Source organism: Arcanobacterium pluranimalium (assembly GCF_016907845.1).
GTDB classification, from domain to species: Bacteria; Actinomycetota; Actinomycetes; order Actinomycetales; family Actinomycetaceae; genus Arcanobacterium_A; species Arcanobacterium_A pluranimalium.
In genome coordinates this window covers 518,307-575,977 of sequence record NZ_JAFBCS010000001.1, presented here as the reverse complement: position 1 = coordinate 575,977, position 57,671 = coordinate 518,307, and the positions used below count along the sequence as shown (strand labels likewise).

Here is a 57,671-nt window from a genome sequence, read left to right as displayed (position 1 = left end):
TACGCCAGCGAAGACACAAATGAAAACGCCAAAGAAAAAATAGCTGCATAAGGGGGCGGTAGAGTCATGTGAAATGCTCTACCGCCCCCTGGCTGTGCACTAAGCACGCATATTATGCAGTTGCTGGAGAAGCAAGTGCCTTTCCTTTCCAGGAGAGAGCAAATGATCCACCCAAGCCAATCAGCAAGAATACGGCTGCGCCGAGTGCCAATCCACCAATAGAGCCGCCGGAGAGAACAGCGCGGATCAGGTCAGATCCATTCTCTAATGGGGAAATCTTCCCGAGTGCTCGCAGCCACGGCGACGTGCCCTCGGTGATTCCAATAACCAGCGTGAGGGCAAGCAGGCCAAATGCAATTGCCCGACCAATATTTCCAAGCCACCCTACCAGCGCATGCATAATGAACAAGAAGCTCGCTCCAAGCATGGCCCCAAGGAGAATCAGCCACACGACAGTTGCGCCACCGGCCTCGGCAGCAAATGCTCCGATACCACCTAGCACTGCTCCCATCAGCACTGATACTGCTCCAAACCTGCTAAGGCCGGCCGCCCAAGAACCGCCCGATGTAGTTCCAGCGCCAGTTTCGGCACCCGCACTCGCAGCAGCCCCAGCACCAGCAACAGATCGCCCGGCAAACGCCAAGAATGCAATACCCCAGATGAGGCCTGCAATCAAAATGCCAATCATGGCAAAGGTTCCTGGTTGCACGACGTCCATCTTCACAACCGGAACAGCAGCTGCTTTAGAGAGCACTGCCCGATCACTCTTCGTGAATTTAGGCAAATCTCCTTGACCTTTAACAAGCTCCGATGTGAAAGTCTTTGACCCCTCATTTAGCTGAACAGTGCCGTCGTTGATCTGCTTCAATCCATCGTTCAGTTCACCTGCACCGGAACGAGCCTCGTCGATTCCAGCGCTCAATTCGCCAGCACCCGCGTTCAGCTGCCGCGCTCCAGTTGCTAGCTCACTAGCACCTGCTGTAACCTCCTGCGCACCAGAATTGAGCTGCGATACTCCCGATAGCAACTGGCCAGCACCGCCCGCTAGTTGCGATGTGCCCGCAGCCAGCTCAACAGCTCCGGAACTCACCTGTGCAGTACCACCAGCCAATTCACTAGCTCCGGCAGCTAAGGACTGAGCACCCGCATCCACTTGCTGCACGCCCGCGTCGAGCTGACCAGCGCCCGCAGCAAGCTCATTCGCATACCCCTGCACTTGCACGACGCCTTGTTCAAGCTGCGTAGCTCCGGTATTCAATGCGTCATTATTTGCAACGAGCTGCTGCAAGCCAGCCTGCAATTGCGTCATCCCAGAACTCATTTTTTGAATATCAGGCGCCGTGGCTCCCGCCACCGCCTGCACGCCGCCCACAAATGACCCAGTAGCGATTTGCATCACTGCCTGCTCACAACCTGCTGGGTTTCCGAGCTGTGTACACACCGCAGCTACTTGTTGATCGATTCCAGAAGCCTGGAACCCTGCCACAAAATCGCTCATCGGTGCAGTAGCAGGATCAGTTTTGGGATCTGCCAATACAGTCATGGTGCTAGACAGCTGTGATAATCCCGCTGCAAGCTGATCTGCACCCGGCTGTGCTTGAGAAACACCTGCGGTATATTGCGCGATGCCATCCTTGAGCGTCGTCGCACCCGCATAGAGATCAGGAATACCGGATGCGAGCTGCGCAGCGCCAACAGCAAGACCAGCCGATCCCGCCTTGAGCTCAGTCGTTCCAGCTGCCAATTCACCAGCACCGCCTGCAACTTGCTGCGCCCCGGCGTCGAGACTCGAGGCACCTGCAGCGAGATCATTTGCACCGCTATTGACCTGCGATGCTCCTGCACCAAGTTCGTTCGCACCCGCAGATAATTCGCCGGTACCAGCAGAAAGCTGCCCAGCGCCGTCGGAAAGCTGCTTCGCACCAAACGACAACTCGTTCGTACCAGAGTAAAGCTCGTGACCGCCGTCGGAAAGCTGCCGCATGCCATCAACTAACTCACCAGCGCCACTGCTGGCCTCATACGCGCCCGCAGCAAGCTCGGCACTCCCCAACTCGATTTGGCGCGCGCCGTCCACAATCTGCACAAAAGAATCGCCAACTTGGTTGAATCCGTCCATCACACCATCCACATAACCCGTGGTCAGCGCTTCATTTACCGAATCAGTTGCAACACTATTGACTATTTGCGCGATCAGGCCGTCGGCCAACGTCGTGTTTTCGCTGACGTCGATCATAAGCTTTGCATTGTGCACCTGATTCGCTTTGTTGCTGGTAAACGAGCTGGCATTGGCAGTGAAATCTTTAGGAATCGTGACCGACGCAGCATAAGTGCCGTCTTTAAGGCCGCGTTCAGCTGTATCGGCGTCCACAACTTCCCATGCAATATTGGGATCGTCGATCATACCCTTGGCAACCTCATCGCCAAGTTTCATGGATTCGCCAGCTACCATTGCTGACTTATCATTATTTACTATTGCGCCTTTCGGGGCAGACTTCGACGTAGCGAGACCAAGAAATACTCCGAACACCATCAGTGGGAGCAAAACCATCGCTATGACGGTCCGCCAAGAAGTCTTATTGATGTTACTCTCCGACATCAAGTTACCTCTCATAGATATAGATATAGATACGCCTTTGCATCTTTTTCGAATATTTTGAGATATCTTCCTCTTCATCGAGGAAGCATGTGCATGCGTACGTGCGTACATTCATGCGTGCGTGCAAATGAACAATTCCCGCCAAGTACTGCGAAAATAGCTCTTGGTTAAGTAGCGTAGCATTAATTTCTTGCGAATATGAGCGTTTTCTGAAACTCGTTTATATAGATATATTTTCTGAGTTTTTATTTACGACGGCGCTCGCGTGCGTATGACGACGGCGCTCGCGTGCGCGTGTTTCAACGGCGGCTGCGTTGGAAGTAGCGCAAAACATCTATAAGCATCACAAATATCCAGCTCACAACTAATGTTTACGCCTTTTACCAGCTAAAACATACATGAGGAGACGACGATCACCTCCGTGCTCTTGAACTACGACGCGCCGTTGTTTATGCTTCTTAAATCGGATATACACCGACTCTAGGAGATTCCATGCAACGCATCACTGCTCTCAACGTACCTGCTCACCGCCTTATGCGCGGCTGCAGCTGTGTATCGTCCTGCAGTGAACCCTGTTGTTGTATGGCATAACATTGAGCGCTTGCAAGCGCGCAAAGTCTTGCCCACCTTGCACAGCAGCGATTACATTTCGCTGCGATAGCGAGCTATAGCCCTGTTAGAACCACAAGTTGCGTTCATGTTTACGGCACGCGAATAACACCAAATATCAGCAATTCACTGTCGACGACGCCGCATCAGTTGCGTACAAGCTCCTTACTGGTTGTCCCACTAACTTTTCAGCTCGATATTTCTCACGCGACCTCGCACATCAGGCACGACGCCGCTACCCACCGTGCGTCGGACGCAAAGCTCCATTTCGCGGACACAACAGCGCGACGTCGTTGCCACAAATCGCCCATCCCCCAGAAAGGATCATCGTATGCAAACTACGCAAACTAAAAAACGGAAAATTCTTCCCTCATTCGGAACGCAAATCCTGCTCAGCCTCATTATCGGCGGCCTACTCGGCTGGGTAGCACTTCGAATGGGCTCGCCCGCACCCGACCAGCCCAATTGGCTCACTTTTACGCTGAGCACAATCGGATCCTCATTCATTACCCTGCTTAAAGCCGTCGTGCCAGTGTTGGTATTCACCGCTATCGTGGCGTCGATTGCCAATCTGCGCGGCGTCGCCAACGGAACGCGACTAGCTGTAAAAACGCTACTTTGGTTCGCGATAACTGCATTCATTTCCGTGTCGATTGGCATTATCATCGGTCTCGTCACGAATCCCGGCATGAACGCAACAATCTCTGCTGCTAATTCGAATAGCTCGAAGCCAGCTCATACTGGAAATTGGCTCGACTTCCTCATCGGCCTTGTGCCGTCGAATTTCCTTGGTATCCAAGCCTCAAGTACTGCTGACTCCGCAACCAACGCAATTAGCACTACAATCAACTTCAACGTTTTGCAGATCATCGTGATTGCGCTCGTCGTTGGTGCTGCGGCGCTTCGGCAAGGGCACAAAGCAGAAGCTTTCCTCACCTTTAACGCTTCACTACTATCAGTGGTTCAGCGTATTTTATGGTGGATTATCCGGCTCGCACCGATTGGCACAATTGGTCTAGTTGGGCGGGCAGTGGCAACCTACGGCTGGACGTCAATTGCCCAGCTCAGCGTGTTTGCAGCGGCTATTTACCTCGGCTTAGCGATCGTGCTTTTTGGCGTGTATCCGATCATTTTACGGGCAAACGGCCTGGGAATTCGCCAGTTCTTCCGCGGCGCATGGCCAGCAATCCAACTCGCATTCGTATCCCGTTCCTCAATCGGCACGCTACCGGTCACCCAAGCCGTGACCGAGAAAAACCTCGGCGTCCCATCAAGTTACGCCTCCTTTGCCGTGCCGTTGGCTTCAACGACCAAGATGGACGGCTGCGCATCAATCTACCCAGCTATTTCAGCAATTTTCGTATCGCAATTTTTCAATCTGCCACTCGGGCCAGTTGATTACCTGCTCATCATCTTCGTATCGGTGGTCGGTTCAGCAGCAACGGCTGGTCTCACCGGCGCAACTGTGATGCTCACCCTTATGCTCTCCACCTTAGGGCTGCCACTTGAAGGCGTTGGACTTTTGCTTGCAATCGACCCAATTCTTGACATGGGACGCACGGCAGTAAATGTTGCAGGGCAAATCGTGGTGGCTGCGGTTGTAGCAAAGCGCGAAGGCATTATCGATATGGCGAAATACGAGTCCGCAAGCTCTTCCGATTTATTTGACGACGATGCTGACGCTGCTACCAACGGCGCAAACGCTGGCTCTGGCAACGGCACTGGCACTGGCTCCGATACCGACGACGCCGACGACGCCACTAGCACTGGCGAACCAGCAGACGAAACACCAGTGCAAACGGCAGCTGCGAACGCAACTGAGCCGAGCGGCGTCGGCACTTTGAAGAACTAACCAGCACTAAGAAGCTCCCCACCTGGGGAAACGCTATTAAGCGCGCAAAAAATTCGCCGCTTGCGCGATGCTGTGCGCGGCTTCAGGCAAAAGCCTCCCATACTGCAAAAACGCATGCAGTACTCCGGGTACCTCGTGGTACTCAACCCGGCTTTTACCCACCTGAAGCCGCGCATACAAAGCACGCGAATCGTCACGCAAGGGATCAAACTCCGCACCGAGTATAAAAGTAGGAGGAATTCCGAAGCTCAGGTCTACATCGAGGAGATCGTGGTACGGAGCTGGTTCACCAGGCACACGGTACGCGGCTTCATAAGCTGCGCAATCGGCGTCGTCCATGCCATCCCAATAGCCGCCCAACGTGCGGCGAGATTGCGAATCGCGCAATCCATACCCGCCGTAAAACAATAACAAGCCCTGGAGCGGCCGCAATGCGAGTTCACCGATCCTGCCATCGGCGTCTCTCATCCACAGTGCCGCGCCGAGACTCAACGTAGCACCCGCCGAATCGCCCGCACACCACACCTGATCAAAGTGCGCCTGCGCCCAGCCGACACACGCGAGAAATTCGATCAAAGCCTGCGGATACTTCGCCTCTGGAGACAGCGTGTAATCAACAGCGAGAACCGCCGTCTCACTCGCCACCGCCAGCTCACGGCACAGCCGATCATGAGTATTGAGGTCCCCAACGATCCACCCACCGCCGTGAGCGTAGACGATCACGCGCTGGGCGACGATCACCTCCGGCTCATAGAGTCGCACGTTCACCGAGCCATACGGCGTGCCTACGCAAAATTCGCGGCAGACGACGTCGGGGCCACCGAAGTTCCAATACTCGCGTTTTTTCGCATAGCCGTAGCGGATTTCGGCCAAGGTCTCGCGCGGGAGATTGAGACTAGTGCGAATCTCCTCCTGTTTTTCCCATACGATCTGCTGGCTTACACTCCAAAAATCGGGTACGTGAATCTTTTTCGTCATAACTTTGCCTTGCGGGTTTCACTGGTACTTCGCTGGTGTTTCGCTGCTATTTCGTCGATTCTGCATCTGCCACAATCACGGTTGCGCGCGAAAGAATTCGCGTAGAAACCACACCCACGATTGTCTGCGCAAGCATAATTCCCACAAGTACGACCACTTGGAAACGCGCGGCCTGGATAGGAGAAGCACCGCCTACCAGCGCACCTACGAAAGCTCCCGGCAGAGTAACAAGCCCAGTATTCTTAGTCTGATCGAGATTAGGAATGAGCATTTCATGAATCGAGGTGCGCGACACCTCGGCAAAAGCCTGTTTTGGTCGCGCACCCAGCGCAAACCATCCCTCAATTTCGCCCCGTTGAGCGCGAGATGTGCGCAGGAAATTGCGGCCTGCAAGGGTTGCCGCACTCATTGAGTTCCCGATAATGATGCCGCCAACTGCAATGAGATTCGATACGGTAGGTTCCATCATTTGACAAGAAAAAATAATTGCCACACAAACAACTGCCGCAATAACTATAGAAACGCTGGCAGCGCGGGTGCCGAAAGGGAGACCTTGCAAACGTTTGGACGCGGTGAACACCGCAATCGCCACCATCACCGCTAAGAAAATGGCCGCCGTGGCAGGTTTTTGGAAAATGCCGTGCAATACAGCAGCAATCGCCGCAAGCTGCACAATTGCTCGTACCACAGCCCAAACCGGCGCAAAACCAGCTCGCACACCAGCACTTAGCTGTAAAAATACAATCAATCCGAGCATCAGTATTAAACCGAGTCCGGTAGCAACAAAAACGTTCATATCCCTTATTCGAGTTAGTTTGGGTGAGTCAAGCGCTAGCTTGAATGAGATCCGCACGAAAGCCGGGCGGGGTTACTCGTGCAACTCGCGGGGTAGATCGTGCAATTAGTGAAATGAGTGCAAACTGCGCTTCCTGCGCCGCTCACACTACAGCGTTGGGCAACACCAGTCTAAGTTATCAAGAAAAAATGGGCATAACTTAGGCGATTTTTGAGTAATCGCGCATATATCGCACGATACATCAAAAATCGCCTAAGTTACGTCTGGTTATTTACCTAATCACTTGCGAATTGCAAAGATATACGCACCAGCGCCAATCATTGCCAACACGCCAGTTCCGAGGAGTCCCCACTGCCACAATGGCGTGCCGCCATTGCCCATTGCTTTGGAGCCATTTTCCGGATTCATGAGCGATGCAACATGCTCTTCCGGTGCTTCTAGCGATTGCACTGCATTCTCAGTGCCAGCGATCGCGTTTGGATCATTGGAGTTAGCATTCGGATCGGCATTTGGATCGGCAGGAGTTGGAGTTGCCGCTAAGGCATTCGCTACCTCGCCACCAGCAGAACCAGCCGAAGCGGGCTGCGCAATATTTGGAGTAGCACCGCCGCGACGTACCGATCTTGCACCCGCCGTTGCGCCTGACCCGCTCGCATTACCTGCAGAGGCAGAATATGCAGACGCATTAGTTGCGGGCGCACCAGCAGACGACGACGGAGCCTGATTTCCTGACGTAGGAACTGGGGCTGGCGTTGCCGATCCTTGCTTCGAATCGCGCCACACGGGAATTGCTTCGCCCTTGTTCAGACGCGATACAAGCTCGCTCATTGCCAAAGGCTGGCGACCTGTACCATCAGTCACCGGTGCCGCAGAATCGGTTGGAGTAGTTCCACCTGGCAAGCGCTCCTTACCTGCGGTGATGGACGTATCACCAACGAGGAAGCGTGCCGTGAGCACTTTCTCAACCTTTTTACCATCGAGGAGCTGCATCGTGTACACAAAATCCATGGTGTAGGTACCAGGAGCAGTGAAATAGAATGCTTGATGGTCATGCGACCGGTATGGGTAGGAGATCACTTTGTTGAGATCAGCGGTGTCAAGGCGCTTGACGAAGCCGGTTCCCAGTGAGTACTGACCGGTGAGCATACGTCCTGGACCGCGCACATTACGCAGCGAAACCTTTACTCCCTCTTTGCCGAGCAGATCGTAATTGACTCGCATGGTGGAGAATCCAACCCAAGGCAAGCCTTCTAGCTGTGCTTCTGGAAGAATCCACGTACCCTTAGGTGCTGCGGACTTCAACTCGGCAAATTCTTGCTTGTCCGGCACAATCGCCCAAGCTGAATCTGGAACCGCGTAAGCAAAAGTGCCTGATTCGTGCAGAACTGGCTTTGATGGCACCGCGGTGTCGTCTACAAAAGCCTTAGCCTCAATGTCTTTGTCATAAGCGAGGGCTTGATCCATGTGTCCCTTAGTGATCACTGCACCAAGCTTGCCAGACAGTGAAGCGAGCAGCTGCGCCCGCGCGTCGTCGATACTGAGCTTAGCTGGGCCAGTGACAGGTCCGGTAGTGCCGCTACCTGGCACTACGACGTCTCCCGGCTTTGGAGCAGGAGGCGTCACACCAGTTCCCGTGCTTGGAAGCATGGTTGGGACTGGAACGGTTGCTGGATCTTTACCGGCTGATTGAGCGGCCGCCACGAGGTTTTCATACTGCATCTTACGAAGCACATTGATGGTGTCGTTTCCAACGGCAAAGTACACCTTGCGCGCATCGTAGGAAAATTTACCTTGGGCATCTTTAGCATTCACATCGTAATCGATGAGGTACATACCTGGGCGAGTAAAAATGTGCGACTGGCTGAGTTCTTTGCCCTCATCCAATACATCACGTGCTGGTTTTACGGAGGAATCAAGGCGAATCTTGAAAATATTATTTTCCATATTTCCGCTCAGATACCGTCCATCTTTTGGCAGCACCTTATAGGAGATGTCATAAACGATCGGTGGAGTAATTTTTTCCTTGGTGATCGCAGAAAAATCAAATCCGAGTGCAGCATTCTTATCCGAAGCTGTCTCCGGGAGTTGCCAAACTGTGCCATTATCTGACGACGAATACAGATTCGTTGCTTCTGGTTTCACGGTTTGACGTAAACTATCTGGAACTTCGATTCCGACCTTGACGTCGTCATCGATCACTTTCTTTGCATTTGCCGAGGTGGCGTCAACAAGTTGGGTTTCAAGGAAGTTGTTTTCGCTCGTTCCCGGTTCGGGATAGGCCGAACGAATCACATATTTACCTGCAGAAACCATCATTTTTGGAATGAATTTTTGGCTATCTGTAGCATCGATAATCTGTTTACGAATGGCTTGTTCGGCATCACTTGGAGCTTGACCCGGCGACGGCGCTGGCGTGGTTCCGCCATTCGTTCCGCCTGGCGTCGTTCCACCGGTAGTACCACCAGGTTGTGGAGCAGGCGCTTTACCAGCAAGCACATCTTCCATTGAGATCTTGATTGGGTTGAGAAGCTTAGTAGTACCGTCCGGAAGCTGTACGTCTTTATCGCTTCCAACCAGCCATGTAATGGTCGACGGTTCTGAAACTACCTTCTCAGTGCTGCTCGTCCTATAAGAGGCTTCGAAGCCGAGGTGGTACACACCAGCCTTGGAGAACGTCCAGCTCCAATGCCCATGAGCTCCAACATTGAGAATTGTTGGAGGTAGCGTGTTATCCGAAGAAAGGCCACGGTTTGGAGCACCAAATCCAACCGTGCGCCAAACGTCAACCTTGCCTGGACCATCCACCTTCGAGAATTTCAATTCGACTTCGTTGAGGTAGAAGTTTGTTGGCACGTTCACCTCATGATGTGCATCAAAGGATCCCAGCCCAGCCCACACAGGCCGCCAACGGTCAATATCCTCTTGCGGCGCATGCCACACGATAGACTTTGGCGATCCCAGGAACGAATAGTTAGCGTCGTCGGGAACGATCATTCGCGAGACTTCCAGACCATCCGAAGTGCGCGCATCTGGAGCTAAGCGCACACATATCTTCGACGGATCCTTAACAACCGCCTGCCCATCAACCACGGTCACGGTGAACTTTCCGTTTACGCGAGTCACATAGCCCGCGTCAACATGCGCGTGATGGAGCAACTTTTTTCCAGCACAGACGTGTGGCACTTGGTTTTGAGCATCCGGCGTCGCTCCTGGCAACGCAGCTGCGCTACCAGCAGGAACCTTGAGATCGGCTGGAACCATATCACCATATCCTGGCTCACCAGGCTTGTGTTCGGTATCCACGACGCCAGTGGAACCGGCGTCGGCCGCAAAAGCAGACGACGAACCGCTCATTCCTGGCAAAGTACCGAGCAACAACCCACCAGCGAAGATTGGCGCAGCAATCATTTTATTAATTTTCACGTGGCGACCTTTCTAGGGCGTACCAGTTTTGATAGAACTCCAGCAGCGATACCTCTACGTGGAGCGAAAATCCAAATAAGCACAAACAGTGTTGATGAACAGAGCACAATGGCGGCACCCGTGGGCAGATTCCACTGCCATGATGCCCACACGCCAATAAATGCAGCGATGGATCCCAGCACCGGGCCAATCACCATCATGGTCACAACGCGATCTGTGAGCATGCGCGCGCTCGCCGCCGGAGCGATGAGCAGCGCAAGAATTAAAATATTGCCGATTGACTGCACAGAAATAACCACTGTGGCAGCAATCGCCAGGTAGAGAACAAGATCCACCAGCACCGACTTGATACCGAGCGCCCGCGCATGATCGCGGTCGATGCTCACCAATACGAGGTAAGGGTGGAGCAGCGCCAATATCGCCAGGATAAAGAATCCCGATGCGGCCACGACGATCAGATCAGTATTCGTCACGCCCGAGAGCGAACCGAATAGGAACGACTCCAGCGATCCGGTGTATCCAGGAATTCTCGACATAATCACCAAACCGAGCGCGAAAGCTGCCGCGAAGAAGATTCCGATAATCGAGTCCTCACGCAGCCTGCGGTTTTGGGAAAATGTGGTGATGAGAATAGCCACGACGACGCCGGCCACCGCGCCTCCGAGCAAAATGGAACCTTGCAGAGCAAAAGCGATCGCCACACCAGGGAATACAGCATGCGAGAGCGCATCACCGACGAACGAAAGCCCACGTAAAACTACGTGCACACCCACAACCCCGCACACCACTGAACTCATAATCGCGATGAGGAGTGCGCGCGGCAAAAATGCCAGCACGGGATTAGTTAGGTCGTTTAAGAAATCGATAAAACTCATCGCACTCCCATTCCTAGCGAACGCAGCAAGGCAGAGTCCGCACGCACTTGGTACGTCTCCATCCACAAATCTGGAATGAGCAGATCTTGCGGTTTTCCAATGGCGCGAAGCGTTCGATTAATCATGGCCAGACGATCAGAAATATCCACTGCTTGACTCAAATCGTGGGTCGACATCACGATCGACACCCCATTGCGTGCAAGTTCAACAAACAGATCCGAGAGCGCATCTTGATTCGGATGATCCAAACCAGAAAATGGCTCATCAAGAAGTAGCATGACCGGATTGGTAGCCAAAGCCCGCGCAATAAGAACGCGCTGTTTTTGCCCGCCCGAAAGCTCAGCGATCGTGCGCGAGCGCAGCTCATACAATCCAACTTTGCGCAATGCAGCGTAAACGCCTGCCCAGTGCTCTTTGCGTGGGCGCCTAAAAATCCCCAGTTCTCCAAGGTACGACGTCATGACCATCGATTCAATGGAGATCGGGTACGTCCAGTCAATGTCTTGACGCTGCGGAACGTATCCGATTTTCGCCGAGGACTCTTCGCTCTCGATCTTTCCAGAATCGAGCGGAATCAAACCCATGATTGAGCGCATCAACGTGGTTTTACCTGCACCGTTAGGACCAATCAGGCCTAGCAGTTCTCCCGGATACACGTCGAGGTTAATATCGCGAAGCACATGGCGCCCGCCCAGGCTCACATTGAGCCCGTCGATATGAACAACTGGCTTCACTGATTATCACCAGGGGTTTCTGGGGACTGCGTGAATTTCTGTGGTGCTTCTTGTTCCACAGTGTGCGTAGCAGGCGATTCTTTACCACTTACGTCTTGTGCAGGTGCAGCTGGCACGGTGTTTCCGACTGCGGCAGCTGCTTCAGCTTGACGTTTCTTTGTGGCGCGGCGTCCAAGGGTAATACCGAGTACCACGACTGCGGCAACTGCCAGCAATCCGAGACCAATGATCAGCGGAAGTGAGGTTGATTTGTCTACAGCGCTTGGCTCATCAACTTTCGCTGGAGCTGCTGGCGCAGTCTCTTTTTCCCATTTGGCGCTCAAGGCTTTCTGTGCATTGGCGGCATCTCCCACCGCAAAGCGCAAGAGCTGCGTGTTTTCTACGGTTGTGCCATCTTTGAGCTGAGCTTGCGCGGTGATCCGCACCAAGTGAATACCTGGCTCGGTAAATACCCAGTTAGCATGCGTGTGGGTGTTGAGATCGACGTGAATCGGCTGCGATTCTTCCGAATCCCCTTTCCACAGCTGCTGTGGGCCGGCAAAGTTTCCTGCCTGCAAGAATACGTTGAAGTTGCCCGGTCCTTGATGTCCACCAAAAATCAGCGAAACTCCGCCATTGACTTTCGATACCACATTAGGGTCTTGGGTATTCCAACCGAGCCACACCACATTGGCGATTTCTTGCTGCGGAACCACCCATACTTCCTTGTCAGACTTGATGAAGGAGTATTCGTTTCCTTTGGGAACAGCGATCTTGCCCTTGTCGCGAACGCGGAAGACGACGTCGTCGAGGTGACGCCACGTCGGCGGCTTGGAAACGTCGTCGCGAGCCATCAAAGTCCATGTGCCATCGATGAATTTCGGCCCCATGTCTACGTGACCTGCAGAGATTTCTACAGGAGTGCCGCGTGGCGCCACAGTTTCGTTGGCGTCTACAACTTGGGTGAGTGCAGGATCAGCAGGTACCGGCTTTGGTGCGTCCTCAGCAACGGCAGCTGTGGGAAGTGCAAAAAGAGCTGCACAAACGAGCGCTAAACGCGCACATGCCCGGGATAACTTCATTTCTGTTCATCTTTCTTTGAGTGCCATGCGCGATCCCATGCTGGAAGGGATTGTGGATCCAAGCAGGATTTAAGGGATCGTGCATTAAATTCCATAAGACCAACGTAAGAGTCGATTCCTTCGGTGAAGGTATCTGATTGCACTTCACAGAGCCGGACTTTGGCTTGATGAGCTAAGTTGATCAGTTCAGCTGCGTGAGTGCGGTTTGTTGGCTCGATAAATACTGCGTGAGCTTTCGTGTCACGCAAAGTTCGGGTGAGATTCGCAAGAGTCTGCACCGAGGGTTCTAGGCTCGGGTTTGGCGCGATGAATCCGGCAACGTCCAGGCCGTATGCTTTGGCTAAATATCCGAAACTGTCGTGAGCGGTGACGAGTTTTCGTTGCGGTTTAGGGATTGAACCCAAAACTGAACGCATCCATTCGTCAAGATCACGCAGGTTATCTATGTATTTTGCCGCGGCTTTCTGATAGTCAGGAGCATGTTGTGGATCAACCGAGGAGAGCTGGTCGCGAATAACTTCCACGTAAGCGATGGTGTTTTTGACGTCGTGCCACAGGTGCGGATCGATTTCACCATGCACGTGTTTACCCAATACTGCCTGGGCAAGTACCCACGCTTCGCTACCTGGCGCGCCTAAAAACTTCCATTCGTTTGAGGGCACAGTAGTGGCGACGGCGTGTGGCACCGCTACCACCACGTCTTTGGCTTCGTATGTGGCGGCAGATCCTGTCTCACCAGTTCCATCGAGCGTGATTCCGCCGGCCAGATGAGCAGTGATGTCCACATGCCCAGAGTCGAGGATCGTTGGCGCTACTCCGTGCGGGTCGTTGCCCACCATAAAGGTGATGGTGGTGTTGCCCAGTGGAGTGCTCGAACCGTCATGCACAAGCTCCGCTTTGATCGTGAGCTCGTATTTTCCTGGCTGCGAGAATCCCCACGACATATGCGTATGGGCGTTCGTCGGCAGGGAAACGACGTCTTTTTCGTCGATGCCGTCGTAGCTGGTAATCCACGGTGTTGGGTTGCCGAAGGTTCCTGTGGTGAACGCCGATAAGTCTCCCGGACCGGAGGCTTTTACAGCGCTCATGCGCACTTGATCGTTGCTTCCACCTTGCCCATCGACGCGAAATCCTAGCCAAATCGTCGATAGCGAGGCGTCTTCAATAAGACGAATATGCCGCGCACCGTAGGGAACAGCCGCTTGTCCTAACGCAACGTGGGGAGCGCCGTCGGGCAAATTCGCATCTATCGTTTTGATCAGCGAGGCTTCTTCGAGCATGAGCTGATTTGAAAATGCGATCTGAGCGTGCGTGACGTCGCGCAAAGTGGCAAGCGAGGGTTCGTAGGTGTGCGGATCGGCTCCTGCGGGAACTAGGCTCACCACATTGGCTTGTGGTGCAACATTACGCACTAAGTCGGCGACAATCGGCGTGCTCGCCACAACGGTGAGCCTTTTATCCGAATTCTGAGTAGGCGCAGCAGCAGCGGAGGAACACGCACCTACCGCTGCTATCAGGCCTAGCGCCGCGAGGCGCTTCCAGTTCTTCCGCGTCACTTCGCTTCCGTTCGTGATGACGACGACGGAGACGGCGTCGTTACTGATGCCGGGGTCGTGTACGCCAACCTTGCGCCTGCATTATTTTTACGACGGCGGTAGACCACCAGCGCGACACCGGCGAAGAGCACAATAGCGCAGGTTATTGCCGTTGTTACTAATGTTGAACCTGTTTTCGAGAGATTGCCTGGCATTGCGGACTCAGCAACGTTCTTGCCCTCAGCGAGCAAAGCTGCGATCTGCTCTGGGGAGAGCTGGCAGTCCGCACCGGAGGCTGTTTTACCTACATACTCGATTCGGTAGTATTGGCCGTTTTCTTGCACAATGCCGCTTGGCATCTGGTTTGAGCTGGAAGAACCACCGAACCAGTACCTGCCCACGATTTTGCCGAAGTTGCCCGATTCAAAGACCGCGAGCGAGCCTGGGCCGGACACCGAGTTGAGGGTCCAGGTCACGTTGCCAGAGGTATTCTGGAGCAGCGAGGGGTGCATGGTATTCGCTCCAACCCACGGCACTCCTTGTACTTGCGAAGATGAGATGAGCCAGATTGGGCTGCCGGCAGCTGCCACGAATTCAATTCCGGCTGGCGCATTGGTTTTTGCGGTGTCTGCAACGCCAAAGACGAGCGAGTTAGGAGCCACCCAGTTCGCAGGTTGGCTGCGGTCGTCTTTGATGCTCATGGCGATGCCGCCACCGTTGAAGGTGGTGCCCACGTCGAAGTGACCCGAGTTGGCATTTCCTGATCCGCCGACGTTGAAGGTGAGAGTGCCTGAGGTGGTGAGCGTTTGACCAGCCTTCGAAGTGGTCGACTGGGTGATCGAGACCTTATACGTGCCAGGTGCCGTGAATACCCAGTTGGGGTGCACATGCGTATTTGCGGGGATTGTGTAGCTTCCGCCGGTGCGGGTTCCCCCTGCGCTCGGCGCCGCGATCGGCGTCTTTACCTCAGTTGGAATGCACTGTTCAGCTTGTGGAGCATCTGCGACTGGTGCGCTGCTCGGCGCGGCGCTAGGAGCCGACGTCGTGTTAGCAGCAGGGTTGATGCTGCTTGGGGTAGCGCCACCATTAACGGGTTGCGTTGGCGGCACGTAGTTTCCTGCTTTCGCATCCGCGATGGCTTTATCGCCGACGACCCAGTGATAGGTGGCTGGTTGTGCCACTACGACTGTGCCGTCTTTGTAGGTCACGTGTGCACGCACAGTGAGGTCATAAGCTCCCGGCTGCGTGAACAGCCAGTTTACGTGCTGATGGGTGGGAATTTGGTGGGTGAGCTTCACGCCATCAGAGATTTGGAAAGCTCCGCCTGAGAGAACTGATTCGACTGATCCAAAAGTGCCTTGCTGCCACATGTACACACTGCCTGGGCCTTTAGCAGAGACAAATTCGAATTCGATTTTTGCTGGATCGATTTGTGCCACTTTCAGGCTGTCGAAGCCTGGCCAGAGCATGCGCTGGTCTTGGACTTGCGGCAGGGCGTATCCAGCCACGCCTATCTGTGGGATTTGTTTGGTTTGATCGCTGTATGCGGCGTCAACTACTCCAAATATCACTTCGTCTGGGCTGTGGTAGGTGGATGTGCCTGGTGTTGTGATGTCCTCTTTTGACACCATGGTGATTGTTCCGCCGTTGGGAACTACCGTTATGGCGTCGGTGTGACCAGTGGTGAGAACTGTGTATTGCGTCGCTGCGTGAGCAGGGAGCGCTGATAGTGATGCGAAAACAAGTGCTAGAGTTGTACAAATAATGGCGACGACGCCGTTGTTGCGCTTGCTCCTGGAGCTGCTGTTGCGCATGCTGTTAGGTGTTAAATCGACGCGCGGAGCGGTGATATTTTGCGCGCGATGAGTGTAAAGATTTGACACGAGTTACCCCATTCTAGACTGAGAGCTATTCTTAATAGTATTAATGAGCAGCTAGAAAGTGAAACTCTTTATCATGTCTGAGGTGAAGTACACAATTTAGCAATCAAAGTAGTGTTAAACAAAAAGGAGGGTGTGTGTTCGTGCGCAACAATTTTCGCACGAACACACACCCTCCCCCAGCAAAAGCCGAAATGAGGCCGTTAATCAGGCATGTACCCAGCAATAAAACGGCGAATAAAGCTAGCCCTACAACCGGGATGTAGACTCTCCAGCAAGGCCACTAGCTGCGGAACCGGCATCGCCAGCTGCCACACCGGCGTCGGAAATACCCTCCGACTCATCCACCTCGCCAGCCGTGACGGCAAGTAGATCGGACGCACCGTCGTCGTCCAGCTTCCCCTTCTTTTCGAGACGCTTGTTAATTATCGCCAAAACAATCGCACAAGCAGCACCAATAGCCGCAACGGTGATCGTGATCAGGAGAACTTTCTGGTAGCCGACGTACGGATTGTCCTTGTTGGCTTCCACAATGCCGGCCGTCATCGGGTGTGCCCAGAACACCGAAGCATAAGCCAAGAACGAGCCAACCGACATGGCCGAACCGCTAATGTGTTCTGGCAGGTGCAGCTCAGCAATAGGCGCCAAAATGACCGCCTTACCCATGAACACACCCACTGCCATCACCATGAGCAGCACCATCGCAAGCCACATTAGGTTCGAACCCGACGGAAGCAAGTAAACGCAGAATGCACCGGCCGTGGTGATCGACAGTGCGAAGCCGAGCATCACCGTGGAGGACTTAAAGACGTAGTCGGCGATGAAGCCAGACACAAGACCAGCAAAAACACCAACTAGGCCGGTGTTGAAGATACCGAACATTCCCGCCACAGAATCCGAAGCATGGAAGACGAGCTTGATGTATGGTGCCGACAGGTAAATGAGGTTCACGTACGTCCAGTAAATGCACATTGCAGCCAAGCCGGCGAGCCAAACACGTGGCTTGAGCAACACGTTCACTAGACCTGCCAGTGCGGCGACGTTCTTGCCCGCTTTCTTTTCACCAATCTGCACGCTCTCAGCAACCGCGTTCTTTGGCACGAAGCGTAGCAGTGCAAACACAATCGGAATGAGGAGCAAGGCGTAACCGATAGCAAAAATCTTGAGCACACCGGCTGCCTGATCTGGGAATAGACCAATAACGCCGATCACAATCAGGTTCATGACAACTTCGAGTCCGCGGCGAACGGTTTCCAGCAGACCCATAGCCAGTCCGCGACCCTTGGTGTCCTCGTCTTTGGCCACAAATACGACGCCGTTGACCACCGCCGGCCAACCAATAGCATCCCAAATACCCCAGCTAGCTGCGATAATAACCATCACGTTGAACGGCAGATTCGGAATAAGGAACAGCACAAGGAATGTGACGAGGCGCCACCCTGCGAATGCGATGAGGATGGAGCGAATCGTGAAGCGGTTGTTCACCCAGCCTGCAGGCACATAGAAGAACATCGCAATGCCGATCCACCCCATCAGGATGCCGAATTGATCCATGCCGATACCCAGAGACTGGGTCAGTGGGAGCATTAACGCCCCTTTGAATGCTTCAAAGGACACGTAAACTAGCTGACCGGTGAGTACCACCGTGAGGAATGCTCCGATCTTTCCGCGCTTGAGGAAGTGCGGAATGCGCGACGTCGAAGCAGCACTAATTTCATTCATGTTGCGTAACTTTCAGTTAAAGATGCAGCGCGGCCAGGACCGCATTGCCATGACGGATCCCGCACAGGCAACACCACGCCCGCGGTTATTCTGTGCAGCCGTTGCCTATGGCCATCGGCTGGTCACCGCGTACCTACGTCACCCGCGCAGGAATAATCAGCACGGTGCGTTTTTGGGCGCACTGTGCCACACCGGCGTCGGCGCCGGCGAATCCTCACTATGGCGGGATGGGTTATGCCATAAATTCGTGGGCGATATCCGTGAATACGCCCGTTACACCCCAATTGAAGAGTTCATTTGCACGAGCCTTACTATTGACAGTCCACACGTTGACGCCGAAACCGGCATCGCGGAAAGCTGCCACACGCTCTGGCGTAAGGCTTGCATCTTCAGGGTGAATATAGGTGGCACCGACGAGTTCAAGAATTGAACGCCAATCGGGCCAGAGGTTTTCTTTCACAAAGAGCGCTCCGATAGCGAGGTCAGGACGCGCTTCATGGACGTGATGAAGAAGAAGATGGTTAAAGCTGGAAATGATAATTTCGCGCTCTGGATCAAGTCGATCCAGCTCAGCAAGGGTGTTTTCGATGAGTTTGAGAGAGGCATCTTTGCCACGCTCATTGGATTTCAATTCGATATTGGCATTGAGACCAGTTTCGTTCATCAGATCGACAAGCTGACGCAAGGTGGGAAGAGGCTCGCCTGCGTATTGCTTGGAAAACCAGGCCCCGGCGTCGATCGAAGGAAGATCAGCCTCGGTGAGGTCATAGAAATAGCCGGAACGGTTCGTGGTGCGGTCGAGGAGAGTGTCATGGACTACCACGGGTGTGCCGTCACCGAGGATATCCACATCAGTTTCAATCCACGAAAGTCCATGCTCGGCAGCGAGCTTGAAAGCAGAAAGCGTGTTTTCAGGAGCGAGGGTGTTGAGCCCACGATGTGCGATCACTTCGCGTTCTAGCATTGTATGCGCCATTATTCCTACCATCATCGTCGATCTTATTTAATAGCTTTTCGTTTTTAACCCGAAAACCTTTAGGTTTTCATAGGGCAGCCCAGTTAAGTATCTTGCTGAATTAAGATACACCATGAGAATTAACTGAAATCCCGTTTTTGTTACAATGGGAAACTTTCCAACATAAGGCAAGGGAAAATGAACATTTTTTCAGGGGTTGTGAGTGGCGTAGGCAGGCACGGAGAAGGGTGCTCACGTTTTTTGGTGTGTTTTTGCAAACATCTCGAGATGTTTGCAAAAACACACCAAAACATCAAGCCTTACCAGATTTTAGGCAGCAAAAGAGCCCCCTGTCGGACTCGAACCGACGACATCCGCTTTACAAGAGCGGTGCTCTACCAACTGAGCTAAGGAGGCTTTGCTTCGGGATTCGGCAAGCAGGAAACTTTGCCAAAAACACCAGCGTTTTAATATTGCCAGAAAGATGGGTGGGACGCCAATCTGATTGGCGTCCCACCCATCCCAAGTGGAATTATTTAGGTCACATAGCCTGCGCTATTTAGCACGCGTAGCCACTTGACCGGCTCTCAGCTACTTCGTCGGCTTTGCAATCGAATCAAGGAACGCCGGCATGCCACCCTTAGCCCATTCCTCGGTTTCCTTTCCGTCGAGAGTCACCGTTGGCGTGCCCTTGTAACCCTTTTCGCGGAACTTGTCGGTAGCCTTCTGCACCACTGCCTGCCATTCCTCAGATTCAATCGAAGCCGGCATATTAGCCAAAACGTCATCTGGCACCCCAGCAGCCTTGGCAATATCAGCAATCTCTGCCGCCGTAGGCTGCGGCTTAGCACGTTTGAGAATCTCATCTGTGCGCACAAATAGCTTCTCTTGGAACTGCACGTAATTATCCGGCGAATAAGTGGCCACATAGAACGCCGCCGCCGCGCCTAGCTGCGACATCGACCCACCCAAAATCGACACTGGGAAATACTGCACCTGCACATCACCCGCTGCCAGATGCTTTGCATAAGCCTCGCTGGAGGCTTTCTCAAGGTCATTACAATGCGTACAAATGAAATCCGAATAAACTCCAACAGTCGGAGCCCCGTTGCCTTTGTCAACAGCCTGACCTTTAGCCCCGACGTAAATACCGTAGTCATCAGTGACGTTGACCAATTTCACCGCACGCTTTTCGCCGTCGTAACTACCGTGATCGGAACTCTTATTGGTCACGATTTTCACCACAGCGAAGACGACGAGCGCCAACGCCACGAGAATACTGACGATCGTGAGGATGCGGTTCCGCTTCGCACGCTTTTCTTCCTGCTCACGCAACATGCGCGCTTTGTTCCGAGCCTCCGCCCGACGTTCTTCTTTGGTCTTTTTTTCGGTGCTCATGCCCGGAGTTTGCTTCGGTGCCATCTTGTTCCTTTAATAATGGAGTCGATATGTATACCTAAATCGTCGATTCTACCAATCCCACAAACGCGTATTCGCTGGCAAGCACAACGTTTAAGAATCCTCGAACAACAACGCTCGATAACACATTCGATTATAAGCTATAAAAAATCTCGCATTCCATTTTTCAGTTCGTTTATCAGCATTTTTTGCGTCAGCACCCAGAAGAAATTCAGAAATGCAAATGTGGTACGGGCCACCACGATACACTTTGCGCTGTGTTATAGATGAACGCACCACAAACAGCGAAAATAAGAGCAAATACTATCCAAAAAACGCGATACCCCACACTAGGGGTCATGCCGTTGAGCACCACTCGCGCCCCCTCACGCACCTGGCTACCAAAAGGTCGCAGCCACGCCACCAAGAATATTCCGGCAAGAACGCCCAATAAGATTGAACGCGGAACATCTTGCATGTATATATGCTGCGCAAATCGGAAGTACGCGAATGCCACCCCTGCCGGTAGCGCAAATGTCACTATGGTGCGCAATACGCTTCCCACCACGGTAAATGGCAAGCTCAGCATTGCGATAGAAAGGTCGCTCCCGGACGGCCCTCCACGCCGTAATCTGCGCCAAAGTATCTTTTGCCGCACGGCACCTACCACGTCAAGCACTGAAAATAGTGCCACCGCTACGGCTATCCCCATGAGAGGAGCTTTCACCGCAAGTAACGACGCCGCCACCCACATAATCCCCAGAAATATCCGGAATGTTGGGAGCGGCTTCGCACCAAGGATTGCCGCCTGCATTTGTTGGACATTCGGCGAAGCATCAGCTTGCACACTTGGCGCACCAGCTACTGCGCCAGCTTGCGCAACATAAGGATTCGGCACCATCCCAGCCTGCGGACTTGGCATCATCCTTTCTTGCGCACCATACGCATTAAAGGTCGCTGCCGGTAGCACCGCCGTTGGTGCCACAGGCGGGATCGACGGCGGCATCTCAGTTGGCGGCACATATTCCGGCTCTACCTGTGCCAATACTTCTGTCGGCATCGGCGAATCCACACCGGGCGTGACGTTGGCGATCATGGTTGCCGGAGTGGTACCAGGCAAGTCATTCTCACTCGCAATCTCGGTCAAAATTGCGGTCTCGCCTGCTCGATCATCCTCTCGACACGGAAACTCATCGCCTGCCCCGCTACCATCGCAGACGCCGTCGTCATCAGCCACGTAGGGAGAGACGACGGTAGCCGCGTCGTCGTCGAAAACGACAGTGCCGTCGTCGTCGGCTTCTTCACCCGACTCGTACGCCACCATCTCAGTTTCGCTACCAGCAACAACGGTCGACGCATCGTCGTCACCGAGCCCACCGTCGTCGTCACCGAGCGCACTGGCAGCGCCCGCCACAGCGAAACCACCGTGGAGCCCAAGCAAAGAGGCGTTCGCAGGATCGCGCACCACCGAAAGCAACTCATCAAAACTGATGCGCCGCTGCGGATCAGGATCCAGAGCCGCCGCAAAAGCAAAGCTCAACGGCGCGTCAACACCATCTAAATCGGGCGGCATCGTCAAAACTCGATGCATCACCACCGCAGCCTGTCCCTTACCAAAAGGCGGTCGGCCAGTAGCTGCATATGCCAAAACAGCAGCTAGCGCCCACCAATCGGCTTGCGCATCAGGATCTCCACCGCGCAATACACGCGGATCGCAATACCCAGGGGTGTGCGCCAAAGAACCAGTTTGGGTAAGGCGAGTGTCGTCGCCACTTTGGGCGATGCCAAAGTCAATTAACACCGGGCCTTGCGGGCCAATCATCACATTCGAGGGCTTGAGGTCACGATGCAATACACCTGCTTCGTGAATGGAATCGAGGGCATCGGCCAGTTCTTCACCGAGCGCGAGCAAATCGTCATTTTCGTATCGCCCCTGCTCACGCACGTCAGCTTCTAACGTAGGGCCGTCGATCAACTCGGTGACGATGAAAACTTCGTCGTCGTCAATCTCAGCGTCCACTACCTGTGCCACGTACGGCCCACGCACCCGCCGCAACATGGCTACTTCCCGGCGCAAACGATCACGCGAAGCAGGATCGGCCGCGATAGCCGGATGCATCAACTTGAGAGCAACACGCGCACCACCAGCATCGATAGCTTCGTATACAGACGACATCCCGCCAAAACCAATTCGCTTTACGATGCGGTAACCACCGATTTCCGTGCGCTGGCGCATTACCCTCCTCAGTGCCATTAAAATTGGACGCCGTTGGATCGGACATCTTGCGACGATCATACCGCAAACGTCTCGGGAGCAAATAACGTGTTCTCATTCACCCTTAAACAGTTTTCCAGACAATTTGTGCAGCGTATGAAACAATGATGCTAGTGAGTTTTGCCAGCTGTAGGCTCGCGAAATAACTCACTGTGTTAGGCAACCGCCTCGCACCTTTCACTCGGATCGTCCGGCACGTACCTGCCGGTGAAGGGACATGTAATGGCTACAGTTACATTCGAAAATGCCACCCGCATTTATCCAGGTTCAGATAAACCTGCAGTTGATTCATTCAATCTTGAAATTAAAGACGGCGAATTCCTCGTTCTCGTTGGACCCTCCGGTTGCGGAAAATCCACGACGCTGCGCATGCTTGCTGGCCTCGAAGACGTCAATTCCGGCCGCATCTACATTGGTGACCGCGACGTTACCGACGTAACTCCAAAAGATCGCGATATTGCGATGGTTTTCCAGAACTACGCGCTCTACCCGCACATGACCGTTGCAGACAATATGGGATTTGCGCTCAAAATCGCTGGTGTAGATAAAGAAACGATTCGTTCCCGAGTTGAGGAAGCAGCGAAGATTCTCGACTTGACCGAATATCTTGACCGCAAGCCAAAGGCTCTTTCCGGTGGTCAGCGTCAGCGTGTGGCCATGGGACGCGCTATCGTGCGCAAGCCACAAGTGTTCCTCATGGACGAACCACTCTCGAACCTTGACGCTAAGCTGCGTGTACAAACCCGCACGCAAATCGCATCTTTGCAGCGTGAACTGGGTGTAACCACCGTATATGTTACGCACGACCAAACCGAAGCGCTCACCATGGGTGATCGTATCGCCGTGCTCAAAGACGGCGTATTACAGCAGGTAGCAAGCCCAGATGAGATGTTTGCCCGCCCTGCCAACTCTTTCGTGGCAGGCTTCATCGGCTCGCCTGCCATGAACCTTGGCGACTGGCGCGTCGACGGCACGAACGCCGTCTTTGGGGAAGCAAAACTTCCACTTCCAGCACCAGTGCGCGCAGCTCTCACAAGCGAAAACGCTACTCATGTAACAATTGGTATGCGTCCAGAGGCCTTCGACGTGGTACCGGCCGCTACCGAAGATTCGATTCCACTGAAAGTGACTTTCGTTGAGCACCTCGGCTCCGATGCCTACATCTATGGAAGCGTTGTGGGAGCCGACGCCGAATCCACGCGTTTCGGTTCAGGTGATGACTCCGAATCGATGACGGTACGCGTGTCTCCCGAAACTGTTCCTGCAGCTGGCGATGTAATTTACCTTGCTCCACGCGAGAACTACGTGCACTACTTCTCGGCTGTGAGCGGCAAGCGCATCGGCAACTGAGAGAATTAGACGATTAGTTTACTAATCTGAAGCTCAAGGGGCGCGGAAGCACGGCACTGTGCACTTCCGCGCCCCACACGCTAGCGACTCACCACCCAAATACACCGCAAGCACGCTACGCAAACAAGCAGCACAGCAAGGAAATGCGATGACGAACGAACCTTTACCACAGCGCAAAGCGCTTGAAATCACCTCCGCAGAGGTGCAGCCGGCTCTGCTCGATTTGCCGTGGAATCTGCCACTGCGCGAATGGCCAGATGATATTATCGCAGCTCTCCCCCGCGGAATTTCGCGCCACGTGGTGCGGTTCGTGAAACTTGACGGCCAAATTCTTGCCGTCAAAGAGATCGGCGAAAGCGTCGCCCATCACGAATACGAGACTCTGCGCGATCTCAACCGACTAGAAACACCCTGCGTCGAGCCGGTGGCGGTAGTCACCCACCGCTACGACGATGCTGGTGAAGCGCTCAACGCCGCACTTGTGACTCGGCATCTTGCCTTTTCTCTCCCGTATCGCGCAGTGTTTGGGCAGTCGGTGATGCGCCCCGAAACTGTGAAACGCCTGATTGATGCGCTAGCTGTGTTGATGGTGCGCTTGCACCTCATCGGTTTCTATTGGGGTGACGTTTCGCTGTCCAATACGCTTTTCAGGCGCGACGCCGGTGAGTTCGCTGCGTATTTGGTCGACGCCGAGACGGGCGAGTTGCGTGAGCATTTGTCCACCAAAAAGCGCGAATACGACGTGGACGTGGCACGCACAAATATCATCGGCGAGCTACTCGATCTTCAAGCAGGTGGTGTGCTCGATGAGGATTTTGATTCCATTGCCGTGGGCACTCGCTTCGCTGACCGCTACAGTTCGCTGTGGAATGAACTCACTTCGGAGGAGTCGTTCAATATCGACGAACGCTGGCGCGTAGACAACCGAATCCGTAGGCTCAATGAGCTGGGATTTGATGTTGCTGAGTTGGCAATGACTGCCGACATTTATGGCACGTCGCTGTCGATCAAACCGAAAGTGGTAGATGCCGGGCATTATTCACGCAAGATTATGCGGCTCACCGGGCTTGACGTTGAAGAAATGCAGGCTCGGCGCATGATGAACGATATCGAATCCTACCGTGCACTGACCGGCAACTCGCAAATGCCACTGTCTATCGTGGCTCATGAGTGGATGACTACCGTGTTTGAACCGACCGTGCGCGCTATTCCCCGCGAGCTGCGCGGCAAGCTCGAACCAGCCCAGATCTTTCACGAAATCCTAGATCACCGCTGGTACATCGCCGAAAATGCAGGACACGACGTGCCTATGCATGAAGTGGTGCAGTCTTATATCGATCACGTTCTCAAAGATCGCCCAGATGAAGTGGTTCTTCTCGATCACAAAGGTTTTGATGAGGATTTCGACGACGACTGGTCCGGTTACATGGCATAGGTTGAGTTACATATTCAGTAAGAACTATGATCCATCTTCATCGCACGCTACAAACTTTGGCTAAGAGGGCACTAGTTCAGCTAAATATATTCTAAGAAACGAGCGAATCAGCCGCGCAGTTCCTCAATGAGCAGTTCAGCGAGCTGAATAGTGTTGAGAGCAGCCCCTTTGCGAAGGTTGTCTCCCACTACAAACAACGCCAATCCTTTTCCATCAGCAATCGACTGATCTTGGCGCACACGCCCAACCAAGCAGTCATCAGTACCTGCGCCAGCAAGCGGTGTAGGCACATCAACATACTGAACGCCCGGTGCATCTTTGAGTAATTCGATAGCCCGATCAGCCGAAATAGCATTATTGAACTGCGCATTTACGCTCATCGAGTGGCCAGTAAACACCGGAATACGCACACACGTTCCACTCACGAGCAACTGCGGGATCCCTAAAATCTTGCGCGACTCGTTGCGCAGCTTCTGCTCCTCATCAGTCTCATAAGAGCCATCGTCAACCAAATTGCCAGCAAAAGGAACCGCATTAAACGCAATTGGAGCAACATAAGGTGCCGTATCGGCAGGCCAGTCAATCGCATGCCCGTCCAGTGCCAAGCCTTCCAGATTCTCCTGCCCAGCACCCGCCCGGGTCTGATCCGCCAAAGCCCGCACGCCCTTCACGCCAGAACCAGAAACTGCCTGGTAAGACGAAACCGTAAGACGCTCAAGCCCCGCCTCATCGTGCAATACTTTCAACACTGGCATAATCGCCATCGTAGTGCAGTTGGGGTTGGCAATAATTCCCTTGGGCCGATTCTTCAAATCCTGCGGATTCACCTCAGAAACCACCAGTGGGCACTGCGGATCCTTGCGCCAAGCCGAAGAATTGTCCACCACCACAGCGCCGGCTTTCACAAATTTTGGAGCGTACTCCAGCGAAGCACTCGCCCCAGCGGAGAACACAGCGACGTCAATACCAGCAAAATCAGCAGTGGCGATATCTTCTACCACCACGTCTTGACCACGGAACGGCAAGGTAGTGCCTGCCGAACGCGCCGTCGCAAAGAAACGCACCGCATCGACGTCTACATTCCGCTCTTCAAGCAGCGTGCGCATTACGCGCCCTACCTGCCCCGTTGCTCCAACTACAGCGAGAGTCATGCTCATCGTCCCGTACCTCCATAAACGATTGCTTCACCTTCGGCGTCGAGATCGAACGCCGTGTGTACTGCGCGAACGGCGTCGTCAAGCAGCTTTTGCTCCATAACCACCGAAATACGAATCTCCGACGTCGAAATCATATCGATATTCACGCCAACTTCCTGCAGCGCCTCAAAGAGCTTCACCGAAACACCCGGATGCGAACGCATACCTGCGCCTACCAGCGAAAGGATGCCGACGCCGTCGTCGCGCACAATCTTCTCGAAACCGATTTCTTCTCTCGCGCCTTCCAACGCCGCAACGGCCGTATCGACGTCCGCAATCGGCAGCGTGAACGAAATATTCGCCACGCCCTCGAGATTCGTGGGCGTATTTTGCACGATCATGTCGATATTGACGCCCGCCTTAGCTACCACAGCGAAAAGTCGCGCCGCAGCACCCGGCTGATCCGGCACGCCTTTCACAGTGATTTTCGCCTGCGATTTATCGTGGCTCACGCCCGAAATAATAGGTGCTTCGTTGTTGCCGTCGAGGTAGCGGCGTGAGTTTTCGTCCACGATCCAGGTTCCTTCCTTGTTGGAAAATGATGAACGCACATGCAGCGGCACATCAAAACGACGCGCGTATTCCACAGCGCGCAAATGGAGAATTTTTGCTCCGTGAGCTGCCATTTCGAGAGTCTCTTCAAACGTGAGCGCTGCAAGTTTATGGGCGCTGGGCACGATACGCGGATCGGCGGTGAATACGCCGTCCACATCCGAATATATCTCGCACACGTCCGCGTTGAGGGCAGCGGCAAAGGCGACGGCGGTGGTATCGGAACCGCCGCGACCAAGTGTGGTGACGTCGTCGTGCCGATTGACGCCTTGGAATCCAGCGATAATGGCCACCCCGCCGTCGTTGACCGTACGAGCGATACGCTCAGGAACAACCCCGACGATCGAAGCCTTACCGTACTTCGAATCAGTGTGCAGGCCTGCCTGCTGACCCGTGTATGCAAATGCAGGCACACCGAGTTCGTTCACTGCCATCGCCAAAAGCGCCATAGAGATACGTTCACCTGCCGTGAGCAGCACGTCCATTTCACGGGCAGGAGGTTTAGTGGACACCGAATTCGCAAGATCAATAAGATCATCGGTAGTATCACCCATTGCCGATACGATCACCACAACTTGTTTTCCCTCGTTGTGAGTATCAACAATGCGCTTGGCCACGCGGCGTATCGATTCCGCATCGGCAACCGACGAACCGCCAAATTTTTGAACTACTAGAGTCACGAGTACCTCCTCCGTGTTGGAGATAATACTAAATCTGCTCAGTGAACATCAGCTGTATTATCCAGTTTGTGGACACATCTTGTGAGCACCCAGCGGCAACGCGTTTAGGAGTCGACTTCGCTCATCGGCGTGTGGAGACGCTGGCGTCCCTCCAAAGCGCGCGAAATAGTGATCTCATCTGCGTATTCGAGGTCGCCACCGACGGGCAAGCCAGAGGCCAACCGCGACACAACCACGCCCATATGCGAAAGATTCAGCGAAAGATACGTGGCCGTGGCTTCGCCTTCAACATTCGGATCCATTGCCAAAATTACTTCTTTGACCTCACCAGATGCGAGCCGCGCATAAAGTTCACGAATCCGCAGCTTATCGGGGCCAATTCCTCCGATAGGGTCGATTGCCCCACCCAAGACGTGATACCTACCGCGAAACTCACGAGTGCGCTCAATTGCCACAATATCGCGCGATTCTTCGACCACGCAGATCACCGAATCGAGCCGGCGCGGATCGGAACAAATCCGGCAAATATCGGTTTCAGTAACATTTCCACATACTGCACAAAACTTGACCTTGAGCTTGACCGCCTGGAGAGCATCAACCAGCGCCTGAACCTCTGATTCATCTACTTCTAGCAGGTGAAACGCAATCCGCTGGGCGCCTTTTGGGCCAACTCCGGGAAGTCGGCCGAGTTCGTCGATGAGTTCCTGGACTGCACCATCGTAAACTCCAGCCATTAAGCACCTGCCTCATGTGAAATCTCTTCAATTACTTTTGCATCGAACTTGTCTAACACTACATTGATTCCCACCAAATTAGACTGCGAAATCTCTGGATCGTCCAAAGAGACTTCGTCCCATTCTGATTCAGGTTTCACTGGCATATGGGCGGGAGTGTCCTGTGCGGACTTTCCTGTATGTGCTTGTGTGCGCGCTTCGGTACGCACTGACGCGTCATTCCCATAGTGAGAGCTGTGGAATGCAGGCTTTTCCGGTTCGCTGTCACGAGCAAAGCTTGGCGTCAATGGCGGTGGAGCCGGCATGTTTTGCGCGTAGAATGGCACATTCGGGTTCGCTGGCGGCATTGCCTGTGGTGGCGGCGCTGGTTGCGTACTTGCTTGCGGCGTCGAATCAGCACTATCTACAGTATCGACGCCATTCAGAGCTAACGCCGGCTCTTCTTGAGCCTGCGTGTCGCCTAATTCAGGGTCAACACCAACTCTCACCTCAGGAATCGTGATCCCATCAACAAGCGGCGCTAATACGCCCGCTGGATCAGCATTAACCTCATCTGGAGCATCTGCTTGGAAAGAATCATAGGCAGGATCTTGCTCAGGCTCGTCATATTCTTCAAGCTCATCTGGCTCATATGGCTCATATGGCGTTATTGCCGCTCCGCCTGCTTCGCTAGCCTGCGGAGCTTCATCTTTTGGGGGATGCTCACCCGATTCAGATCTGCCCAATTCGCCGCTTGCCGACTCAGCATCGCTAGTGAGCTTTTCTGGCGGCACAAAGCACCCCTCACAGCGCGTTTTCAAACCAGTTTCATCGTAGACGGCGTGCGCCAACGCAAAAATAGTTGGGTGGCTGAAATTGAACACCCGAGCGCTTTCATCGTCCACAAATCCAATAACAATAATATTGTTTTCAAAGCTCACGACGCCGGTCGAGGTAGCAAGCACCTTAGCCGCCTCTGGATTTTCTGAAGTTTTAGCGATGATCGCGTTCCACTTTTCTTCAATGCGTTCCAGATCCGTTAGCTCGCGCGGCGGCGCGGTAACTGAATTATCCGGCGCCGGCGCTGGCCTAACTGCTGGATTCGGAGTTGGAGCAGAGCTGGGTTCTGCATCTGGCTTAACTCCCGCCGAAGCTGCTGGTACTTCAACAGCAGCAAATGATGGCATTGGCTGGCGGCGCGGGTCAACCACAGGTTTGTGTGCCGATTCCGCTGGTGTCTGCGATACAGAAGAACCCTGCCCATAAGATGGCTCTTTTTGAGCAAATGGCTGAGAAACGGCCAGTTTAGCAGCTGCAACAGGAGCACCACCCGAGACTGTGCCGCCCGAAACGTTCCCACTCGAGACTGGAGTTGCTGGAACAGCTGGCACAACGGCGTCGGCCTGGGCGACGATCAAACGCGCACAGAGCAACTCAAGCTGCAAACGTGGCGCGGTCGCCCCCGCCATTGTAGAAAGCGCCTCATTGACGAGATCGGCGGAGCGCGAAGCGCGGCGTGCTCCCAGCTCTTGAGCCTGTTGCACCATCAAAGCGTATTGGTCGTCCGGCACGGACACGAAAACATCGTGCACAGACTCACCCGCGAGCGCAATAATCACCAAATCGCGCAGACGCTGCAGCAAATCTTCCACGAAGCGGCGAGGATCGTGACCCGAACGCACCACGGCGTCCACCACGCCGAACAGCGCCGCACCATCTTGGGCAGAAATCGCTTGAATTGTGTCGTCAAGCAATGACGCCGAGGTATAACCAAGCAGCGCAACAGCAGAATCGTAGTCGAGGGTGACGCCGTCGGAACCACCAATAATTTGGTCAAGCACCGAAAGGGTGTCTCGCACTGAACCAGTTCCCGCGCGAACAACGAGCGAAAGTAGGTCATGGCCAGCAGAAATATTCTCTTGCGCACACAGCTGCGCCAGATAATTCTCCAAAACCGGCGGCGGCACGAGCCGGAATGGATAGTGGTGCGTGCGCGAACGAATCGTGCCGATCACTTTTTCTGGCTCGGTGGTTGCGAAAATGAATTTCACATGAGGTGGTGGCTCTTCCACAAGTTTCAAGAGCGCATTAAACCCCTGGTTGGAGACCATATGAGCTTCGTCGATAATAAAAATCTTGAATCGATCACGAACCGGAGCGAAGCCTGCCTGTTCACGCAGCTCACGAGCATCGTCCACGCCTCCGTGCGAGGCGGCATCCAGCTCGACGACGTCTAGCGAACCTGAACCATCACGGGACAGTTCCCGGCATGATTCGCACACGCCACAAGGGGTATCGGTTGGGTATTCTGCACAGTTCAAAGCACGAGCAAGAATGCGAGCCGAGGTAGTTTTACCACAACCGCGCGGGCCAGAAAATAGGTAGGCATGAGTTGTTCGCCCTGCTTCCAGGGCTGCCATCAGCGGTTCAGTTACGTGTTCCTGACCAATAACTTCTTGGAATGTCTGTGGTCGATAACGGCGATACAGGGCAATACTCACGCCCTCAAGTCTACTTCAAATAGAGCGACGCCGTTAGCCACCGCGAACTTCTGTGGAGAATATTTCCTCCGTGCGAACCAGCAGCGAAGGCGCCGTACTTGCACACGAAATGAGTCAAAGCCGACGCCGGGCGCAATATTTTTAGCGCAGAATCGTCACTTCACGCTCAAGACCAGTATCGACGGTGATGTCGAGCGGCGATGGCTCAATCCCATTACGAACCATCTCCCAGCCAAGCGCTGCGATCATCGCACCATTATCGGTACAGTAGCGAATCGGCGGGATACGCACCGTAATACCGCGTTTAGCTGCGCGTTCTTCAGCAAGTGCACGCAAGCGAGAATTGGCAGAGAAGCCGCCGCCGATCACTAAAGTATCGCAATCATTGGTTTCACAGGCTTTTATTGCTTTGCCAATGAGCGAATCAGCCACAGCTTCTGAGAAACCCGCAGCAATATCTGCTTTCGGAATCTCCTCACCGCGCTGCTGTAAGCCTTCGATATGGCGTGCAACCGCCGTCTTTAATCCCGAGAAAGAGTAATCGTACTGGTGGAGAGCTTGGTTCTTGCCGGACGTGAGACCGCGCGGGAAACGGATCGCGGTTGGGTCGCCCTCTTTCGAGAGCCGATCAACGTGCGGACCACCTGGATACGGAAGCCCAAGGAGACGACCCACCTTGTCGAAAGCCTCACCAGCGGCGTCGTCCAAAGTTCCGCCAAGTTCGACGACGTCGGACACAATATTCTTAATGAGCAGCAGGTGCGAGTGCCCACCGGAAACCACCAGACCCACGAATTTCTCAGGGAAATCACCATGAACGAGTTCGTCCACCGCGATGTGTCCGATAATATGATTGACGCCGTAAAAAGGCTTTCCGAGAGCCAGCGCAAGCGCTTTAGCAGCAGAGACACCGACGGTCAGCGGGCCAACCAAGCCTGGACCTGCAGTTGCAGCAACGGCATCGACGTCAGCCAAGGTGACGCCTGCTTTTTCCAGTGCTGCATCGAGAGTTGGAACAAAAGATTCTAGGTGAGCGCGCGAAGCAATCTCCGGGATAATTCCACCATAACGCGCGTATTCGTCCATCGACGTAGCTGTGACGTCGGCGAGAAGTTCACCATCGCGCACCAGCGCCACGCCAGTTTCATCACAGGACGTCTCAATACCTAAAATAAGTTCATTCACGGTGTCTATCATAGTGCCGCCCGAGATTTGTAGCCACCGGCGCGGGGGTGACGCGAGTTAAGATCTGCCCCACACACGCACTAGCCACTTGACATTCCCCAATACCAATACCCGCACTAGTTATCACATTATCCACATATTTCGTTTCATCGATTGGACGCGTTGATACATAATAAGTTCATAGAATTTGCAACCATCTCGAACCCACGATCTGATCTAGGAGCCTAATATGGGAAAATCATTTTCCCGTGAAAATGCGAAAGCAGTCATTGTTGAGCACGAAAACATTCTTAAAGTATTAACGCAAAATCAAATTCCTAACAAAAGACTGTCTTTAGCAAGGCTTATGGCTGGACGAACATTTGAAGATCAGTTGATATCATCAATTCAACGTTCATTAGACGACGTACAGCCAACCGACTTTATCCATTCCGAACAGTATGCAACATTCGTTCACTCGCTTCATCTCGAGAAAAAAGATCAGGAACTAAGTGCACAAATTGCCGATTTCACCAAGACTTATCAAGGGGCAATTGAAGCAAACATTGCGCTACTCAAAAAAACGCAAAATAGCCTCCGCTGGGCACTAACGCGTTCAAAAACGAAGCAAAAAATCGAAACAGGATTTCACTATTTATCTCAACTTCTCGAATCCTCTTATAAAGCTTGGAGCGAGTATTTCGTATCCGAGAAAGAAAATATCGAAAATATCGACACGCAAACGGCTCTCGCCAACTTTCACTCAAACCCAGCGAACTATACCAACACTATGCTCCACCACAAACAGGATTTAGAAGGTCGAACATCAACACATCCACCGTTTGCATTACGCGGCCTCGAAGACTTTGACGCATTAAGCAGCTTCGTCACATCCAAACTGAACAAGTACTCACACCAAAGTGCCTATAAACGCAAAATAATCGAATCAAAAATTGACGAATACAGAGCGCAAAAAGCCCTCGAAACCCTGCAAGACTTTCCCATTGAAACGATGCGCTCACGAATTGAACGGCTACGCATAAAATCTCTGAAGAACCACAATATTAATACGATTTCTGACGTACTATACACCACTACGTCCTACATTTCTTCAATTTCAGGGATCTCCTTCTCGACCGCTGAAGAAATAGTTTCAGTAGCAAAGGACTGTCTTTACGAAACAGCCAACGGGACGACCCTAAGACTTTCATCAGATGATAGAACCCCAGTAAAAAACGAAATCGTCACAATTCTTCACACACTCAACGTTCTCAAACCTATACAAAACAATAACGAATCGCGATTAACAAAGGCATCCAGATACCACTCACAGCTCAAAAAACTAGATCCGTGGTCGTGGCTTCTACTCGCCCCTAAGGATCAGATTAAGTATGGAAAGAAGAAAAAGTATCTCCTTAATAAGGCTATTCCTTGGTTAGATGATCTGAGTGCCAAAATCGACGAAATCGAGGATTTTCTCAGTGACATATCTATTGATGAGATCTGGGAGGATTTTAATGCGAATAATATTCTCTACTTCAATTTACTTGAAGAAATCTGCCCTGGAATACTGGGAAATTCACTGGGAGATACCTACCTCTCCGACGAACTTATTCGCAAAATCCAAGACGAAGCATTTTTCCCAGACGGATTACTATGCGAACTGCGCCCATATCAAGAATGGGGAGTGAAGTACATTCTGCACCAAAAATGTGCACTTCTTGGTGACGAAATGGGACTAGGAAAGACGATACAAGCAATTGCAACAATGGTTTCACTAAAAAATACGGGTGCTACCCATTTTGTTGTAGTTTGTCCCGCAAGCGTCTTAGTGAACTGGGTAAAGGAAATTGCCAACAAAAGCAAATTACGAGTTACGCGAGTACACGGCGCTGATAAAATGTCAGCATTTCGGTCTTGGATACAAACAGGCGGAGTTGCCGTTACAACATACGAAACTACTCACATATTTGATTGCGATCTGGATTTCCCTCTGTCATTTATCATTGCTGATGAAGCTCACTACCTTAAAAACAAAGAAGCGAATCGCACCAGAAATTTTACTGCACTAGCAGCAAAAGCACCTCGAAAATTGTTTATGACGGGAACACCTCTGGAAAACAAAGTCAAAGAAATGATCTCACTCATATCAATGCTTCAACCTTCCATAGCAGTTACATTAGAGAACATTGCTCACATACATTTAGCTCAAGTTTTTCGAGAAGCTGTAGCGCCCGTCTATTTACGGCGCAAAAAAGAACACGTGTTACAAGAACTGCCCGAAATAATCTCTAACGAAGAGTGGCTAGCTTTATCTTCCCACGAGCTCTCTATATACGAGAACAGTGTTTACGCTAAAAAGTTTGCTGATATGCGGCGTGTTTCGTGGAACATTTCCGACATTACGCAATCTTCAAAGGCAAACCGATTAAAAGAAATTGTGGATGAAGCTCGCCTGGACAATCGGAAAGTTATCGTGTTTTCCTACTTCTTGAACACAATCGATGCAGTTCGTCGAATATTTAACGAAAATGCAATGCCAACGATCAGCGGATCAATCCCTCCCCAGAGACGACAGGAAATCGTAGATAGTTTTGCACACGCGCCAGCAGGCACAGTTTTACCAGCTCAAATCCAATCCGCTGGCACTGGGCTAAATATACAAAGTGCGAGCGTGGTGGTGATTTGCGAACCGCAACTTAAACCTTCCATTGAAGAACAAGCTATTGCACGAGCACACCGAATGGGTCAAGGACGAAACGTTCTCGTATATCGGCTACTTGCGGAAGAAACCGTGGATATTCGCGTAATGGAAATACTTGAAGAAAAAAGGCAATCTTTTAATGCCTTTGCCAATCAATCAGTAGCCGGCGACAAACAAATGGAAGAAATTCAAATCAGCAACGCTTCTGCAGGCGAAATCATTGAGCAGGAAATTCAACGCATTAACCAAAAACGCCTGGAAGAAACCGAACTCCCAGAACAGTAACGCAGATACAGGACGCCCCACGCACCCGCCAGAGCTCCCGTGCCCTTGCTGCATTCCTACCCTGGGGGATTCCGAAAGATGACGCCACGTGGGGAGTCGTGACTATCCTATCTGAGTCATGAAGATTTAGCCAAACCTGCAAAATTGGCGAAATGCTGGGCGCAAACCTAACACAAGCGGCGATATGAGACACAAAACACCGCCGTCATCCAGAAATTAATTTTCAAAAACAGGCACCGAACAAGTACACTATTCGGGTATGCTCTTGTGAGCTACACGGAGGTATCGCCTAGTGGCCTATGGCGCACGCTTGGAAAGCGTGTTGGGTGCAAGCCCTCGGGGGTTCGAATCCCCCTACCTCCGCCATCTTGCTCGTCACACCGTTAGGAGCTTCGGGCATTTTTCTTTATCGCTCCATAAAACGACATGCATCGTCTTATCTCGTTTCGGTTTAACGACTCAAAGTGGCTATAGTAGTCTCACAACACTATAAATCTCCGTCATTATATCCACATATCGGTTACGGTAAACTCGCTTAACCACTAGATCACACGTTTCTCACCTCGTCACACTCGCCATGTAGAATGTTTGACATGTAAGAGTTCTACTTGTTGCACATATAGTTTTTGTATCGTTAAGTGGAACAAATAGGCTATTATTATAGCCTACATGCTAAATTTAAAGCTAGGAGCCAATGACGATGACTAAGCGAAAAATTGCACTATTTTTTGCTATTTTCTTATTTTCGACCGGCATATTAACATCTTTATGGATGCCTACGGTTGGATTATTAATGATCGCCGGTTGCATTGTTGGACTTCTCTTGTTGCTCATCGACCAGACACGTCGCATTCAGAATCAGCTCCGTCACACCAACACCACGCTTACGAACAGCTTGAGTTCAAACCGGTGGGCACACAAAAAGTTACTTGACTTTAGCAACTCTATTTTTACCCGAGTAAAAAAACTAGATCACCTTGAAAATTTTTACGCTCCACCGGCAACCACCACAACCACCCAAACACCAGCTAGTAATACCACTGCAAGTACAACTCCTACAGCGTCTAGCAAAACACAAGATACAGTAACTGCCGATAAACTTCTCGCTCCCGCTCCTCCAAGCTACGAAAAAACGGCACTTTATACCCCAGATATTATGACAAAGAAGTGGATTGTTGATCATGAGCTAATGTTGCGATCATCTGCTGACCTGCCTCAATCGCTATACTATGCCACTCCAGATCATAAACCCATTAAAGATGTCAAAGCTGCGTTGATTTGCGATCAATTTACGTTCAATTCTTTTAAAGATGTATTTACGTCAATTGCGATTTCACCAACCGCTTGGAGACAACAATTTGAAAGCTTTCAACCAGACATACTTTTCGTAGAGTCGGCTTGGAGTGGTGTCCCAGCAACAACGCGTCCATGGAAAGCAAAAATCTACAGCTCAATTCGTTTTCATTATGAGAATCGCACCGAGCTATTCGCTATCCTTGCATACTGCAAGAAACGCAATATTCCAACTATTTTCTGGAACAAAGAAGATCCCACCCATTTTAACGACCACATAACAGGTTTTGTAGATACAGCGTCGTATTTCGATTACATTTTTACAACGGCCGAGGAGTGTCTCAGCAATTACCAACAGTTCCATCCGCGCGAAAATGTCGGAATTTTACAGTTCGCCGCATCTCCTTCCATTTTTAACCCTCTTGGAAATCAAGCTCCCCGAGAAAATAAAGTTGTTTTCCCCGGAAGTTGGTATCGAATCCATAAAAATCGCTCAGAAGAGATGCGTTCTATTTTTAACACCATCAGAAATCTCGGGCTAACTCTCGAAATGTACGATCGATACTATGGAAAAAATATTGAAAATTTCAAAGTACCAGATGATTTCTTTTCCATTGTCAGGCCATCTGTCACACATGAGCGAACCGCAGATTTATATCGGTCTAGCAACTACACGTTGAACATCAACACCGTCGTAGATTCGCGGACGATGTTTGCTCGCCGAATTTTCGAGGCAGCCGCATGCGGTTCACATATCATCACTAATGACTCTCCTGGAATCGAGAGAATCTTTGGTAGTACAGTTACATTCACGAGGGATTTGCATGACCCTGATGCTCTAAAAGAAAATCGCCAGCGAGCATTAACCGCATCGAACATCGTATTAAAAGGCCACACTTATCACGCACGAGCGGAATCTGTCCTTGACTTATTAAAGATTCCGTACTTTTCTTCACATATGACAACAAATGTGGTTGCTATTGTCGAAAACGATGCCGAATGTAATCGTGTATTAGAGCGTGCCCGCACTTACGGCACTTTATGCTCGCGCATTATTTTGTTCGTTAGCGATTCTGTTCCAGAGCATCGCATTCAAGAATATTTCAGGAAATTTGGAAAACATAACTGTGTTGTTGTCTCCCAAGGATATTGGCGTAAACGAGATATTCAGGAGTCAAGCATCTTGACAACTCCAGCATGGCTTCTCATTGACCCCAATAGCACTTTCTCCCGTGACCAGTTAGAAAAAGCCCTCGCTCACCACCAGTATTGCTCACAACCTATAAAAGCATCAATGTCTCTAGAAGAACCTCGAACTCGAATAGGAAGATGCCGAGAAGATGCGCTCTTCCCCGCCGGTCATTTACGTGAAGTAATTCTTAATGGCTCCGATTTTTATGAATTTTTAGAGGTGTGACATGGACTTTTCTACTCCACTCGTTTCCATAATTATTCCAACTTTCAATATTGGTGAAGCAATCCATGGAAACCTGCTTTCGATTGCCGATTCAGCCCACGATCCACGTTTCGAAATAATTTATGTTGATGATTGTTCAACTGACCAGACATTCACAACGATTAATAACTACGCACGTAACATACCGAATTGGCACATATATTCAATGCCGGTTAACACTGGCTCACCGTCAGCACCACGCAATTTTGGCATCTCCAAAGCTAAAGGCACTTATATATACCTTCTCGACGGCGACGACAAGATCGATTTATCATCGTTGTCAGAAGTTGCCGAACAGGCACGTTATTCTCAGTCAGATGTCGTACGCTCTCCTCTGCGAATTGAAAAATACCGGGAGCCAGCACAAATAGTCGATCGTCTCCCAGTGCAGTTTCACAATGTTGACAATAAAATCGACTTACTCAGTGCTTTTGTTACCTATCAATCAATGGGAAGTATGGCTCTTATACGGCGAGGTTTAATCGAAACCCATAAAATTGTTTTTGATGAATCTTGTCGAATGGGCGAAGATCTACGCTTCATGTCAGATATCATGGTTGCTGCGAAGAATATTTCGTATTTCGACGAACCAGTGTTTACGTACGTCCAGGGGCAGCCCGACCGGCTCTCTGCAACATCGGTTATGACCGGCCGCGAAATGCGAGAATTCGCTCAATCATGGACTTACAGTCATGAAAATTACTTGCGTGCCGGTGTTAGCTTTTTACGACTCCACGGCGTCGGTACCGTAAGCTACGGCGTGAAACAAATGATCAAGAGGTTCGTCACCTTTAACACCAACGATTTTTTGATATTTGCAGATTTCGTAGACAAATACTGGAGTATTCTTTCCACATTATCGTTCGATGAAAGAGTGTCTGAAATTCTCACAGCTGCTCACTCGCGCGAAGAAGACGCTTTCCGTAGCGTATTACATCCACGTCTGCTCATTGCTGGACACGATCTCAAATTCATCCGTGGTGCACAACCATATCTCGAAAAACATTTCAACATTCATTACGATGAATGGATCAACGAACGCGAACACAACTCAGAAAAGTCTCTGGATGAATTAAAGTGGGCGGAAGTCATTTGGGTCGAATGGATGACCGCAGCATCGGTTTGGTTTTCACAACGCGTATCTAAGAGTCAAACACTAATCGTCCGTGCTCATTTCTACGAAATTACTCGGAACTCTGGCTTCGAACTCGATCGATCAAAAGTCGATGCGATCATCGCAATTGCGCTCCACACCTACGAAGACTTGATTGAACGTTTCAAGTTCTCCAGAGAACTAGTCCGACTTATCCCGAACTTCTACGACACAACTCAATATCGAGTAGAACCTGATCAAAATAAGAAGTTCCGACTTGCATTAGTTGGTTCAGTACCTGCTCGGAAGGGACTCGCCCGCGCCTATGATATTCTCGCTCGGCTTCGTCAACTAGATGCAAGATATACCTTGACTATTTTCGGCAAGCAACCGAAAGATTTCGGCTGGATTGCTGGTGATCCAAAAGAACGGGCATATTTTCACGCATGCGAAGTATTCGCCCACGAAAATAACCTCAACTCAGCCATAACATATGAAGGCTGGGTAAACACCAAAGACCGTCTCGGCGAATACGGCTTCGTGCTCTCAGTAAGCGACTTCGAAGGATCCCATGTTTCCCCTGGGGAAGCTTTTTGCGCTGAAAATACTGGTATTTTTCTTGCTTGGCGAGGCGTGGAATTCGTATATCCAAGTGATTTCATCTTCTCCGACATCGATAGCATTGTTTCTTATATCCATAGTTCACACGCAAATACGGAAATAGTGGAGAAAAAGATTCTCGATACAAAGGAATTTATTCAGAAAAATCAAGATGTATCTGTATTCGCTTCAGCAGTAATCGACCTTGTAAATGAGCTTTTGCTCCGTAAGTAGGAAACCAAACTTATGAACGACTTTTCCGAATTCGATAGAGAACTGAAATTCTTCATACCAAATTCGAGCTCGTTTTCAACAAATCAGAACGCTTGGGTTGTTCAACTCCCAGGGTCGACACAATTGGAGATATCTCGAAATTCACCCAATCTTGACTGGGATTTATCTTCAGAAACAGATGTTGCCTCGACTCGGCTATGGCTACGTTCGCTCTACTATCTTCCTGATATTTTTCTCAGTTCAGGTAAGGCTGCAACAGGAAAACTCCTTGAATCTTATTGCACGTACATCACTGCAAAAATGGAAGACCACTGGTTTTTAAAAACTAACTCTCTTGACCACCAACTGGCGCTTAACTTACTAGTTCTTTGCAAAATCCGTCTTTTATGCGATAGACATAACAAAACTAACGAACTAGCACAGTACTTTAACGAGTCAGAACAACGGAACTTCGCATATCAACTCGAAAAATGGCTACGTCAACCAGGGTTTATGCTCCAAAATAACCACGGAATGTTTATTTTGAATGCCCTTCTGGCATCCCGTTTGGTATTTTCTGAAGTTGACCGAACAGTCAATCTGTCTGATGATATTTCATGGCTAATCAATACCTTAGAAGAGTGCTTCGATGAAACGGGTCTCACAATAGAAAATACTCCAGGCTACCAGCAACTTTGGATAGGTCTGTTACGACAATCTGCCTATTTACTTGAAAAAAATAACGCTGATGGAAACTCTCTAAAAATAGTAAAAGAAGCAGTACATCGTATCGAGCAGACTTTCCGTCATCTTATTTTGCCTGAGCGATTGATTCCACCATTAGGCGACTCACGCAAAGCTCCTGAACCAGAATATTTCCCACTTCCTGGAACTGTCTGGTCACCTCAGTGTGGATTCTTTAGTTCATCGTCAGAAGACGCCCTATTCTCGTTCAAGTGCGGTTCACGCTCACCCGTGCATAAGCAGCTTGATGACACAAGCATTTATCTCCATGTCAAAGGGATAGACGTGCTCTGCGATGCCGGGTTGTTGTCATACGATTCCTTCGACAAAAAATCCGTACTCACACGCGGACAGCTAGGTCATAGCGGATTATTTTTCCCTTGCTTTGACGCAATACCCCAGGCAGCTTTGTATCCGATTCATGGCGCGTCACGGATTACGGCAGGTTTAACTAGAGACTTATCGATTGACGGACAAACCCAACTATTGAAAGCAAGTTATTCCATCGATGACAAATTCGTTGCCGAACGCGAGATAGAATTCTATAATGAACGTAAATTTATCGTTGTAGATCATTGCAAAAGCATCTTCACCCAAACTGCGGTACAACGTTTCCGAGTGAGCAACAAAGCTCAAATCCATTGTACTCGAGGAAATTTAATACTAACTTTCGAAACATTCGAAGTCTCGATTCGTTTCGAATCTCCAATTTCTCTTAAGGATTTAGATGTATTTCGCGACGAAATCGGCGATAATCAGATTCGTATAGACAGATCTATCCCTACCGATGGTCAAATGCGTTCGTTTTCAGTTGAATTTACCGATCTGGATACTTTATGAGTAATTTAAAGATATTTTACTATGGCAGTTCCCTTTTTACACATTTACGGAAATATCTCGGCCCAATTGAAGTTGTTGGACACGTAAATCTTCAGTCTGTCATTTCAGGTATGAGTCGGCCGTGGGATATCACCTCGGCACAAGAATGGGCAAAGAGCGATTCAGGAAATCGTGCCCAAGCAGATATGAGATCAGTTCTTGCGGATGCCATTCGTATTCACGCTCCTAAATCCGATCTTGTTCTCTGGGACATTATCGATGAACGATTTGGAGTAGCCAGTCTAAACGACAACGCCTTCCGAACGCTTTCCGGTGACTATACAGGGCTAGAAGACCCAAATTGGAACCCTTCCGCAGAGACTCCCATTCCTTTTGGATCGGATCTACATTTTCAACTGTTTCAATTCTACGCATCACGGCTTACCACACTTTTTGAGGCTGTAGGAATCAAAGACAGAGTCGTGGTACTCGCGCCAACCTTCGCTGATAGTTACGAAGACGGAAGTCCGCTCAACAACACTCGCTATTCCGCCAGTTCATTAGATAATTCATTCGCGCGCTATTGGAAATATTTAGCCGATATCTGTAACCTTAAAGTCTTCGCTTGGGCAAATACTACTGCTGAAAAGAATCATCCTTGGGGCGACAGTCCTTTTCATTTTTCTGAATCAACGCTCGAACAAATAAGCACTGACATCGTCAGATACCACGACAAGAGGTTATCGAGGAAACAAACACCCCGATTCACATCTATCGAAGCTCTCCTACGAAATAATCAGGAGTGTGTCATAGAGGGAGGAGCAGGAGGCTTTTCTGTCCTAATAAATGTTGATGGGCGTTCAAGTGATTCCCGCCTGCTGGTAGTTTTCTCAGGTGCTGTATCAAACCGGAATTTAATCCATGGACCGGTTTACTCTGGTCGCGATTTAGCGCAGACTGCTTCCGCCTCACTGATTTCAATTGCGGATCCAACATTAGAATTAAAACCTCAAATTCCGCTCGCTTGGTATGTGGGTAACGAGGGAATAAATCTTCAAGACACAATATCCCGCTTTCTTCTAAGACTGCACAAGGAAACAGGTCGAGAGTTGCTTCTGGTTGGAGGTAGTGGCGGCGGGTTTGCTGTTATCGACCAGCTCATTCGACTTCCAGAAGGTAGCGCCTACGGATTGGTCTGGAACCCTCAAACAGATCTCGCTCATTATGGTGAAAATGTTGTTAACGAGCTTCTTGCAACTGCCTTCCCTAGTTTTTTCTTCGAGTCAGCCAATCTTTCATTTACTGAAAAATTATCCCGACTTCAACGCTCAAGGAAAATACGCACAAACCTTGTCCGCTATGCTAATCGCCATTCTCTTCACCACCTCATTTGTCTGCAACAAGAAAATGACTGGCACCTTCAATCTCACTTCATACCACTATTTCAAGCTTTGAACGCAGTCGAAGATAATCGCAAAGTATGGTTTTCAGGCGATAATGATGTATATGGGATCGTAAAGCGATACGGGGAAACAGAACATCTACCACCCGATAGAGAACTCCTAGACGAATTAATTTCAGAAGCATTGGTACCGTCACGCTCGATCAGCTCATGGATTGAGAACACTTCCATCTTCCGTGAAAGCTAGTCTTCTCTATATAACTACAGGATGTAAAATATTTTTGAGATGGAATGTGTCATGACAAATGTTTTTATATACGGCTCTTGCGTGTCCCGCGATGTAGTCCGCGTCGCAGCAGAGAAACATAACCTTGTGGCTACCGACTACCACGCGAGATCATCTTGGGTTTCAAAATTTTCGCCACCGACTCAGTTACCAAATGTGGCTTCAGCACTCACTTCTCCTTTTCAACAACGAATGGTGAACAACGATTTTCAAAGCATCAAGTTCGATGAAACTCCGATGACCTCTTCAGACATTGTTCTGCTTGATCTTATTGACGAACGTTACGGCGTTTTTGTTTCCCCAAATGGATACATAACTTCGTCGACGGAACTATACAACTCGCAATGGTTAAAGCACATGTACCACGGAGATTTGATCCAATTTGGAACACGAACTCATTTCGAACTCTTCAAAAAAGCTAGTTTGGATTTACTAACGCATTTAAACGGCGCTAAGACGCTATTAATCAAGTCTGACTTTGCTTCAAAAACTGATCTCGACGAGTCTGTACCATATGTTTTAGGGCGCTCTGCAGAAGAATGGGCCGATATTTATCAGCCCTATTATGAGCACCTTTCCCAACTCGGGATGACTATCCTGGATGTACCCTCTGAGCTTTGCCTAGCAACTAAAAATCATCTATGGGGACTTGCCCCATTCCATTACATTGATGCATTTTATTTGTGGGTTGCTAGCCACATCGCAAAGCAACCCAAGCTAACGGCCAAGTAGCCCCTGGTAAATCATGCGATACCTACGAATATTCGCATCCCACGTAAGCTGTTCAGCTTGACGAACTGCGGCTTCGCTCGCAGTTGCATACGCTTCAGCATCGTCCATCAAACACCGAATCGCGTGTGCCATCGCCTGTGCATCATCCGGCGCGAACGTTACTCCTGCACCGCAATCTGTCACTAGTTCACGCAGTGGCGGCAAATCAGACGCAACCACCGGTGTTCCATTAGCCATTGCCTCGATTGGCTTAATCGGCGTCACCATCGCCGTCACCAGTGTGTTCTTGCGCGGAAGCGCGAACAAATCAAAAGATTCATACCACTGGTGTGATTCGTCCACACTCACGCGACCCACAAAATCAATCGCATCCGCCACGCCTAAATCCTCTGCAAGCATACACAAACTTGGCTTCGCTACTCCGTCGCCGACAATAACTCCACGCAAATCTGCGCCGCTATCACGCGCGATCTTAATAGCGCGAATGAGCGTATCTAGTCCCTCGTAGTCCACAACCGACGTCACCGTCCCAATCGTGAACGCTTCCTTAATTCGAAGACGCCGGCGTGCTTCAGTTGCGTCCGCAGTGGCACGCGGAGCTAACGGAGTATAAGCATTAGGCACGACGAAGATTTTCGATTCCGATACACCACGTTCAATAAGATCCTGGCGTTGCACTTCAGACAGCACAACAACCGCGGACGCCGCCTTAGCGAGTGCAGTTTCTTGTGCATGCATTAGCCTGTACCGCTGAGAGATAGCTGCCCGCTTTTGATCTGATTGAGGAAACCTAGAAACCCAGGTTTTCTCTAGTTGACCTCGCATTTCATAAACCCACGGGATACCGTAGTGATTTGCCACCGCTTGGGCAACTAGCCCGTTGGCGTAGTTGGTAGTCGCGTGGATAATAGCGGGCCTAGTTTCTTCTACTAGATCCGCCAACATCGTTGCGTGCAACTCTAGTCTTTGGCTGAGTAACGCCGGAAGAGTTAAAGGTAAGAGCCGATGGAAAACAAGACCATCTACAGTATCGACCGATTGAGAAAACAGCTTCCCGATTGTAACGGGATAAGCTAGCCGTGTTGCACCAAAAGCATCTATCCGAGAGTCACGTTGACCACGCATAATCGCGTTCGTCCGCACAGTATAACCTGAGGCTGTGTGCGGAGACGAATTTACTAAAACATGTAAAACACGTAAATCGTCGGACAGAGCTTTTAGTTCAGTAACGTTGGACGCCCGCTGATAAGAATCCACACCGCATTGTTTATTAAGAACGATCATCCGCTTGCCTTCGAGGACACTCAGTTCATCACGATAGCGACGCTTCAACTGGGACTTTTCCGGCAAAACATTGATCGCCTCGTCTAGATCTCCCCGATTCCACAAGAAACGGGCGCGAATATTGGGAGAAGCACCGTCACCCGGATCAATACCACGTAGCGCCTGCAAAGCACGCACAAAAGTGCTCGAATAGGCGCCCTCTTGTGCCGGCAAATCAGCAAGCTCACGAAGCGCCGCTCGAACAGAACCATCAGGGAAAACTCCAGCAACTTGTGCTAAGCCGGTGCGCACCGGCGTCGGCATCTTTCGAGAAACTTGGACCGCGAAGAACATGGGATCCTCACGAAGCATGCGCACCACTGTGGACGCGAGGAGCGTCACTGAGCGCAACGCGTCGCTGCACACCGTCTGACGACTCTTATTCTTCCTTCCCACGCACAATACCTTCCATGAACTCCACGAAGGTTGCCTGCGGATTAGTTTCTTCTAGCCGACGTACAAGCCACTCCCTGCCATGCTCATTTTTCTTCAGCAGCTCTCGGTTTTGGGCTAATTCCACCCACAGTTGCGCAAGTGCGTCCGAATCTTCCGCATTAACAACATGTCCAGACTTCGACTCCTGAATGAGTCTAGCTCCTTCTCCGTTAAGCGACCCAGTAATGTGAATGTTGTGCGCGATTCCTTCAAATAGTTTGGAAGGAATCGTCGATTCGAAAGGCTCCCAAGCTTTGAGAATCACTAGCGATGTGTCAGATTTCGCATAGTACGCGTTCATTTCTTCACGCAGAATTCTTCCCACAATTGTTACTGGTGCGTCTATTTTATTAGCAAGCGCATGAACAAAGTCCACGTGAGCACCCGTGCCGACGATCGTCAAATGAACATTCGCTCCCATATCCTTCGCTTTTTTCGCAGCGACGACGGCGGTTTCCAGTCCCTGAGCTCGACCCACCGTTCCCGTGTAGAGAATCTCTAAGACTTCGTTACTGTCACGCGTTACCTCACACGGTTCCGGGTCTAGGTTCGCGAGCGGGAGATTCGTTACCACAGTGGTTTTCTTGTGGTATCGTTGCGCAATAATAGAGGCATGACCATCCGACGTCACAATTATCCCGGCGCTACCACGAAGGAGCTTCTCAAATACCCTGCCGGCAATAGTAAAAGCCGGTTGGATCGCCTTTCTTCTACGCATCGTGCGAACGCTTGCGTAAGGATCTGAATCAACAATATAAGGAACCAGATCAGGCCACGCGTCGCGAAGATCCACAACATAAGGAACGCCCGATAGCTTGCTGATTACGGCAGCAGAAAAAACTGCAGGCAATGGTGGTGCAGTTGCGAAGATAAGATCTGGTTTGAAATTATGAACAACTTTACGCGCCACTCTTATGGCATGGAAAGCAATAACACCTTGGTCTATGGCACGAGAAACAATCGATTGCGAATGAGGAATGAAGCCAGTTCGATGAACTTTCACATTGCCTCGCACCGTCTCGACTGATCCGGGCTGATGTTCAGGAAGATCAGAATTGAGGAGACCTTCTGGATAATGCGGAGCTGAGGTGATGATCTGGATATCGTGCCCGGCCTCATGCAAATGCTCCGCCATCCATTGTCCACGCCTTTGTGGAACACCAGTTTCTGGCCGCCACTGTTGCGCAATAATTAATATCTTCATCCGCGTCTATCTAGCTTATTTATCCAAAGTATCTAATTCACTGGCTCAAAATCAGGAAGTCGCTCCCCTTCCCCAAGTAGGGCAGAAATTGCCGCCACACACCGCTCGGCCGCGTGTCCATCACCGTATGGGTTGACGGCATTTGCCATGGCACCGTAGATCTCAGCCGATTCTTTCAGTATCTGTACCTCGTGCACAATGGAATCTTCCATCGTGCCAATAAGTTTTACGGTTCCTGCTGTGACGGCTTCCGGACGCTCCGTATTTTCACGCAACACCAACACCGGCTTGCCGAGTGAAGGGGCCTCTTCTTGTACACCACCAGAATCTGTAAGAACGATATGGGAAGCGCTGAGCATCTTCGTAAACTGTGGGTAATCCAATGGGTCAATCACAATAACGTTCTCTTTACCCTCAAGAGCAGGCAGAATGAGCTCCCGCACTTTAGGATTACGGTGGATCGGAAAAACCACCAGATCATCTGGATACATATCCGCCAGCCGCTGCACGGCCCGGCCGATGTTCATCATAGGCTCACCAATATTCTCACGCCTATGGGAAGTTACCAGCAGAATCCGCTTTCCAGAGTTGACGGCATCGTTAAGGCGAACGTCGTCAAAAGAAATATCTTCTCCCAGCGTGTAAAAAAGCGCATCAATCACCGTATTTCCAGTGACGACGACGTCACTCGGATCAATCGCCTCCCGCAGAAGATTCGTTTTTGCCTCCGCAGTAGGAGCTAAATGAAGCGATGCAATTTGTGAGGTGAGTTTCCGGTTCGCTTCCTCAGGGAAAGGTGAGTGGATATTTCCAGACCTCAATCCCGCCTCAAGGTGAATAACCGGAATCTCACGATAGAACGCAGCAATCGCAGCCATCGCCACGGTGGAGGTATCTCCTTGAACCAAAAGCGCGTCTGGCTGATATTCCTCAAGCACGGGATCCAGACGATCAAAAATCTTCATGGCAATACGATTGAGAGTTTGCCCGTGCTCAAAAATATCAAGATCAACATCAGGGCGAATGTCAAAAAGTCGATTAACTTGATCCAACATTTCACGATGCTGCCCGGTGGAAACAATGATTGGCTGAAGGTGTTCGGACCGCTCCATTTCTTTAATCAAGGAAGCAACCTTGATTCCTTCCGGGCGCGTACCGTACACAACCATTATATTATTCATGGGCTCCCTCAACATGTCCTATACTTTTGAGGACGAATTTCATCCTTGAATCGACTATGTGCAATAATACGCGTACATCTATGCATGCTATATTAGTGCATATTTGACTGTAATTGAAACTTTTTCTATCTTGTACGAGTAGGATCTCGATGAACAACAACATAGTTGTGGTTGGTCTTGGATATATAGGACTACCCACTGCCGTCACACTGGCACAAAGCGGCTGGATCGTCACAGGGGTAGATGTCAGCGATCGAACTATCGATTTCGTGTCGCGAGGCGAATTACCGTTTGTCGAAGACGGACTAGCGTCCGCTTTAGCTAGTGTTGTCAACGATGGATCACTGCGTGTTCAAAAACACACACCACCCGCAGAAATTTACATCATCGCAGTACCTACACCATTCAAAGGAGACCACGAGCTTGACAGCTCATTTATTGATTCAGCTGTTGATGCCATAATCCCGCAACTTCGTGGCGACGAACTCGTCATTTTAGAATCCACTTCACCACCAGGAACTACTGAATATGTAGCGAATCGTATCTTCGCTGCACGTCCAGATCTTTCAATTGATGGAAAAAAGGAAACCTCAATTGTCCACTTCGCCCATGCACCAGAACGAGTGCTTCCAGGACGAATCATGATAGAAATGCGTTCAAACGATCGTATTATTGGCGGAATTACTCCTGCCGCGACTGAATATGCCGCCAAAGTGTATCGCACTTTCACGGAAGGAGAAGTTCTCACCACCAATGCTCGTACCGCAGAAATGGCTAAACTAACTGAGAATGCCTTTCGAGATGTCAACATCGCATTCGCCAATGAACTCTCCATCCTCGCAGACGAGCAAGATATCGATGTGTGGGAGTTGATCGCGCTGGCCAATCGGCATCCACGAGTCAATATCTTGAATCCAGGTCCAGGAGTTGGTGGTCATTGCATAGCCGTAGACCCATGGTTTATGGTCTCGTCATCACCAAAGAACGCAAAGCTGATCAAAACAGCAAGACTTGTTAACGACGCCAAACCTCACTGGGTGCTCTCGAAATTAGCGAATTTGGTTAGTGATAACGAAGTTACCCACGCGTCAATCAGTGAGCAGGCACAACAAGCAATTGCCCTCTTCGGTCTAGCTTTTAAGGCAAACATTGACGATCTCCGAGAGTCTCCGGCAGTGAAAATAGCACACGATGTAGCTCAACGATATCCCAACCACCGCATCCTTCTCGTTGAGCCTTATATTTCGGATCTTCCGAAACAGCTACAAGAAATTCCGAACGTTGAACTCGTTTCAACGCACGACGCAGTTGCACGTGCACACATTATGGTAGCGTTAGTAGCCCATTCCCAATTTACAGATCTCAACAAAACTTTCAGTCCCGACCAGAAAATACTCGACACGATCGGAATATGGCGTGACCAAGATGAAGAGTGCGAATAGTCCGCTACACTTCTGACGAAACAGAAAGAAGATGAGATGACAATCAACTCAGATTCAGAGTTAGACTCGACACCCGATGAGCGAACTACAAAGCAGCGAAAGAACGTTCGACGGGCGCTCGTTGCACTGGCCATAATTATTGTGCTTCTTATAACAACGGCCATAGGGGCAGGTTTATGGTTGCGGCATAAGTTCTCACAAATCGAAACATTCAAAGATCCATTCCAAGAAGTATCGAAGATTGAGGGAATACAGCGACCAGATAATACAACAACTGAAAATAAGCAACCAGTTAACTTTCTGATTCTTGGTACTGATTCGCGTATTTCAGCCGGCAATCCAGCGCAATGGAAAGCCGGAGCACAACGCACTGACGCGATCATGATTGCACAAATCGACGGCAGTAGAAGTAGCATTAATGTGCTTTCAATCCCTAGAGACGCTTGGGTATCGATCCCCGGTCATGGTGAAGCAAAGATTAATGCAGCATTTTCGATTGGTGGATTACCACTCACTATCGCTACAGTTGAACAGCTTACTGGTATACGAATCCAGCATGCAGCAATTATGGATTTCAACTCTTTCGTCTCGTTAACCGATGCTGTTGGCGGTGTCGAACTTAATTCAGTAACTGAAGGCAAGAAACACTACAATGGCAAACAAGCGCTCGCATTTGTACGAGAGCGCAAGCATCTTCCTGGTGGCGATTTTGACCGTGTGCGTAGACAACAGACATGGATGAAAGCCGTTATCTCGCAAACTCTGACTAAAGAAACCTTATCAAGTCCAACTAAACTGCTAGAATTGTTTAATTCGCTCAGCCCTTATGTAGCTATTGACGAAAATCTGAACTTCACTACATTAGCTTCATTAGCAGCAGAGTTGAGAAATCTCCGTTCGAACGACGTCCACTTCATAACTGCCCCACACGCAGGAACAGGTCGATCTGCGGATGGTCAGTCCATCGTAAACCTTGATCGAGCGAACTTTGACGAAATGGTGAAAGCCTTCGCAGAAGATAAAGCTTTAATGTATATTCATCAGAATGCTGGAAAGCTCAAAACACTTGAGTCCACTCCTGTGAACTAGACTCGTTTATCTATTACTCTACCTTGCACTGGCCTAACGCACTCGATGCCGCGGGCCAGTGTATTTTAATTGTCCTGGCGAACCAATCACTTTTATACTCTGCGGAACGAATTCATCTCGGTATGACTTGATTGCTCGCTCTGCCTTGTCAAGATCACCGTTTGCTACGCACCACGCCCACCAACGATAGGCTCGAGCAACTTCCCGAGCGTCACCGTCTGAAATAATCCGACCCTGGTGCAACCAAAGTGCCCGGTTGCACATCTCTTCAATCAGAATCGAATTGTGACTAACTAAGAAAATTGTTCCTGTGGTATTAAGCATTTCTTGCATGCGCGCCTGGCTTTTCTCTTGGAAGCTAGCATCGCCGGTTGACAGCGCTTCATCAATTAACAAGATCTCAGGTCGGTTCGCGGTTGAAATCGCAAAACGCAGGCGTGCTCCCATTCCCGAGGAATATGTTTTCATCGGGCGGTAAATAGCGTCACCAATTCCAGCAAAGTCGATAATGTCGGGAAGCTTAGCATCGGCTTCCTCTTTGGTCATACCAAGCGCCAAACAACCAATCCGTGCGTTTTCAATTCCAGAAAGCTCTGGGATGAGTGCAGCTGAAACTCCAAGCAAAGCAGGTTGGCGGTTGACGTACACGTTGCCCGATGTCGGCGTTTCTACACCCGCAATGATCCGCATAATTGTTGACTTACCAGCGCCATTAGCACCCAACAAACCAATAAATTCACCCGTTCTCGCCACAAAGCTCAAATCATCAACTGCGACGACATTTTCACGCGGGGCGCGACCGATAGCACTCCCCAATATTTGTTTGAGAAATGGAGTGTTCTTTCGCACTTCTCTGTTCACAGTCGGAGTCCGATAAACCATGGACACGTTTTCTACCACAACCGAAGGGAATCCAACACCTACCCGAGGCACTACAAGATCAGTCATTTTTCTTTCCTAAATACCCCTCACAACGCCAGAAGAACAAGAATCCCGTCAGAAAAGTGAAAACAGCCCATGTGCCTAAGTAGAGCCACAAATTAACCCCAGGTACTTGGCCATAGAGAATCGTTTCGCGCATCATCTCAAGATAGGTCCACCCTGGATTCGCCGTCATAATCGCTTGGTATTGCGGCTTATCAGCAAACATATCGATCGACCAAAAAACGCCCGAGCCATAAAACCAAAAACGAGTGAGCACCGGCCAAATAAATTTCAAGTCGGGAAGTAGAACAGTGAGAGCAGAAGCGAAAAACGAAAGCCCTGTTCCAAAAATCACTGCAATGAAAAATACCGGAACCGCTAGCAACCAGGTCCAAGTCGGAAAAGTATGTGGAGGAAAGACAAGCACAAAAAGGAAAGTAGCAATCGCCGTCGGAAAAAAGTCGATAACATTACGTACCGAAAAAGCAAAGACTAGCGCGGCACGTGGAAAAGGGAATGCTCGGATCAGATTCATTCCCGCTGGGATAATACTACCCGCTGCTCCGAGTTGTTGATTGAGATAGTTAAAAAACGTCACACCGATAACAAGGTAGCCAACAAAATTATCCATGCCACGGTCAAATCCTAATAACAAAGCAAAGATGAAATAGTAGATGGCCGAACTGATAAATGGTTCAAGGATAAGCCACAAACGTCCAAGAAATGTACCTTTAACGGAAACATGCGCCTTAGCACGCGATTGAGCGATTATGAACTGCCGACGTTTCCAAAGCCCACGAACATAGAACCAAAAATTATGAAAATTCCCCACACGTCTCATTGAGCCAAGGTCAACTGAAACGAGATCATTTTGCCAAGAGGTTTCGAGCAACACACGAACCCAAGGCTCTTCTTTGAATATATGCTCCGTCATTTTATCGGACATTTATGAAGAACAGCTTTCTATATAATTTTTAGCGGTTACCACGTGATTAAAATACCCAATCTTTCAAAGTGATCCGTGAGAGTTAAAGTGAATACTATCTTATCATGGTAGATTGAGCTCATTATTATATTGACTCTATTAAGAACTACTTGAGTCGCTAGTACACAAATTACACGGATTCTAAGGAGACTTGTTGTGGGCCTTTTTGACTATGTTCGGAAATCTCTCTGGCATGTTCGCCATGGTGGTCTTACACAAGTAAAAACGTACTGGGCACGTGCCAAAGCGAATAAGCCAAACAATGTGCCGCAAAAAATCGACCCACACAACATAAGCCCCTTCCCGATTCCGCATCTCACTCCACAACGTCATCTGAGAGTGGGAATTATTGCTGATGCGTTTACAGAGCTGGCATTTTCATTCGAATGGCAGCAAGTGAAGATTTCCCCGGCATACACTGGTGAAGATCTCGAACAACTCGACTTGCTCTTTGTTGAATCGGCATGGCATGGTAACGATGACCAGTGGCAATATCAGCTAACTGGCTCAACAGCACCGTCTACTGCACTCATTAATCTCGTCAATGACTGCAAAGCTCAAGGGATTCCCACAGTATTTTGGAACAAAGAAGATCCATTCCATTTTGCAGATTTCCTTCGCACTGCCAGGCTTTTCGATTGGGTGTATACTACCGACGCCGATCTCCTCAGTTCCTATCAGCAAGAACTTGGCCATTCACGCATTGGTGTGCTGCAATTTGCCGCGCAACCCGCTATCCATAATCCGAGTGGACGTCCTAAACCGCATATCTTGCGCGATACCTGTTTTGCCGGAACATACTTTCACCACAAATTTCCCGAGCGACAAGCCCAGATGGATCTCTTGTTAGCCGGAGCGAATCTCGCAGAACCCAAGCTCAGCAACGGAATTGATATATACGCACGCTTTCACAAACGCGACCCAAATTACAACTTCCCGCAGCAATACCAGCGTTATGTGCGCGGAGAACTTTCTTACGAGCAAATGCTCAACGCCTATCGTTCTTATGCCTCGTTTTTGAACGTTAATTCAATCGTAGGAAGTCCATCTATGTTTTCGCGCCGAGTATTCGAACTACTCGCCTGCGCTACACCAGTAATTTCGACACCGTCGCTCGGAATACGAGCCACGCTCGGCGACGCAGTTGTACAGGTTGAATCCGCAGAATCAGCAGCTCATTGGATCAGAGCGTTCTCCTATTCTGCCAATTTGCGCGAAGAATACGGATATTATGGCCAGATGAAAGTACTCTCCGCACATACGTATTCACATCGTGTTGATGATATCTTGAACGATTTGGGACTCACCGAACATACGGTCGGCATGCCGGGTGTGTCTGTGCTCTTAGCTACCAACCGCCCGCATCAGTTGCGCCACGCATTCGAACAGTGTGCGCGCCAACGTGGAGTGGAAACTGAGCTACTCGTTTGCGCAAATGGTTTTGATGTTACTGCCGAACATTACGCGTTGGCCGAAAAATTTGAGCTTTCACCCCGTTGGATCAAACCTCAGCACGAAGATACTCTCGGTGATTACTACAATCTCTTACTACGTCACGCTCGTTTCCCAGTGGTGGCAAAAATCGACGACGACGATATCTATGGCGCATACTATCTTCTCGAGCAAGTAACCGCGTTACGTACTATGAACGCCGACCTCGTTGGTAAGAAGTCGCATATAGTGCGCTTTCATGGCGGCGTTATGAACGAAGCTGACGAAGCGAATTCGCTTCCAGGCGTCGATGCTCTACCGTACCGAGATGCCGTAGCATTTGACGGTGCTGAACACCAATTTGTTTCCTTTGTGCCTGGCCCAACGATGGTGATGACAGCGAGTCTTGCCCAAGAACTTGGATTTGATACACGAAACCGCGGTGAGGACACCGCGTTTATTCACAAAGCTATTGGTGCGGGCGCAAAGATATGGTCCACTAGCCGCTTCGGCTTTGTTCAAAATCGTTTCGTTAGCGGACACACGTGGCAGAGCGATCCGGTGCACATCTTGGCACATTCTCGCATGATCGGTTCCGAATATTATGTGAATTAGCTCAATATATGACACAAAAATACAATGTGTGCCCAGACGTTCAATCCATAGACCCCACTGAGCAACACGTTTCACGTACGCGTCAAACTGCTCTCTGACCGGCTTAGGCGCTCATCTACAAGCATGAATAAATCACGAAATAGATCCCACACCTGCCCTATTTTATAAGACACTCCACATTTTTTTGGATAAAACCCAAGCAAATCAACTTGTTTATGAGTGACACGTTGCTCTCTGTTCTGGTACATTTAATAACAACGAAAACCGAGCGAGCGCGTATGGAATACTTTTATGAAACTATCTGAAATCCAAAAATCAATCCTGAGCTACCTGCAGAAAAAAGAGGACTGGGTAACCATCCTCGAGATCGCGGAGACTCTACAAGTTCATCCCAATTCAGCCCGCAGTGCGGTCACAAAACTTACCAACGGCGGCATGCTAGAACGCAGCCAACACCGCGACGGCAAGAAAGGGCGCCCCACGTTCGTGTTCCGTGCACGCACGGGCCGTTTCCCTGTGCTTCGCGAAGCGATTGCCACAATCGAGCACTCCACTGAGCAGGAAAAAGCCATTGTGGAGGCATTAATCAGCGGAAAGTATGAAGGTATTCTTGAAAACGAAGAAGACCTGATGTCTGCGATTATGGAATTCCTCGAGCGCATCGACATCGAGTGCTACGAAGAGGACGGCAAGGTTTACGTCTCTTCGTGCCCGCTTCGCAATATGGACGACGATATCCCCGGTTTCACCTGCAGAATGCATCGCATGATTATTCAGCAAGCAGTTGGTAAGCGCGGAACCGTACTACTCAGCCCAGTACGCGTCGACGGCGAATGCCGCCTTTCTGTGCGCGAAACAAAAATGTCGGCGTGAATGCTCTCCCCACAACGAGCTTGACTGAGCTAGATTTATTTCGTGAACGAAAGACTTTCTGAAAGCAATATACGATCTGAATACCGGAGGAAAATCCACGAGCGCCAAGTGCTTCTCTTTGGATCCATTGGCGCAGTAATGGTATTTCTCCTGCTTCTGAACACACTGTTTTGGACTGGTGTGCTTCCATTCCCGTTCAAGCACGAGTTTTCGCGTAAAGAGGCTGCTACCGTCGTCTATCCATGTGCGAACGACGACGCAAAACCAGCTGATCTGAAAGCGATTCCGGCGCGTGTTTTCAACGCGAGCGGAAAGGCCGGTGTTGCTAAGACCGTCACTGATGCTCTCAAAGCTCAAGGAGTACAGGTTTCTGCTACTGCGAACTGGGATGGCGAGGCAAAGATTTCAGAGCCGACGCGCATTCTCACAGGTGTTGACGGTATCAATAATGCTTATACGCTGCGGGCTTTCTTCCCAGAGTCGAAGATCGTTTTTGATAGCACCTTAAAGTCTGAGATTGTAGACGTTGTGATCGGCGAGGGCTGGCAGGAAATGCATGCTCAACCATCTCAACAAGATTTTCTTGACGCAATGAAATCTCAGGAAAAGTGCACAAAAGACCTGTAATCTCGCTGGCGCTGCGCATTTAACGCAGCGCACTCAAGCTATTGATGTGCACATTGCGATGTGCACATTTGGGTTGGGGGAGTATCGCTGTTGCGATACTCCCCCAACCGTCTAACTAAGCCTATTAAAATTAGCGGATAAGCATTCCCGGCTCCAGTTCAGCTCCAGCAGGTGCCGACGCCGGAGAGGCAGCTTCTTGCGAAGTGCCACGCCAGCGCGAGATCGAGCGCATCAGATGGTAGATCAAGATAGCGCAGAACGAGCCAATCGCAATTCCCTCAAAGACCATACCGCCCAGTTGGAAACTGTAGTTCGCAATCGCCACCACCATAGCAACAGCTGCCGTATTGAGATTCACCGGATCAGAGAAATCCACCCGATTCTGCACCCAAATACGAACTCCCAGCATACCGATCATTCCATACAACACAGTTGCAGCCCCACCGAGCACCCCAGGTGGGATTGTGGCAATGAGCTGGCCAAACTTGGGAAACATTGAGAGCACCAAAGCTATAGTTGCCGCAATAATATACGCCGCCGTTGAATACACCCTGGTAGCTGCCATTACACCAATATTCTCGGCGTATGTGGTAGTTCCTGAACCGCCACCGGCACCTGCAAACATGGTAGAAAGACCGTCGGCGAACAGCGCTCGTCCGGTTACGTCGTCGAGATCTTTACCTGTCATTGCCGATACCGACTTCACGTGCCCCACATTTTCAGCGATAAGCACCAGCACCACCGGCACGAATAATCCTAAGAGCGACACATCAAAGGCTGGCGTCCGAAAATGCGGCACACCCAACCAAGACGCATCTGAAATCGCCGCAAAATCAACCTCACCGCGCACAACCGCAACCAAATAGCCCACAAGCACGCCAACCAGAATCGAAAGCCTGCCCAAAATCCCCCGGAACAAAACCGTCACCAGGAGAATCGTAAGAATTGTGACGATAGCCGTCACGGGCGCCGTCTTAACGTTATTCCATGCTGCAGGTGCGAGATTAAAACCAATCAACGAAACAATCGCACCTGTGACCACTGGCGGCATGAGCTTGTCGATCCACCGCGCACCCGCGAAATGCACAATCACACCGACCAGCGCCAAAGTTGCGCCTACTGCGATGATTCCACCTTGTGCCAAGGCCGCCTTGGCCTCATCGAGCGGCGCTCCCCCGCCAGCCACATAACCTGTGACCGCTCCAATTGGGGCTAATAAAGCGAAAGACGACCCCAAATATGATGGAAGTCGCCCCGATGTAACCAAGATAAAAAGAATGGTTCCGAATCCGGTAAAAAATAACGTCGTTGCCGGATCGAAACCAGTGAGTAACGGAACCAAGAACGTGGCTCCAAACATTGCCACCACGTGTTGAGCTCCAATGCCGAACATTATCGGCCAGTTCATTCGTTCATTGGGAAGAACCACATCCCCTGGGGGCATATGTTGTCCGTCTCCGTGTAATTTCCAACCCAGCTTCGCTGCCATACTTCCTCCTCTACAAGTGGATTCTCAGTTATGGTAGTGGCTCAAGGCCCAATTCCGCGCACTGTCCAGATGTTGTAGTATTCACGGTTCAAAATGCGGAATTCTTGAGCGATTCATGGCAGACTTATCGTGGTGTTTTTTCT

General features: G+C 50.6%; 38 protein-coding genes, 2 tRNA genes and 1 other RNA gene. 15 read left to right on the top strand and 26 right to left on the bottom strand.

Features of this window, described 5'->3' with window-relative positions; genetic code table 11:
* Positions 1-112: 112 nt before the first annotated feature.
* Positions 113-2,599, bottom strand: coding sequence for a YhgE/Pip domain-containing protein (locus JOD55_RS02360; protein ID WP_204398296.1), 2,487 nt, complete (start codon positions 2,597-2,599; stop codon positions 113-115).
* Positions 2,600-3,539: 940 nt separating this feature from the next.
* Here JOD55_RS02360 and JOD55_RS02355 point away from each other — a divergent pair.
* Positions 3,540-5,060: a dicarboxylate/amino acid:cation symporter gene (locus tag JOD55_RS02355; RefSeq protein ID WP_204398294.1), complete on the top strand. Its 1,521-nt coding sequence runs from the start codon at positions 3,540-3,542 to the stop codon at positions 5,058-5,060.
* Between the two features lie 36 nt (positions 5,061-5,096).
* Here JOD55_RS02355 and JOD55_RS02350 read toward each other — a convergent pair whose 3' ends face one another.
* The 13 genes from JOD55_RS02350 to JOD55_RS02290 form a co-directional block, all read right to left on the bottom strand.
* The gene (locus JOD55_RS02350) at positions 5,097-6,038 is read right to left on the bottom strand and encodes an alpha/beta hydrolase fold domain-containing protein (RefSeq protein WP_204398292.1); all 942 of its coding nucleotides are present in this window, start codon (positions 6,036-6,038) and stop codon (positions 5,097-5,099) included.
* A gap of 46 nt (positions 6,039-6,084) precedes the next feature.
* The gene (locus tag JOD55_RS02345) at positions 6,085-6,834 is read right to left on the bottom strand and encodes an ABC transporter permease (protein ID WP_204398290.1); all 750 of its coding nucleotides are present in this window, start codon (positions 6,832-6,834) and stop codon (positions 6,085-6,087) included.
* 279 nt (positions 6,835-7,113) lie between these two features.
* The gene (locus tag JOD55_RS02340) at positions 7,114-10,257 is read right to left on the bottom strand and encodes a choice-of-anchor M domain-containing protein (protein WP_204398288.1); all 3,144 of its coding nucleotides are present in this window, start codon (positions 10,255-10,257) and stop codon (positions 7,114-7,116) included.
* Entirely contained in the window at positions 10,254-11,132 is an 879-nt protein-coding gene (locus JOD55_RS02335) for an anchored repeat-type ABC transporter permease subunit (protein ID WP_204398286.1), read from the bottom strand. Before JOD55_RS02335 ends, JOD55_RS02340 begins: the two co-directional genes overlap by 4 nt.
* Entirely contained in the window at positions 11,129-11,866 is a 738-nt protein-coding gene (locus JOD55_RS02330; protein WP_204398282.1) for an anchored repeat-type ABC transporter ATP-binding subunit, read from the bottom strand. The genes JOD55_RS02335 and JOD55_RS02330 overlap by 4 nt, the downstream gene beginning before the upstream one ends.
* Complete coding sequence (locus JOD55_RS02325) at positions 11,863-12,927, bottom strand: choice-of-anchor M domain-containing protein (RefSeq protein WP_204398281.1); 1,065 nt, start codon at positions 12,925-12,927, stop codon at positions 11,863-11,865. Before JOD55_RS02325 ends, JOD55_RS02330 begins: the two co-directional genes overlap by 4 nt.
* On the bottom strand, positions 12,924-14,483 hold the full coding sequence (locus JOD55_RS02320) for an anchored repeat ABC transporter, substrate-binding protein (protein ID WP_338022178.1): 1,560 nt from the start codon (positions 14,481-14,483) through the stop codon (positions 12,924-12,926). Before JOD55_RS02320 ends, JOD55_RS02325 begins: the two co-directional genes overlap by 4 nt.
* Positions 14,480-16,345, bottom strand: coding sequence for a choice-of-anchor M domain-containing protein (locus tag JOD55_RS02315; RefSeq protein WP_338022177.1), 1,866 nt, complete (start codon positions 16,343-16,345; stop codon positions 14,480-14,482). The genes JOD55_RS02320 and JOD55_RS02315 overlap by 4 nt, the downstream gene beginning before the upstream one ends.
* Before the next feature lie 246 nt (positions 16,346-16,591).
* Positions 16,592-18,064 carry an MFS transporter gene (locus JOD55_RS02310; RefSeq protein ID WP_204398280.1) on the bottom strand — a complete coding sequence of 491 codons (1,473 nt, stop codon included), beginning with the start codon at positions 18,062-18,064 and terminating at the stop codon, positions 16,592-16,594.
* A gap of 232 nt (positions 18,065-18,296) precedes the next feature.
* Complete coding sequence (locus JOD55_RS02305) at positions 18,297-19,040, bottom strand: glycerophosphoryl diester phosphodiesterase (RefSeq protein WP_204398278.1); 744 nt, start codon at positions 19,038-19,040, stop codon at positions 18,297-18,299.
* A gap of 323 nt (positions 19,041-19,363) precedes the next feature.
* Positions 19,364-19,436, bottom strand: a tRNA-Thr gene (locus JOD55_RS02300).
* A gap of 174 nt (positions 19,437-19,610) precedes the next feature.
* Positions 19,611-20,441, bottom strand: coding sequence for a DsbA family protein (locus tag JOD55_RS02295; RefSeq protein ID WP_204398276.1), 831 nt, complete (start codon positions 20,439-20,441; stop codon positions 19,611-19,613).
* 208 nt (positions 20,442-20,649) lie between these two features.
* A complete protein-coding gene (locus tag JOD55_RS02290; protein ID WP_204398274.1) occupies positions 20,650-22,653 on the bottom strand; it encodes a serine/threonine-protein kinase in 2,004 nt (667 codons plus the stop codon).
* Positions 22,654-22,914: 261 nt separating this feature from the next.
* Here JOD55_RS02290 and JOD55_RS02285 point away from each other — a divergent pair, with 261 nt between their 5' ends.
* The gene (locus JOD55_RS02285) at positions 22,915-24,042 is read left to right on the top strand and encodes an ABC transporter ATP-binding protein (RefSeq protein ID WP_204398272.1); all 1,128 of its coding nucleotides are present in this window, start codon (positions 22,915-22,917) and stop codon (positions 24,040-24,042) included.
* 148 nt (positions 24,043-24,190) lie between these two features.
* Positions 24,191-25,477 carry a DUF4032 domain-containing protein gene (locus JOD55_RS02280; RefSeq protein ID WP_204398269.1) on the top strand — a complete coding sequence of 429 codons (1,287 nt, stop codon included), beginning with the start codon at positions 24,191-24,193 and terminating at the stop codon, positions 25,475-25,477.
* A 107-nt stretch (positions 25,478-25,584) separates the two neighbouring features.
* On the opposite strand, the gene JOD55_RS02275 is transcribed toward JOD55_RS02280, so the two are convergent.
* From JOD55_RS02275 to tsaD, 5 genes are all read right to left on the bottom strand, one after another.
* A complete protein-coding gene (locus JOD55_RS02275) occupies positions 25,585-26,634 on the bottom strand; it encodes an aspartate-semialdehyde dehydrogenase (RefSeq protein WP_204398267.1) in 1,050 nt (349 codons plus the stop codon).
* On the bottom strand, positions 26,631-27,905 hold the full coding sequence (locus tag JOD55_RS02270; protein ID WP_204398265.1) for an aspartate kinase: 1,275 nt from the start codon (positions 27,903-27,905) through the stop codon (positions 26,631-26,633). Before JOD55_RS02270 ends, JOD55_RS02275 begins: the two co-directional genes overlap by 4 nt.
* A gap of 104 nt (positions 27,906-28,009) precedes the next feature.
* Positions 28,010-28,639: a recombination mediator RecR gene (recR, locus tag JOD55_RS02265; RefSeq protein ID WP_204398263.1), complete on the bottom strand. Its 630-nt coding sequence runs from the start codon at positions 28,637-28,639 to the stop codon at positions 28,010-28,012.
* Entirely contained in the window at positions 28,639-31,119 is a 2,481-nt protein-coding gene (locus JOD55_RS02260; protein ID WP_204398261.1) for a DNA polymerase III subunit gamma and tau, read from the bottom strand. Before JOD55_RS02260 ends, recR begins: the two co-directional genes overlap by 1 nt.
* 141 nt (positions 31,120-31,260) lie before the next feature.
* Positions 31,261-32,316: a tRNA (adenosine(37)-N6)-threonylcarbamoyltransferase complex transferase subunit TsaD gene (gene tsaD / locus JOD55_RS02255; protein WP_204398260.1), complete on the bottom strand. Its 1,056-nt coding sequence runs from the start codon at positions 32,314-32,316 to the stop codon at positions 31,261-31,263.
* Positions 32,317-32,533: 217 nt separating this feature from the next.
* On the opposite strand from tsaD, the gene JOD55_RS02250 reads away from it, so the two are divergent.
* Complete coding sequence (locus tag JOD55_RS02250) at positions 32,534-35,272, top strand: DEAD/DEAH box helicase (protein WP_204398257.1); 2,739 nt, start codon at positions 32,534-32,536, stop codon at positions 35,270-35,272.
* 5 nt (positions 35,273-35,277) lie between these two features.
* On the opposite strand, the gene ffs is transcribed toward JOD55_RS02250, so the two are convergent.
* An RNA gene (gene ffs / locus JOD55_RS02245) (signal recognition particle sRNA small type) lies at positions 35,278-35,373 on the bottom strand.
* Positions 35,374-35,550: 177 nt separating this feature from the next.
* Here ffs and JOD55_RS02240 point away from each other — a divergent pair.
* From JOD55_RS02240 to JOD55_RS02215, 6 genes are all read left to right on the top strand, one after another.
* A tRNA-Ser gene (locus tag JOD55_RS02240) sits at positions 35,551-35,638 on the top strand.
* Between the two features lie 334 nt (positions 35,639-35,972).
* A complete protein-coding gene (locus tag JOD55_RS02235; RefSeq protein WP_204398256.1) occupies positions 35,973-37,982 on the top strand; it encodes a CgeB family protein in 2,010 nt (669 codons plus the stop codon).
* A 1-nt stretch (position 37,983) separates the two neighbouring features.
* Positions 37,984-39,948, top strand: coding sequence for a glycosyltransferase (locus tag JOD55_RS02230; protein WP_204398255.1), 1,965 nt, complete (start codon positions 37,984-37,986; stop codon positions 39,946-39,948).
* Positions 39,949-39,960: 12 nt separating this feature from the next.
* Complete coding sequence (locus JOD55_RS02225; protein WP_204398253.1) at positions 39,961-41,511, top strand: heparinase II/III domain-containing protein; 1,551 nt, start codon at positions 39,961-39,963, stop codon at positions 41,509-41,511.
* Positions 41,508-43,139: a DUF6270 domain-containing protein gene (locus JOD55_RS02220; protein ID WP_204398251.1), complete on the top strand. Its 1,632-nt coding sequence runs from the start codon at positions 41,508-41,510 to the stop codon at positions 43,137-43,139. The genes JOD55_RS02225 and JOD55_RS02220 overlap by 4 nt, the downstream gene beginning before the upstream one ends.
* Positions 43,140-43,190: 51 nt before the next feature.
* Positions 43,191-43,910 carry a DUF6270 domain-containing protein gene (locus JOD55_RS02215; protein WP_204398249.1) on the top strand — a complete coding sequence of 240 codons (720 nt, stop codon included), beginning with the start codon at positions 43,191-43,193 and terminating at the stop codon, positions 43,908-43,910.
* Here JOD55_RS02215 and JOD55_RS02210 read toward each other — a convergent pair.
* The 3 genes from JOD55_RS02210 to wecB are packed head-to-tail and all read right to left on the bottom strand — an operon-like array spanning position 43,896 to position 48,053.
* On the bottom strand, positions 43,896-45,629 hold the full coding sequence (locus tag JOD55_RS02210) for a glycosyltransferase (RefSeq protein ID WP_204398247.1): 1,734 nt from the start codon (positions 45,627-45,629) through the stop codon (positions 43,896-43,898). The genes JOD55_RS02215 and JOD55_RS02210 overlap by 15 nt on opposite strands.
* Complete coding sequence (locus JOD55_RS02205) at positions 45,613-46,872, bottom strand: glycosyltransferase family 4 protein (RefSeq protein WP_204398245.1); 1,260 nt, start codon at positions 46,870-46,872, stop codon at positions 45,613-45,615. Before JOD55_RS02205 ends, JOD55_RS02210 begins: the two co-directional genes overlap by 17 nt.
* A 32-nt stretch (positions 46,873-46,904) precedes the next feature.
* Entirely contained in the window at positions 46,905-48,053 is a 1,149-nt protein-coding gene (wecB, locus tag JOD55_RS02200) for a non-hydrolyzing UDP-N-acetylglucosamine 2-epimerase (RefSeq protein ID WP_239538939.1), read from the bottom strand.
* Between the two features lie 149 nt (positions 48,054-48,202).
* On the opposite strand from wecB, the gene wecC reads away from it, so the two are divergent.
* Positions 48,203-49,495: a UDP-N-acetyl-D-mannosamine dehydrogenase gene (gene wecC, locus JOD55_RS02195; protein WP_204398243.1), complete on the top strand. Its 1,293-nt coding sequence runs from the start codon at positions 48,203-48,205 to the stop codon at positions 49,493-49,495.
* Positions 49,496-49,531: 36 nt separating this feature from the next.
* On the top strand, positions 49,532-50,584 hold the full coding sequence (locus JOD55_RS02190; RefSeq protein ID WP_204398241.1) for an LCP family protein: 1,053 nt from the start codon (positions 49,532-49,534) through the stop codon (positions 50,582-50,584).
* 33 nt (positions 50,585-50,617) lie between these two features.
* On the opposite strand, the gene JOD55_RS02185 is transcribed toward JOD55_RS02190, so the two are convergent.
* Together JOD55_RS02185 and JOD55_RS02180 are read right to left on the bottom strand one after the other, a co-directional pair.
* Positions 50,618-51,532 carry an ABC transporter ATP-binding protein gene (locus tag JOD55_RS02185; protein ID WP_204398240.1) on the bottom strand — a complete coding sequence of 305 codons (915 nt, stop codon included), beginning with the start codon at positions 51,530-51,532 and terminating at the stop codon, positions 50,618-50,620.
* Positions 51,525-52,454, bottom strand: a complete 930-nt coding sequence (locus tag JOD55_RS02180; protein ID WP_204398238.1) for an ABC transporter permease — start codon at positions 52,452-52,454, stop codon at positions 51,525-51,527. The genes JOD55_RS02185 and JOD55_RS02180 overlap by 8 nt, the downstream gene beginning before the upstream one ends.
* 195 nt (positions 52,455-52,649) lie before the next feature.
* Here JOD55_RS02180 and JOD55_RS09300 point away from each other — a divergent pair, with 195 nt between their 5' ends.
* From JOD55_RS09300 to JOD55_RS02165, 3 genes are all read left to right on the top strand, one after another.
* The gene (locus JOD55_RS09300; RefSeq protein ID WP_204398237.1) at positions 52,650-54,539 is read left to right on the top strand and encodes a glycosyltransferase family protein; all 1,890 of its coding nucleotides are present in this window, start codon (positions 52,650-52,652) and stop codon (positions 54,537-54,539) included.
* A 291-nt stretch (positions 54,540-54,830) separates the two neighbouring features.
* The gene (locus tag JOD55_RS02170; protein WP_204398235.1) at positions 54,831-55,412 is read left to right on the top strand and encodes a helix-turn-helix domain-containing protein; all 582 of its coding nucleotides are present in this window, start codon (positions 54,831-54,833) and stop codon (positions 55,410-55,412) included.
* A gap of 42 nt (positions 55,413-55,454) precedes the next feature.
* Positions 55,455-56,039, top strand: coding sequence for a LytR C-terminal domain-containing protein (locus JOD55_RS02165; protein ID WP_204398233.1), 585 nt, complete (start codon positions 55,455-55,457; stop codon positions 56,037-56,039).
* Positions 56,040-56,169: 130 nt separating this feature from the next.
* Here JOD55_RS02165 and JOD55_RS02160 read toward each other — a convergent pair whose 3' ends face one another.
* Positions 56,170-57,528: a uracil-xanthine permease family protein gene (locus JOD55_RS02160; RefSeq protein ID WP_204398231.1), complete on the bottom strand. Its 1,359-nt coding sequence runs from the start codon at positions 57,526-57,528 to the stop codon at positions 56,170-56,172.
* Positions 57,529-57,671 lie beyond the last annotated feature (143 nt).

Bases quoted from the DNA above. Each gene is read 5' to 3' on its own strand.
- recR (WP_204398263.1), bottom strand. From the start codon at position 28,639: ATGGCTGGAGTTTACGATGGTGCAGTCCAGGAACTCATCGACGAACTC.
- JOD55_RS02310 (WP_204398280.1), bottom strand. From the start codon at position 18,064: ATGAATGAAATTAGTGCTGCTTCGACGTCGCGCATTCCGCACTTCCTC.
- JOD55_RS02185 (WP_204398240.1), bottom strand. From the start codon at position 51,532: ATGACTGATCTTGTAGTGCCTCGGGTAGGTGTTGGATTCCCTTCGGTT.
- JOD55_RS02225 (WP_204398253.1), top strand. From the start codon at position 39,961: ATGAACGACTTTTCCGAATTCGATAGAGAACTGAAATTCTTCATACCA.
- JOD55_RS02335 (WP_204398286.1), bottom strand. From the start codon at position 11,132: ATGAGTTTTATCGATTTCTTAAACGACCTAACTAATCCCGTGCTGGCA.
- JOD55_RS02215 (WP_204398249.1), top strand. From the start codon at position 43,191: ATGACAAATGTTTTTATATACGGCTCTTGCGTGTCCCGCGATGTAGTC.
- JOD55_RS02250 (WP_204398257.1), top strand. From the start codon at position 32,534: ATGGGAAAATCATTTTCCCGTGAAAATGCGAAAGCAGTCATTGTTGAG.
- JOD55_RS02355 (WP_204398294.1), top strand. From the start codon at position 3,540: ATGCAAACTACGCAAACTAAAAAACGGAAAATTCTTCCCTCATTCGGA.
- wecC (WP_204398243.1), top strand. From the start codon at position 48,203: ATGAACAACAACATAGTTGTGGTTGGTCTTGGATATATAGGACTACCC.
- JOD55_RS02360 (WP_204398296.1), bottom strand. From the start codon at position 2,599: ATGTCGGAGAGTAACATCAATAAGACTTCTTGGCGGACCGTCATAGCG.
- JOD55_RS02290 (WP_204398274.1), bottom strand. From the start codon at position 22,653: ATGCGCCAGCGCACGGAAATCGGTGGTTACCGCATCGTAAAGCGAATT.
- JOD55_RS02180 (WP_204398238.1), bottom strand. From the start codon at position 52,454: ATGTCCGATAAAATGACGGAGCATATATTCAAAGAAGAGCCTTGGGTT.
- JOD55_RS02170 (WP_204398235.1), top strand. From the start codon at position 54,831: ATGAAACTATCTGAAATCCAAAAATCAATCCTGAGCTACCTGCAGAAA.
- JOD55_RS02305 (WP_204398278.1), bottom strand. From the start codon at position 19,040: ATGGCGCATACAATGCTAGAACGCGAAGTGATCGCACATCGTGGGCTC.
- JOD55_RS02190 (WP_204398241.1), top strand. From the start codon at position 49,532: ATGACAATCAACTCAGATTCAGAGTTAGACTCGACACCCGATGAGCGA.
- JOD55_RS02275 (WP_204398267.1), bottom strand. From the start codon at position 26,634: ATGAGCATGACTCTCGCTGTAGTTGGAGCAACGGGGCAGGTAGGGCGC.
- tsaD (WP_204398260.1), bottom strand. From the start codon at position 32,316: ATGATAGACACCGTGAATGAACTTATTTTAGGTATTGAGACGTCCTGT.
- JOD55_RS02345 (WP_204398290.1), bottom strand. From the start codon at position 6,834: ATGAACGTTTTTGTTGCTACCGGACTCGGTTTAATACTGATGCTCGGA.
- JOD55_RS02230 (WP_204398255.1), top strand. From the start codon at position 37,984: ATGGACTTTTCTACTCCACTCGTTTCCATAATTATTCCAACTTTCAAT.
- wecB (WP_239538939.1), bottom strand. From the start codon at position 48,053: ATGAATAATATAATGGTTGTGTACGGTACGCGCCCGGAAGGAATCAAG.
- JOD55_RS02325 (WP_204398281.1), bottom strand. From the start codon at position 12,927: ATGAAGTTATCCCGGGCATGTGCGCGTTTAGCGCTCGTTTGTGCAGCT.
- JOD55_RS02350 (WP_204398292.1), bottom strand. From the start codon at position 6,038: ATGACGAAAAAGATTCACGTACCCGATTTTTGGAGTGTAAGCCAGCAG.
- JOD55_RS02280 (WP_204398269.1), top strand. From the start codon at position 24,191: ATGACGAACGAACCTTTACCACAGCGCAAAGCGCTTGAAATCACCTCC.
- JOD55_RS02235 (WP_204398256.1), top strand. From the start codon at position 35,973: ATGACTAAGCGAAAAATTGCACTATTTTTTGCTATTTTCTTATTTTCG.
- JOD55_RS02160 (WP_204398231.1), bottom strand. From the start codon at position 57,528: ATGGCAGCGAAGCTGGGTTGGAAATTACACGGAGACGGACAACATATG.
- JOD55_RS02205 (WP_204398245.1), bottom strand. From the start codon at position 46,872: ATGAAGATATTAATTATTGCGCAACAGTGGCGGCCAGAAACTGGTGTT.
- JOD55_RS02220 (WP_204398251.1), top strand. From the start codon at position 41,508: ATGAGTAATTTAAAGATATTTTACTATGGCAGTTCCCTTTTTACACAT.
- JOD55_RS02285 (WP_204398272.1), top strand. From the start codon at position 22,915: ATGGCTACAGTTACATTCGAAAATGCCACCCGCATTTATCCAGGTTCA.
- JOD55_RS02295 (WP_204398276.1), bottom strand. From the start codon at position 20,441: ATGGCACCGAAGCAAACTCCGGGCATGAGCACCGAAAAAAAGACCAAA.